The sequence below is a fragment of the Salinivibrio sp. PR6 genome (assembly GCF_001995955.1).
Lineage (GTDB): Bacteria > Pseudomonadota > Gammaproteobacteria > Enterobacterales > Vibrionaceae > Salinivibrio > Salinivibrio siamensis.
Window position 1 is genome coordinate 1 of sequence record NZ_MUFA01000015.1, and the last position, 57,671, is coordinate 57,671.

Annotated in this window: 50 protein-coding genes (1 of these 50 running past the window's edge); 16 read left to right on the forward strand and 34 right to left on the reverse strand. The window is 49.4% G+C overall.

The features are described from left to right. The 5 genes from BZG72_RS16205 to BZG72_RS12230 all read right to left on the reverse strand — a co-directional run. On the reverse strand, positions 1-2,801 hold a 2,801-nt coding region (locus BZG72_RS16205), incomplete at its 3' end, for a VCBS domain-containing protein (protein WP_198930068.1). Positions 2,802-3,055: 254 nt separating this feature from the next. Then, positions 3,056-4,927 carry a PhoX family protein gene (locus BZG72_RS12215; RefSeq protein WP_369795718.1) on the reverse strand — a complete coding sequence of 624 codons (1,872 nt, stop codon included), beginning with the start codon at positions 4,925-4,927 and terminating at the stop codon, positions 3,056-3,058. 187 nt (positions 4,928-5,114) lie between these two features. Further along, a complete protein-coding gene (locus tag BZG72_RS12220; RefSeq protein ID WP_077666900.1) occupies positions 5,115-5,966 on the reverse strand; it encodes a lipase family protein in 852 nt (283 codons plus the stop codon). Positions 5,967-6,085: 119 nt separating this feature from the next. Further along, complete coding sequence (locus BZG72_RS12225; RefSeq protein ID WP_077666901.1) at positions 6,086-6,586, reverse strand: hypothetical protein; 501 nt, start codon at positions 6,584-6,586, stop codon at positions 6,086-6,088. A 97-nt stretch (positions 6,587-6,683) separates the two neighbouring features. Continuing rightward, the gene (locus tag BZG72_RS12230) at positions 6,684-7,421 is read right to left on the reverse strand and encodes a transporter substrate-binding domain-containing protein (protein WP_131828034.1); all 738 of its coding nucleotides are present in this window, start codon (positions 7,419-7,421) and stop codon (positions 6,684-6,686) included. Positions 7,422-7,609: 188 nt separating this feature from the next. Between BZG72_RS12230 and BZG72_RS12235 the strand changes: the two genes are divergently transcribed. Continuing rightward, positions 7,610-8,245 carry a TetR/AcrR family transcriptional regulator gene (locus tag BZG72_RS12235; protein WP_077666903.1) on the forward strand — a complete coding sequence of 212 codons (636 nt, stop codon included), beginning with the start codon at positions 7,610-7,612 and terminating at the stop codon, positions 8,243-8,245. A 34-nt stretch (positions 8,246-8,279) separates the two neighbouring features. Here the strand turns inward: BZG72_RS12235 and BZG72_RS12240 are convergent, their stop codons facing one another. The 11 genes from BZG72_RS12240 to cspE form a co-directional block, all read right to left on the reverse strand. Continuing rightward, on the reverse strand, positions 8,280-8,999 hold the full coding sequence (locus BZG72_RS12240) for a YebC/PmpR family DNA-binding transcriptional regulator (protein ID WP_046075989.1): 720 nt from the start codon (positions 8,997-8,999) through the stop codon (positions 8,280-8,282). 134 nt (positions 9,000-9,133) lie between these two features. Beyond that, on the reverse strand, positions 9,134-11,362 hold the full coding sequence (locus BZG72_RS12245; RefSeq protein WP_077666904.1) for a methyl-accepting chemotaxis protein: 2,229 nt from the start codon (positions 11,360-11,362) through the stop codon (positions 9,134-9,136). A 145-nt stretch (positions 11,363-11,507) separates the two neighbouring features. Further along, on the reverse strand, positions 11,508-13,037 hold the full coding sequence (locus BZG72_RS12250) for a bifunctional GNAT family N-acetyltransferase/carbon-nitrogen hydrolase family protein (protein WP_077579272.1): 1,530 nt from the start codon (positions 13,035-13,037) through the stop codon (positions 11,508-11,510). Between the two features lie 32 nt (positions 13,038-13,069). Then, a complete protein-coding gene (locus BZG72_RS12255; protein WP_077666905.1) occupies positions 13,070-14,332 on the reverse strand; it encodes a GGDEF domain-containing protein in 1,263 nt (420 codons plus the stop codon). 158 nt (positions 14,333-14,490) lie between these two features. Beyond that, positions 14,491-15,123 (reverse strand): LysE family translocator, encoded by a 633-nt coding sequence (locus BZG72_RS12260; RefSeq protein WP_046075986.1) that lies wholly within the window; start codon positions 15,121-15,123, stop codon positions 14,491-14,493. A gap of 182 nt (positions 15,124-15,305) precedes the next feature. Beyond that, positions 15,306-16,733 (reverse strand): aspartate kinase, encoded by a 1,428-nt coding sequence (locus tag BZG72_RS12265; protein ID WP_046075985.1) that lies wholly within the window; start codon positions 16,731-16,733, stop codon positions 15,306-15,308. Between the two features lie 77 nt (positions 16,734-16,810). Next, on the reverse strand, positions 16,811-17,200 hold the full coding sequence (locus tag BZG72_RS12270) for an ectoine synthase (RefSeq protein WP_046075984.1): 390 nt from the start codon (positions 17,198-17,200) through the stop codon (positions 16,811-16,813). Between the two features lie 50 nt (positions 17,201-17,250). Beyond that, complete coding sequence (ectB, locus tag BZG72_RS12275) at positions 17,251-18,528, reverse strand: diaminobutyrate--2-oxoglutarate transaminase (protein WP_077666906.1); 1,278 nt, start codon at positions 18,526-18,528, stop codon at positions 17,251-17,253. Positions 18,529-18,539: 11 nt separating this feature from the next. Beyond that, a complete protein-coding gene (gene ectA / locus BZG72_RS12280; protein ID WP_046075982.1) occupies positions 18,540-19,097 on the reverse strand; it encodes a diaminobutyrate acetyltransferase in 558 nt (185 codons plus the stop codon). A gap of 279 nt (positions 19,098-19,376) precedes the next feature. Next, a complete protein-coding gene (locus BZG72_RS12285; protein ID WP_046075980.1) occupies positions 19,377-20,372 on the reverse strand; it encodes a bacteriohemerythrin in 996 nt (331 codons plus the stop codon). Positions 20,373-20,557: 185 nt separating this feature from the next. Continuing rightward, entirely contained in the window at positions 20,558-20,764 is a 207-nt protein-coding gene (gene cspE, locus BZG72_RS12290) for a transcription antiterminator/RNA stability regulator CspE (RefSeq protein ID WP_025744354.1), read from the reverse strand. Positions 20,765-21,345: 581 nt separating this feature from the next. On the opposite strand from cspE, the gene BZG72_RS12295 reads away from it, so the two are divergent. Together BZG72_RS12295 and BZG72_RS12300 are read left to right on the forward strand one after the other, a co-directional pair. After that, on the forward strand, positions 21,346-22,296 hold the full coding sequence (locus tag BZG72_RS12295) for a slipin family protein (protein ID WP_046075979.1): 951 nt from the start codon (positions 21,346-21,348) through the stop codon (positions 22,294-22,296). A gap of 15 nt (positions 22,297-22,311) precedes the next feature. Beyond that, the gene (locus BZG72_RS12300) at positions 22,312-22,782 is read left to right on the forward strand and encodes an NfeD family protein (protein WP_443508085.1); all 471 of its coding nucleotides are present in this window, start codon (positions 22,312-22,314) and stop codon (positions 22,780-22,782) included. Between the two features lie 312 nt (positions 22,783-23,094). Here the strand turns inward: BZG72_RS12300 and BZG72_RS16325 are convergent, their stop codons facing one another. Further along, a complete protein-coding gene (locus BZG72_RS16325; RefSeq protein ID WP_167369758.1) occupies positions 23,095-23,268 on the reverse strand; it encodes a hypothetical protein in 174 nt (57 codons plus the stop codon). 263 nt (positions 23,269-23,531) lie between these two features. On the opposite strand from BZG72_RS16325, the gene metC reads away from it, so the two are divergent. Next, entirely contained in the window at positions 23,532-24,725 is a 1,194-nt protein-coding gene (gene metC, locus BZG72_RS12305) for a cystathionine beta-lyase (RefSeq protein WP_077666908.1), read from the forward strand. Positions 24,726-24,793: 68 nt separating this feature from the next. On the opposite strand, the gene BZG72_RS12310 is transcribed toward metC, so the two are convergent. The 5 genes from BZG72_RS12310 to BZG72_RS12330 form a co-directional block, all read right to left on the reverse strand. Then, complete coding sequence (locus BZG72_RS12310) at positions 24,794-26,392, reverse strand: methyl-accepting chemotaxis protein (RefSeq protein ID WP_077666909.1); 1,599 nt, start codon at positions 26,390-26,392, stop codon at positions 24,794-24,796. Positions 26,393-26,630: 238 nt separating this feature from the next. Next, complete coding sequence (locus BZG72_RS12315) at positions 26,631-27,869, reverse strand: quaternary amine ABC transporter ATP-binding protein (protein WP_077579277.1); 1,239 nt, start codon at positions 27,867-27,869, stop codon at positions 26,631-26,633. Further along, positions 27,862-28,758 carry an ABC transporter permease gene (locus BZG72_RS12320; protein ID WP_046075974.1) on the reverse strand — a complete coding sequence of 299 codons (897 nt, stop codon included), beginning with the start codon at positions 28,756-28,758 and terminating at the stop codon, positions 27,862-27,864. Before BZG72_RS12320 ends, BZG72_RS12315 begins: the two co-directional genes overlap by 8 nt. A 67-nt stretch (positions 28,759-28,825) precedes the next feature. After that, positions 28,826-29,821 carry an ABC transporter substrate-binding protein gene (locus BZG72_RS12325; protein WP_077579279.1) on the reverse strand — a complete coding sequence of 332 codons (996 nt, stop codon included), beginning with the start codon at positions 29,819-29,821 and terminating at the stop codon, positions 28,826-28,828. A gap of 168 nt (positions 29,822-29,989) precedes the next feature. Further along, positions 29,990-30,529: an isochorismatase family protein gene (locus BZG72_RS12330; RefSeq protein ID WP_077638860.1), complete on the reverse strand. Its 540-nt coding sequence runs from the start codon at positions 30,527-30,529 to the stop codon at positions 29,990-29,992. 159 nt (positions 30,530-30,688) lie between these two features. Here BZG72_RS12330 and BZG72_RS12335 point away from each other — a divergent pair, with 159 nt between their 5' ends. Continuing rightward, positions 30,689-31,558 carry a DMT family transporter gene (locus BZG72_RS12335; protein WP_077607047.1) on the forward strand — a complete coding sequence of 290 codons (870 nt, stop codon included), beginning with the start codon at positions 30,689-30,691 and terminating at the stop codon, positions 31,556-31,558. A 23-nt stretch (positions 31,559-31,581) separates the two neighbouring features. On the opposite strand, the gene BZG72_RS12340 is transcribed toward BZG72_RS12335, so the two are convergent. Beyond that, entirely contained in the window at positions 31,582-32,565 is a 984-nt protein-coding gene (locus BZG72_RS12340) for a lipid A deacylase LpxR family protein (protein WP_052708152.1), read from the reverse strand. Between the two features lie 138 nt (positions 32,566-32,703). On the opposite strand from BZG72_RS12340, the gene BZG72_RS12345 reads away from it, so the two are divergent. The 3 genes from BZG72_RS12345 to viaA all read left to right on the forward strand — a co-directional run bounded on the left by BZG72_RS12345 (position 32,704) and on the right by viaA (position 36,915). Beyond that, positions 32,704-33,534, forward strand: a complete 831-nt coding sequence (locus BZG72_RS12345) for a rhodanese-like domain-containing protein (protein ID WP_046075970.1) — start codon at positions 32,704-32,706, stop codon at positions 33,532-33,534. 248 nt (positions 33,535-33,782) lie between these two features. After that, positions 33,783-35,450, forward strand: a complete 1,668-nt coding sequence (locus BZG72_RS12350; RefSeq protein ID WP_046075969.1) for an AAA family ATPase — start codon at positions 33,783-33,785, stop codon at positions 35,448-35,450. After that, the gene (viaA, locus tag BZG72_RS12355; protein ID WP_077666910.1) at positions 35,437-36,915 is read left to right on the forward strand and encodes an ATPase RavA stimulator ViaA; all 1,479 of its coding nucleotides are present in this window, start codon (positions 35,437-35,439) and stop codon (positions 36,913-36,915) included. Before BZG72_RS12350 ends, viaA begins: the two co-directional genes overlap by 14 nt. On the opposite strand, the gene BZG72_RS12360 is transcribed toward viaA, so the two are convergent. The 4 genes from BZG72_RS12360 to BZG72_RS12375 all read right to left on the reverse strand — a co-directional run bounded on the left by BZG72_RS12360 (position 36,899) and on the right by BZG72_RS12375 (position 40,633). Further along, a complete protein-coding gene (locus tag BZG72_RS12360; RefSeq protein WP_077579283.1) occupies positions 36,899-37,801 on the reverse strand; it encodes an EamA family transporter in 903 nt (300 codons plus the stop codon). The two genes, viaA and BZG72_RS12360, sit on opposite strands and share 17 nt — an antisense overlap. A gap of 136 nt (positions 37,802-37,937) precedes the next feature. After that, a complete protein-coding gene (locus BZG72_RS12365) occupies positions 37,938-38,732 on the reverse strand; it encodes an ABC transporter ATP-binding protein (protein WP_046075966.1) in 795 nt (264 codons plus the stop codon). Next, on the reverse strand, positions 38,729-39,640 hold the full coding sequence (locus BZG72_RS12370) for an ABC transporter permease (RefSeq protein ID WP_046075965.1): 912 nt from the start codon (positions 39,638-39,640) through the stop codon (positions 38,729-38,731). Before BZG72_RS12370 ends, BZG72_RS12365 begins: the two co-directional genes overlap by 4 nt. Positions 39,641-39,664: 24 nt before the next feature. Next, complete coding sequence (locus tag BZG72_RS12375; RefSeq protein ID WP_077666911.1) at positions 39,665-40,633, reverse strand: ABC transporter substrate-binding protein; 969 nt, start codon at positions 40,631-40,633, stop codon at positions 39,665-39,667. Positions 40,634-41,139: 506 nt separating this feature from the next. On the opposite strand from BZG72_RS12375, the gene nhaD reads away from it, so the two are divergent. Beyond that, entirely contained in the window at positions 41,140-42,570 is a 1,431-nt protein-coding gene (gene nhaD, locus BZG72_RS12380) for a sodium:proton antiporter NhaD (protein WP_046075963.1), read from the forward strand. 110 nt (positions 42,571-42,680) lie between these two features. Here the strand turns inward: nhaD and BZG72_RS12385 are convergent, their stop codons facing one another. Genes BZG72_RS12385 through BZG72_RS12400 form a run of 4 tightly spaced genes read right to left on the reverse strand, consistent with a single transcriptional unit; the run spans position 42,681 to position 46,100 of the window. Then, complete coding sequence (locus BZG72_RS12385; protein ID WP_046075962.1) at positions 42,681-43,121, reverse strand: universal stress protein; 441 nt, start codon at positions 43,119-43,121, stop codon at positions 42,681-42,683. A gap of 21 nt (positions 43,122-43,142) precedes the next feature. Further along, positions 43,143-44,426, reverse strand: a complete 1,284-nt coding sequence (locus tag BZG72_RS12390; RefSeq protein ID WP_077579285.1) for a TRAP transporter large permease — start codon at positions 44,424-44,426, stop codon at positions 43,143-43,145. A gap of 16 nt (positions 44,427-44,442) precedes the next feature. Beyond that, entirely contained in the window at positions 44,443-45,018 is a 576-nt protein-coding gene (locus BZG72_RS12395) for a TRAP transporter small permease (RefSeq protein WP_046075960.1), read from the reverse strand. Between the two features lie 56 nt (positions 45,019-45,074). Next, positions 45,075-46,100 carry a TRAP transporter substrate-binding protein gene (locus tag BZG72_RS12400; RefSeq protein WP_197075773.1) on the reverse strand — a complete coding sequence of 342 codons (1,026 nt, stop codon included), beginning with the start codon at positions 46,098-46,100 and terminating at the stop codon, positions 45,075-45,077. A 590-nt stretch (positions 46,101-46,690) separates the two neighbouring features. Between BZG72_RS12400 and ppiC the strand changes: the two genes are divergently transcribed. From ppiC to BZG72_RS12430, 6 genes are all read left to right on the forward strand, one after another. Continuing rightward, a complete protein-coding gene (gene ppiC, locus BZG72_RS12405) occupies positions 46,691-46,972 on the forward strand; it encodes a peptidylprolyl isomerase PpiC (RefSeq protein ID WP_046075958.1) in 282 nt (93 codons plus the stop codon). Between the two features lie 157 nt (positions 46,973-47,129). Next, positions 47,130-48,293, forward strand: coding sequence for a GGDEF domain-containing protein (locus BZG72_RS12410; protein WP_077666912.1), 1,164 nt, complete (start codon positions 47,130-47,132; stop codon positions 48,291-48,293). Between the two features lie 222 nt (positions 48,294-48,515). After that, the gene (locus tag BZG72_RS12415; protein ID WP_077666913.1) at positions 48,516-49,865 is read left to right on the forward strand and encodes an alpha-amylase family protein; all 1,350 of its coding nucleotides are present in this window, start codon (positions 48,516-48,518) and stop codon (positions 49,863-49,865) included. A 111-nt stretch (positions 49,866-49,976) separates the two neighbouring features. Further along, positions 49,977-50,624 carry a hypothetical protein gene (locus tag BZG72_RS12420; protein ID WP_077666914.1) on the forward strand — a complete coding sequence of 216 codons (648 nt, stop codon included), beginning with the start codon at positions 49,977-49,979 and terminating at the stop codon, positions 50,622-50,624. Beyond that, on the forward strand, positions 50,621-51,379 hold the full coding sequence (locus BZG72_RS12425; protein WP_077666915.1) for a DUF3307 domain-containing protein: 759 nt from the start codon (positions 50,621-50,623) through the stop codon (positions 51,377-51,379). The genes BZG72_RS12420 and BZG72_RS12425 overlap by 4 nt, the downstream gene beginning before the upstream one ends. 204 nt (positions 51,380-51,583) lie before the next feature. Next, the gene (locus BZG72_RS12430) at positions 51,584-53,746 is read left to right on the forward strand and encodes a S9 family peptidase (protein WP_077666916.1); all 2,163 of its coding nucleotides are present in this window, start codon (positions 51,584-51,586) and stop codon (positions 53,744-53,746) included. A gap of 69 nt (positions 53,747-53,815) precedes the next feature. Here the strand turns inward: BZG72_RS12430 and BZG72_RS12435 are convergent, their stop codons facing one another. The 3 genes from BZG72_RS12435 to BZG72_RS12445 are packed head-to-tail and all read right to left on the reverse strand — an operon-like array spanning position 53,816 to position 57,338. Beyond that, positions 53,816-55,252: an MFS transporter gene (locus BZG72_RS12435; RefSeq protein ID WP_077666917.1), complete on the reverse strand. Its 1,437-nt coding sequence runs from the start codon at positions 55,250-55,252 to the stop codon at positions 53,816-53,818. A 1-nt stretch (position 55,253) separates the two neighbouring features. After that, positions 55,254-56,522, reverse strand: coding sequence for a cytochrome P450, cyclodipeptide synthase-associated (locus BZG72_RS12440; protein ID WP_077666918.1), 1,269 nt, complete (start codon positions 56,520-56,522; stop codon positions 55,254-55,256). A gap of 21 nt (positions 56,523-56,543) precedes the next feature. Further along, positions 56,544-57,338, reverse strand: coding sequence for a tRNA-dependent cyclodipeptide synthase (locus BZG72_RS12445; protein WP_077666919.1), 795 nt, complete (start codon positions 57,336-57,338; stop codon positions 56,544-56,546). Positions 57,339-57,469: 131 nt separating this feature from the next. Here BZG72_RS12445 and BZG72_RS12450 point away from each other — a divergent pair, with 131 nt between their 5' ends. Continuing rightward, positions 57,470-57,671: the 5' portion of an AraC family transcriptional regulator gene (locus tag BZG72_RS12450; RefSeq protein ID WP_046075952.1), read on the forward strand. 665 nt of this gene lie beyond the right edge of the window; 202 of the gene's 867 nt are visible here — the first part of the coding sequence; the start codon lies at positions 57,470-57,472; the stop codon falls past the right edge of the window.

Below are 57,671 nucleotides of genomic sequence, written 5' to 3' on the forward strand. Positions count from 1 at the left end.
CCATAAGTCCCCGCTTCAGTGGTATCGGCAAAGGCCGGTGTATCGTCGCCGTCGACATCACTGATCGCAATGGTACCGGTGGCAGTGACCGCATCGCCTTCGTTGCCTTCGGTGACTGAGCCGGTAAAGTTACCGGTGACTTCAGGTAAGTCGTCGGTGCCGGTAATGGTGATAACAATATCTTGCTGTGTGTTATCGTTTGCAGTGAGGGTGATGGTGTCGGTCACCTGATCGCCGGCATCCAAGTTCTGCACGGCAGACTGATCGAGGGTGTAGGTCCAGTTGCCGTTAACTAGGTCTAGCGAGCCATAGGTGCCTGCTTCAGTGGTATTGGCGAAAGTGGGTGCATCGTCACCATCGATATCACTGATTGCAATCGTACCCGTGGCAGTTACTGCGGCATCGCCCACGTTGCCTTCGGTGACTGAGCCGGTAAAGTTGCCGGTGACCTCAGGGGTGTCGTCCGTCCCTGTAATGGTGATGACAATATCTTGCTCTGTGCCATCAGAGGCGGTCAGAGTGATGGTGTCGCTGATCTGATCGCCGTCATCTAAATTCTGTACTGAGCTCTGATCGAGGGTGTAAGTCCAATTGCCGTTCACCAGCTCTAGCGAGCCATAGTTGCCTGCCTGTGTAACATCGGCAAAGGTTGGATTATCGTCGCTATCGACATCACTGATCGCAAGGGTGCCCGTGGCAGTCACGGCAGCATCACCTTCATTACCTTCGGTCACGGAACCGACAAAGCTACCGGTCACTTCTGGGGCATCCTCGCTACCGGTAATGGTGATGACAATATCTTGTTGGGTGTTATCGCTTGCTGTCAGGGTAATGGTGTCGGTAACTTGATCGCCGGCATCTAAATGCTGCACCGCAGACTGATCAAGGGTGTAAGTCCAGCTTCCATTGACCAGCTCTAGCGAGCCATAAGTCCCCGCTTCAGTGGTATCGGCAAACGTCGGATTGTCGTCGCTATCCACATCACTGATCGCAATGGTGCCCGTGGCAGTTACTGCGGTATCGCCCACGTCACCTTCGGTCACTGAGCCGGTAAAGCTACCGGTGACTTCAGGTAAGTCGTCGGTGCCGGTAATGGTGATGACGATATTTTGTTGCGTGTTATCGCTTGCAGTGAGGGTGATGGTGTCCGTCACCTGATCACCGGCATCTAAACCTTGAACAAGACTGCTGTTGTTATCCAGCGTATAAGTCCAAGTACCATTCATCAGTGATAACTCACCGTACTGACCGGACACATTGCCATCGGAAAAGCTCGGCGCATTGTTACCATCTGCATCCGAAATACTGAGAGATCCTGTCGCTTCTAAAATGTTGTCTTCGACAACATCGCCAAGGGTTTGGCCGCTAATCACAGGATCATCATTTGTACCTGTGATAGTTATCGCGATCACTTGGCTGCTGCCGTCTGATGCAGTCACAGTGAAGTTATCCGAAACCGCATCACCCTCGCTAAGAGATTGCACAGCATCGCTGTCTGCGGTGTAGGTCCAGTTGCCATTGGTGAAGACGAGCTCACCATACTGGCCGGATTGCGTGCTATCGATCCACGTTGGGCTATCGTCCGGATCGGTGATCGACAAGGTACCGGAAACCGAGTCTCTGGCTATCAAACTTCCATCAGAGCCATCGATTTCCCCCTCCGAGAGCGTGCCTGAGGTATCACCTGTGATGGATGCGGGATCGTCAATACGTTCCACTGCTGAGGTGAAGGTTTGAGAGGTGCTCGCTTCGCCGTCTGAGGCGGTGATTGTAAATGTCAGCGAGGCGATATCTAGTGCATCGTTATTGATTGCATCTACGCCTGCCTGAGTGAGAACAACATTATTACCCTGCAACTCGACATAGTTTTGTCCACCGTCAGTCAACGATAGGGTGAGGACATCGTCTTCTATATCCGTCGCCGTTACAGTGCCGACGGTATCGCCGGCCGCGACCGCATCCTCAGTGACCGATATGGCAGAAAATTGCAGCGTCGGAGCATCGTTGACGGGATTCACGGTGACCGTGATATCGGACGGGGTTTCTGCTTGGCCATCGGAAACAATGACTGTGAGATCAAGATCGCCATTGAAATTGGGCGGTGGTGTGATGACGATATTACCAGACTCATCTTCGTCGATTTCGACATCTGGATTGCCACTGGTGATGGAAACAATGGTGAGGATATCGCCGTCTGGATCGTTGATTTGCTGCAGTATTTGATTGGGCGTTAGCACCAGGGGTTGATCTTCGTCGGTACTGAAGGTGAGCGATTCGGCGCTCGGCGCTTCATTGGTATCTGCGGCAGGGAATACGGCGTCAGCACTTGCCAATCTTAGTGCGGTTAGAGCAAAAAGCTGTTCGTCGGTAATGCCACCATCGGGGTTGGTAATGCCCTCAGTTTGGAAACCCGCAATGATCTCGCCAATACGGCCGTTCGCTTCAATGATTGCCATGGCCGTGATGGCAGACCCTGAGGCCGCTGCACCGGCTGCGGTGGCGGCATCTTCAATCGCATTGGGATCTTCACCGCGTTGGATGGCTTCAATGATTTCAAGCACATCCTCAGGTAAATCTTGTACCAGCGTATCGTCTTCATCTTCGCCGACAAGCAAGGCAGATAAGGCGAGGTTGGTATCGACACCATTCTCAAGGCGCACTGAGGCGGGCTCGTTGCCCACCGCGGTGACGAGCTCTCCCGTCGAAACCGTTTGATTTGCCTCTATCTGACGCACTTGGCCATCAGGTTGAACGGCAGCAACCGTTCCTTGTGTCTCGGTGACTTGTGTCTCTGTCGCCATGCTGTCGGCTCTCCTCGGCAACTGCATCACGCCAACGTTTTGATTTATATTCAATTACGTCACTTTATCAACGCGCTGGACACAGTTTGGTGCACGATCGTTACATATTCCCTTTATAAATATAGTTAATAGTTGGCAGTGGCGTATAAAAATTGAGCGACTCAATTGAGAGGTAAGGAGAGAAAAAGCCCTTGCGTTGGCAAGGGCTGGGCTGTTTTAACAAAGTAAGGCTTAGAGCATTGGACGATGAAGGGTTAAGTACCGATTACGCCACCGTCTTCTTTGGTGATCATGATGACCGAAGAGCGAGGAATGGCGTCACCGCCTGCAGGGAAATGGGCGCCTGGGTGTTGTACACCCACAAACATAGTGCGTGAGTCAGGGGTAAAGGTCAGTCCCGTGATCTCACACGATGTTGGCCCGGTAAGGAAGCGACGAATTTCCCCCGTTTGCGTGTCGGCACACAGCATTTGGTTATTGCCCATGCCAGCGAAGTCTCCCTCGTTGGAGTAATCACCGTCGGTTTGAATCCAAAGACGACCGGCACGATCAAAGCCGATACCATCTGGGCTGTTAAACATGTTGTCTTTATTAATGTTATCGGTACCCGCCATCAATCCAGATTGCTTTTCAGGATGGCCGGCCATCACGAAAATGTCCCACTCAAAAGTAGGCTGAGTATGATCGCCTTGGGTCGGTGCCCAGCGAATAATATGGCCATACGGGTTTTTGGTGCGTGGGTTGGCCGCATTTAATGGTTGGCTGTCTTTCACGCCACGGTACTTGTTATTGGTGAGGGTGCAGAAGACATGCTTGTTGTCGGCGTGCACGGCGACCCACTCAGGACGATCCATGGTGGTTGCACCCACTTGCGTCGCGGCTTCGCGGGCAAAAATGAGCACGCTGGCTTGGTCGGGAAAGCCATTTTCTGGGGTCAGGCCATTTTTACCAAAGGTGAGCTCTAACCACTCCCCTTGACCTTTGAGCTCGTCGTCGCTGCCGGTAAATTTGGCGACATATAAGGTACCGTTCTCGAGCAAATCGCGATTAGCGCTACCTTTACTCGGATCGTATTTTCCCTCAGAGACAAATTTATATAGGTGCTCGCCACGTTCATCATCGCCCATATACACGACAACATGCCCATCATCATTGACCGTTAGCGCGGCATTTTCGTGCTTAAAACGACCCAGTGCACTGCGCTTTTTCGGGGTCGAATTGGGGTCCATAGGGTCAATTTCGACCACCCAGCCGAAGCGGTGGGGCTCATTGGGGTGCTTGGCGACATCAAAGCGCTCGTCGTGCTTGTACCAATCGTATCCCCAATCGGTATCGCTGATGCCGTAGCGCTGATAGGTTTTGCCCAAGGTGACGGTTTTTTCGCTAGCAAAATAGCCATTAAAGTTTTCTTCACAGGTCAGATAGGTGCCCCAAGGCGTTTCGCCGTTGGCACAATTGTTAAAAGTGCCGAGGATCATTTTACCCGACGGATCAGCCGCGGTTTTGAGCAGTGAATGGCCGGCGGCGGGACCTGTCATTGCCATTTCTGTATAAGCGGTAATACGACGGTTTAAGCGACCTTGCGGATTGATTGTCCAGCGACCATCGACTTTTTTGAGTTCGACCAAAGAGACGCCATGCGCCGCTTGCGATTTGCGCGCATCATCGGCTGAGATGTTTTCTCCACCGTGCGTAAACAAATACTCATCGTTGATATACTCGTTATTGACCGCGAGCAGGGCGCGATCATTGGCGAGCGGGAAAAATGTCATGCCATCGTTGTTGTCGCCAAACTGCTGAGCTTGCGCATCGGCATTGTTTTGTTGCGAAAAAGCAGGCGCATTAGTAAAGATAGGATCGCCCCAAGACACCAGTACGTCTGCCTTATAGCCAGCAGGCACCTTGACTGTATCAGCGGTTGAGGTTGGGATTGCGTCAAAGCCTATCAGTTCACTTTTGCTCATGCTGCCAGCCACTGCTTTGGCAACAGGGTTAGCGGCAAAAAAAGCGACCGTACTAGCGGCGCCCGCGCCTTGTAAAAAGCGGCGACGACTTACGGCGGCATCAATAAAGCGATTGAATTCGGGTTCTGCGTCCAGCGGACGTTGGTCAATATGCTTGCTCACGACAATTATTCCTTTCTGTTCGTTATCGTATTTATGATTTAGGTGATAGCGATGCGCCAAAAAGTACATCGCAAAGCCGGTCGAAAGTGTGGCGAGGCAATATGAAAACGGGGTGACTGCTGGGTGACAGTCTTGGGACAGTGAAGGAAGCTGGTATCAAGATCACGTATTGGTTGGTACAGGCCAATTAGTGTTGGTCAAAGTAATCTTTGCGTCGGATGTATTTATCCATGTAATGATACGCGATGGGGCGTGCGAGCCAGCTAAATAAAACCCTGAGCACGCGAATCAGTGACGACGTGTCGGTATAGATTTTGTTCTCATGTAGCCATAGAAGCCGACCGACATGCCAATACAGAAAAGGAATTCCGGGTAAGAAGGTAATGATGTCGACATCACAACAGATACGATAAGTTTTGGTATGAAAGGGATAATGCCGCTTAAAACGCCACATACCAGCGGCAGGCTGACCAAAGGTGACGATGCGTTTAATAGCACTGCCCATTTGTGGTTGAAGCATCGCCGCGGCAATAACCGCCATCGCGCCGCCTGACGAATGACCAATAAAAGAGACTTTTTTGTTGGCCTGAACCAAAGGCGACAGGGCGGAGCAGAGTTTATCGAGCACCGTATCGCCGTCTAAGGAAGTCATATCCGCCGCTTGTGCGACATCAGCAAACTGGCTCGTGGTCATAGCTTGGTAACGACGCTTGTGCTGTTGCCAGGGTAAACTTTTTTGTGTCAGTAAGTAGTGAAATCCCCAGTGTACGTAACAATAAGTGTTAGCCATGCGAATACGCTTAGGACCACAGGCACAATTTACTAGCCAGTCCCACAAGGTTTGCGAGCCACGAAATACCACCACCACATCGTCATCATCTCGCCAGAGTACACGAATAATACAGCGCCCCCAGCGGTCGTAAATATCACGTCGTCCATTCGGACTGAAGCCGTATTGCGTGTGATTAAAAAAGGTAGGATAAGAGGCGCGGCATAAAATGGCATACCGCTCGTATTGATACCGCTTTAATCGCTTCATGGTGAACCTTGTGTCATCGTCATGGGCCTAGGCTAGCGAATAAACGTGACGAAATAGCGAAAGCAGTGTGGGATGATCAATCAATAGACAAACTCGGATCTCGGCGCGTGCCTGGATGATTAATAATTGGTGAGAAAAGGCTCGAGGTGTGTATCGTAAGTCAGGGCTTGGATAGGGCCTCGGTGTGTGATCAAAAATTCAGCATTGTTACAGTTCCCGACACCGATAATGACTTGTACCAGCAAACGTAAATCCTTTAACCAACGTTGAGACTGCTCTTGGCTCCAATCGTCACGATACAGACTCATATGATATTCCACCCACCAGTAGGCGCCACGAATAAAGGCTTTCATCACTGATTCGGCAGCCAATATTTGCTCGGCGGTACCAGAGAAATCAAAATCAGGCGAAATGGGCTTGCCTTGTGTAAAAGCCACATAGTTACGGCAATGACGGAATAATGCGAGCTGAAGCCCTGCGGCGGAGTCGTAATGGGTAAGCGCCAAAGTGGTCACGGGGAGGTGTTTAATTGACCGACGGAATAACGCGGCAGTGCGCTTTCCGGGCATAAGGTGCTCAATGGCATAAAACAAATCTAAACTGATAAGCTGATTACGCAAAGCAACTCTTCTCTCTCTGATTCAACCACATCATCCTGCCTGAAATGGCGTGTCGAGTATACAGCACTGTGGACTGAAATGAAGAAATAAACCTCAATCACTCAAGCCCATAACGTGCTTTTAGTTCAGTAATCTTGGCTTGGTTATCGGCTAAAAATTGGTTAAATTCTTTAATCAGTTTTGGATAGTGAATTGTTGAAAGGTGACGAGTTCCTTTCACATGTGGGAGGGTATCATCAAACTTTACCGAGCCTTTTTTGAGGCCCATTTGGTCAAGATAAAACTGTGCGACGTCAATATTGGCGTAGCCGCCATCAACGCGACCACTGATTACCTTCATTAACAGCGAATCATATTGATAGCTTTCATCGACACGTATTTTTCCGGCGCTGATACGTGATTGATAAGGGTGGGGAGTGAATCCGGCTACCACACCGAGAAAACGGAATTCATCCAAAGGCCGGCCATAGTGTTGGTCAATAACCATGACGCCATCCGTGTAGCTCACCACAGGATCACTGTATGTCACACTGACCTTTTTTTTAATGTCTGGGCTCCAATCTGGACTGTCTGGATATTTCAGATCGACAGCGCCCTCGACAAAGCGGCGGTAAAGGCGTCTTAGGGGAAGCGCTTTGTAGACGAAACGGTAGTGGTATTCATTGGCAAACATATCCAACAGCTCTCGGTTAAAGCCAGAATAGTTACGGTTAGAGTAGGCTGAATACGGGTAATACTGTGAAAAACTCTGTACGCCAACCACATACGTGGTCTTAGCGCTCACCGGCCATGCAACCGCTAGTGTTAACAGCAACGCCCACACTCTTTTCATCACTTACTTAACCTCTTATCAGTTCTGCCTCTATTCATTGTAGCCATTGCGTTTGAACCTGTCTTTGAGCCTTGTTCTGTTATTTTACAACATCCACTTTCATCCTCTTTTTTCTTCCGACGCTTCTGTGTTGAGAAATCATTCGGTTATCGGTCACATTTTGCCCGAAAAAATTTGAATGAACATTCGGTATGTTTTATTTTTTCATCTGGACTTTCACTTTTGATCAAAAAACGATGAACAAAAACGAAACTGCGTCGCGTGCTATGCGCCAACACATTCTTTCGACAACGCTAGAAATCGTTGGAAATGAGGGGCTTGCTGCATTAACGGCAACAAAATTAGGGAAGAAAGCCGGAATCAGCAAAGGGGCGCTGTATCATCATTTTGACAACCTTGATGCCGTCAAATATGCAGCGGTTGATGAATTAATCTCTATGTTTCTTGCTGTGGCCGAGCCTGCAAATTTTGATGATTTTGAGAGTTATCTCGAAGTGACAGGGGATACCTTGTACCTCACCATGCAATGTGAGCCTTATGCGATGAAAGCGATGTATAGCTTTACAACCCAAGCCTTATTTGATGAACAGTTTAGGGTGGCTATTCAGCGCTTTTCTCAACATGGTTTAACGGAATACACGCGTGCGATTGAGTATTTTTATCAGGGGAAGATTCCGCAGCATCAGATTGATACGGCAATTCGTGTCGTGGATGCCTTTTTCCTTGGTGCGGGTTTGCAAAGTTATGTACTGCAGGGGGATGATAGATTTCGTCAAAACTGGGCGTTATTTTCGCAAATGCTACTCACGCAACTGGGTGAGCGATAAGGCGCCATGATGACATGGCGCTTAGTTATTGTGCTTAGATTAGCTCTGCGTTGTGGTAGACATTTTGGACGTCGTCGCAGTCGTTAAGCATATCGAGGAACTTTTCAAAACGTTCAACATCCTCGCCGCTGACCTGAGTGTCGATTTGAGGCACAAAGGTGATCTCTTCAAGATCAATCGGCGTGTCGCCAAGATAGTCACTTAGCGCATTTTTCACTTTGAAAAACTCTGTGTGAGGGGCAAAAATTGTAATGATACCCTCGTCTGCTTCGATGTCTGACACATCCACATCAGCCATGACCAAGGCTTCAAGCGTGCCTTCCTCATCATCTCCTTTAAACTGGAAAACAGCTTGGTGCTCAAACATATGAGACACCGCACCGGGCGTGCCAATTTTCGCATCGTTTTTCACAAAGCACTGGCGTACGTCCATATAAGTACGGCTGTTATTATCCGTTAAGCAATCAACAATCACCGCGCAGCTGCCAGGCCCAAAGCCTTCATAACGCGCCACTTCATAGTTTTCACCACCTGTGCCATTGGCTTTATCAAGCGCTTTGTCGATCACATGACCTGGAACCTGATCTTTTTTCGCTTTCTCAATCAAACGACGCAGTGATAGATTGCTCTCAGGATCCGAGCCGCCATTTTTAGCACATACGTAAATCTCTTTACCGTACTTTGAATAAACCTTAATTTTCGCGCCCTGGGTTTTCGCCATTGACGCTTTACGAACTTCAAAACTTCGTCCCATTCGGAATCTCTCTTAATAACGCTTACGCAGAAACGGGTTGATTCTACCAAGAGAGTGATCCTTTACACCAGTAAATGCACTGACCTTGAACAAAGTCAGTGCGATTAGTACTCAGAGCACGTTATGCCGCTCAATTAAGCTTGTTTGCACTGAAATTTTTGCGTGTGACCTTTTAATGTATGAGACAGCTCGCTGAGGTTGTGTGTGGCTTGAGTGATTTGGTCCATGGCTTGACGGTTTTCACCGGTCATGGTGTTAATTTCTTCTAAGTTCTGATTGATTTCAGTTGCCACGAGAGACTGCTCTTCTGAGGCACTGGCCATTTGCATCGCCATGTCTGCAATTTCGTCCACCGCGTTCACCGCTTGTTTGAGCGATGATAAGCTTGCTTCTGCACGTTCCGACACATAGTTGGCGGTCGTCGCACTCTCTGAGATAGCCTGCGTCGTGGTGTTGGAATTGTGCTGAAGGTTTTCAATTAGCTGTGTGATTTCGCTTGTGGCTTGTTGCGTGCTTTGCGACAGCGTTCGCACCTCGTCGGCGACGACGGCAAAGCCGCGACCTTGCTCACCCGCGCGTGCCGCTTCGATGGCAGCGTTCAATGCTAACAGGTTGGTTTGATCAGCAATTTGGCCAATAGTTTGCAATATGCTGGAGATATCCTCAGCACTTTGCCCGAGCGCATCCGTTTTTTCTTTGGCGTGATTGAGACGCGTGACAAGATCTTGCAGCGCATCGACAGACTCGGTCACTTGTTGGTCTCCGCTATGGATAAGTGAACGCGCCTTTTCGGTGGCATCGGCTGTCGAGGCGGAGCTGGAGGAAATTTGATTGGCAGTGGCCGTCATTTCTTCCATTGCCGCCGCCACTTGTTCTGTTCGTGCGTTTTGGGCTTCAAAGTTAGTGAGTGTTTGCACGCTCGAGGAGGATAATTGCTCTGCCGCTGCTGCTTGTTGGTTAGTGGCGCCAATAATATCGCACACCATGGTGGTGAGGTTTGTTGCCATCGCACGCATGGAGCGATAGATCCCCGTTGCGTTGGGGCTAGCGTCAAAGCTTACTCTTAGATCGCCGTCGGCAATCGTTTGTACTATCTTGGCCATCTCAGCCGGTTCGCCACCTATCGGGCGGGTAACCGAACGTGTTAACAGAATGGCAGTGACTGCGATCATGGCCACCGCAATTACCAACACGGTGACGATGAGTCCTTGTAGTTCGTTGAGTGCTGCAAACGCCTCTTTGACGTCCATTTCCGCAATGATTGCCCAGCTGAGTCCACTGACGGTTAGCGGTGCGTAGGCAGAGAGCACGGGGTTACCGTTGTAATCGTTAATGACATCAATGCCTGTTTCGCCTTGCATCGCACGCTCAACGGCAAGCGTCTCAACGCGACCTTGTGCGGGGTGCATAAATGAGGCGAAGACCGATCGATGCTCGGCATCTAAGAAGGAGTCTGATCGCATCAAGTTATCAGGGCCAACGAGATAGGTTTCGCCTGTGTTTCCCAGTCCATCTCGCTCTGCCATAATGGCACTGAGCTTATCTATCGGGAATTGATAGGCGAGCACGCCAATCACGCTACCGTTGTGATAAATCGGCGATGCCATAAACCCTGCCGGCGCGTTGTTCGAGGCTGTGTAGGGCGAAAAGTCAATAATCACGGTATCGCCATCCGCTAAGGTTTTCGCTTGACGGAAAGCGTCGGCCAGGCCAGAGGTATTAAACAGACCTGTTGTTAGCGACGTGCCGAAATCAAGTTCTTTGGAGGCGGAGTAAAGGATGTGTCCTTGGCTTGCTTCGATCATAAAGATGTCGTAATAGCCAAACTTTTCCTGAACATCACGTAGATAGGGATGGATGGCTTGGTGAGCTTGATCGTACTGAGGCAATTGGCCACTGGTTTGGTATGCGCCTTTTTCTCCCATGGGATAAGGGTTGTCGACTAAGTAGGCTTGTTGTAGCGCCACTACTTGTGGCGTTAGGTTGTTCACCAAATCTCTCGCCTTGGGGAGTGATTCTGTGCTGATCTCATCAAGTGGGTCAATGAGGTGACGCTGATAATAGCTGGTCAGTTGTGAACGTGTTTGGGCGGTACGAGAAGGAAGTGTGTCCATGGCATCAATCATGCTGGCCATGGCGTTGGACACGGAAGGGGTTTCCGCGGTGGTAATTATCTGCCCTTCAGCGGTTTGGAAATAGCGTGTGACCGCTGATTTTTTTACCTCTCTCAACGCTTCAAGCTGACTAAACGTTTGATGCTCGAGTGACGACGAGGCGGTATGAAGAGAAAGCAAGCTAATGATTAACGCGGGGAGGCAACCCACACCCAGTAAGCTGACTAGCATTTTATATTTGAGCTTCATGATCTCACCTCAACGCCACATTGGCTAAAAAACAAGCAGTCTGTTGAGTAAGGATAGAAGCTTTTGGCAAGAGTGCATGGAAATCTAGTCTTTTTGTCTCCTGCTTACGAATAAAAGCCCCGCATTCGGCAGGGCTGTATTAAGGCTACTCTTGGCTTAAATGGCTGGCATAGAGCTTGGGCCTGCGGTGTTTCAAATTCGTTACCGAACCTCGTTCATGCAGCATTTTGAGCTTGTCTAAATCGACATCTGCAAAAATCATCATCTCGGTATTGGCATTGGCTTCCGCGAGTGTCGCATCGTGCGGAAAATAGACATCCGAGGGTGAAAATACCGCAGACTCAGCGTACTGGATGTCCACATTATCTACCCGAGGAAGGTTGCCCACGCTGCCGCCGATCGCGACATAACACTCGTTTTCAATCGCTCGTGCTTGGGCACAAAGGCGCACGCGTAAATAACCGTTCTTGGTATCGGTCCAAAAGGGCACGAATAGGATCTGTACACCTTGTTCAGCAAGAATACGCCCCAACTCAGGAAACTCGGCGTCATAGCAGGTGAGAATACCAACTCGGCCCGCGTCGGTTTCAATGACTTTGACCGTATCCCCGCCATCGATCACCCAGTCACGTTGCTCGTGCGGCGTAATATGGATTTTGTATTGCTCATCAATGCTACCGTCGCGGTGCATTAAATAGGAGACGTTATACAGTTTGCTATTTTCCAACACGGGCATACTGCCAGCGATAATATTGATGTTGTAGGTGACGGCCAATTGCGAAAAACGTTGCTTAATCGCCTGGGTAAATTCACTGAGAAAGCGAATTGCCTCGACGGAGCGCTTATCAGGTGCAAGCCCCATCAATGGTGCACAGAAGAACTCGGGAAAGAGCGCGAAATCTGACTGGTAGTTGGCTAAGGATGAGACAAAGAATTCGGCCTGATTCAAAAGATCATCCACTGAGAGCACATGACGCATCTGCCATTGCACGACCCCGAGGCGGACGATGGTTTTTTCAATATCATGCACGGAGGAGGCATCTTCTTCATAGAAGAAGTTATCCCACTCCAACAGTGTGGCATAGCCCGCCGACTTATCGTCTTCGGGCAAATAGCGATTCATCAAACGCTTAACATCAAAGTCATTAGATAGCTGGAAAGAAAGGATCGGGTCGTGAATCTCTTTTCTTCTGACTTTATTAATATAATCCGTCACCGAAACATCATTGTGTTTGTGATAACCAGGTATACGGCCGCCGGCGAGGATCGCTTTTAGGTTCAGCGCCTGACACAGATCTTTTCTCGCTTCGTAAAGTCGACGGCCAAGGCGATGGCCACGATAATCCGGGTGTACAAACACGTCGAGGCCATACAGTGCATCCCCTTTTGCGTCGTGGAATACCACACCGTCATCCGTGATAATGTCGGCATAGGTATGCGGCAGTGAAAAGCGGTTGTAGGATACTTTTAGCGTTAACGCGGCGGCGACGATTTTTCCATTATCTTCAATGCATATCTGGCCATCCGGGAAAGCGGTGACCAGTTGCATGATCGTGCTCTTAGGCCAAGCACCGCCGACATCCGGGAAGACGAGATCCATCAACTCTGCTAAGGGTTGATAGTCGCTGACTTCAATGACACGCAGATTCAGTAGCGTGGCGGTGTTCTCATCCATTACACGTTCTCCTATTACGGGCTGAACGCCTATTATGACAAAGATTGACGCTCGAGATAACGTTTAGGCAGAGAAGGATTATCAGTTTCTTGGCTGATGGGCGATTGGTTGGATGTTGGTGACACACTGGAGGGCGCATCACGATGTTCAGTTAACGCAAATTCTACACGGTTTCGCCCGCGGGCCTTGGCTTCATATAAAGCCGTATCTGCGCACTCAAATAACTGGTTCATCGCAACATATTGCATTTGGCGCTTGATGCCGACGCCGATACTCACCGTAAACTGGATGTGATGGCCATGTTCGGTCGTCACCTGGCATGCCTCGATTTGTCGTTTCAGCTGTAGCGCTATTTCTTGTACGCGACGCACAGACTGGCCACTGAGTAGCAAAATAAATTCTTCACCTCCCGTTCTGGCGCAAAACGCCCCTTCTTGTTGGGTGATCCGTTCTAAGTGTTGGCTGAAAGCGACCAATACCTGATCGCCAGCAAGGTGACCATATACATCATTAATACTTTTGAAGTTATCCAAATCAGCAAGGATAAGGGCATTCGGCTGGTTAGAAAGGAGACACTGTGCGGATTGCGTCATAAAGGCGCGTCGATTCGGAAGCTGTGTCAGAGTGTCACGGAGCGCAAGTTGACAAAGTGTGTACTCCAGTCGCTCAAAACAAAGGTAAATGAAGGTCATAAACTTGACGAACTCGGCCATTAAGATCAAGTAATACACGGCGATATAACGTTGAGATAGGCCGGTGTTTTCCATCGGTGTGTCAAAGGCGAAGTAGGCACGAAGTCCATAAAGTATCAGTAAGAGGAAGAGCACGGACGCATAGAGAGTAAAACCTATCCGCTTTCTCTCTGGGCTCTCAACAATGAGTTTTAAAACCGCAAGGTGCATTGCCACGTAAAACGCACAGTACCAAGTAATACGGAGCGCAAGCGGAATATGATTGGCAAGAATCAGTGTATAAACCCCTACACCCAAGAGTGCTGCCAGCGAAGCCGTCCGCCACGACGAGGACCTGCCCACGAAGGATTGCGTGCCTAACCACACCAGAATATGAGAGCAGATCGCGGCTGTGGTGCCAATCCAGACGAGCCCCGACGTTTCGGTGACATTGCCAATGTTATACACCGACGTGCCCGTTGAGATCAGCAGACAAGCCAGTCCCCAAAGCTTGATATCTTTGTGCTGATTAAACTGCCACCCAATCAACAAAACGCCAATGGTGAGTAGCCAGAACACACTGATGTAAGCCAGAGTCAGTGTGGGAAGGTGAAGATTAAACACGTGACCGAATCCATCCGATAAAGGCAAGGGCGTTAGACGCCACCAACGAACCAAAGTCAGTTATACGACTGACAGCGGTATAATATATCAGACAACTGTCTGACTTTTTATCGCTCAACGTCTGGTTCGTCGGTTTTTTACCCAGCTAAGTGGATGGATTACAACGACTGTTGGGTAAAAAGCCAGACCGCGAGTGCCGCAAAAACCAATGCCATGATTTTATGCTGATACATTTGGACACGGGTATTGGTGAGCATTGCACTGCCAAGCTTGCCGACTATTGCCACTAAAAGCAGGTTAAACGCGAGCCCTAATAGGTTGAGGAGGAGACCAAGCGTTAGTAATTGCGTGCTGGACGAGGCTTGAATTTGATGCGAGATAAACTGCGGTAAAAACAACACAAAAAACAGTAACGCCTTTGGGTTCAATAAGTTGGTCATAACCGCGCGTTTATAGAGGTATTTGCCCATGCCTTGATGATGAGCGAGCTCGGCGCTGTCTGTTGGACGGGCGCGCCACGTATCGACACTCATTTTGAGTAAATACGCTGCCCCCACGTATTGCAGAATGGTTAAGGCCGTTGGCGACATCGCAATCATGGCCGATACGCCGGTTGCGGCTAACACGGTAAGGATCAATCCTGACGTTGCATTACCCAAGCTTGCGGCCATACCAACCCGTCTGCCATAGCTGAGACTTGCGCTCACGATTAGCAACATATCCGGTCCGGGCACCAGCAAAAGTGCGACAACCGCGGTTAAATAAACGGGGAGCATATTGGGGTCGATCATAAAGGCACTACAGCTATCAAGATAAAGTGCGGAATTTTACCTTTTAGTTAGACTTTATCAACATTGATAAGTGATTAAGTTGGTTTTTAATCGCAAGGAGGGGGTTTAGGCTAGCTTATAAAACTAAAAAACCCCCTTAGGTAAGGGGGTATGGTTTTTCGCTTGTCATATGCACCAGGGTCTTAAGCGGCCCGAATGGTTGGCTTAGGCGTAGGCTCTTCGATAAAACAAGCGTGTAGGGCGCAGATCGACGCGTGGTAGAACTTATCAAGTACTACGTATTGCACGTCCACATCGCGCATCGATGAGTGAGCTGCTTTAGGGTTTATTTCTGCGTCAAGCAACGCCAGCATACCCTTGCTCATGGTTTGGTTTGAGTCGATACGACTACCAATGACAGAAATCAGTGCGACCATTTCACCCGTAATCTTCGCTTTCGGGTAGAGCTTCTCAACACGATTAATCACCTTATCTTGACTGGCTGTCTTGCCGTCTAAGTAGTAGGTAATTGAGTTGGCATTCATCTCTTTACTGATGAGCTGCACGTTCTCTTCGCGAATGATTTCCATCACGTCATAGCTGACCTGATCAACATGCCCAACCATTGATTGGTCAAAGATGTGGAGAGCTAGCACCTTATCTCGACCGGCGATGATCTCGATCTCTTTGTCTTTTGGACGATATTTGTGAGAGATCACCGTACCCGCGTGCTCAGGCTCGAAGGTGTTTTTCACGACCAATTCGATACCCACTGCGCGCATACCAGAGGCTGCATTCGGGTGGATGGCTTCCATCCCTAAGTTGGCAAGCTGGTCAGCCACATCGTAGTTACTGAGGCCCATTGGCTGTACACGCTCTGGACCTACAATGCGAGGGTCGGCACTGCTTAGGTGATATTCTTTGTGGATCACCGCGCTACTTGCTTTGGTTAACACGGCAATCCGGCTGAATGTCATTTCACTGTAACCGCGGTCATAGGTCTTCATCAGACCTTCATCACAATAGACGTAGCCGGTAACGATGGGCAGCTCAGTACTGAAGTCAATGTCTTCCATAGCATTGGCGATCACCGTGTTGAGGTCGCCTTTGCCTTCATCGGGGTTATCCCAACCAGAGAGGTCAACAAATCGTGAGTTAATTCCCACACTTTCGAGCAGTAGCGTTGAGTTGTGCGCACTGTGCGCCTCGCCGATAGAGGAGAGGAACTCACGAATTTGTGGTAGATAGCTTTCCAGAGAAAACTGCCCATAGTTACAGGTTTCGAGTATACCTTCGATACAGCTATGTGCTTTTTCCATGCGTTGGCGGATAAAGTTATCAGCACGCTCACGGTATACAGGATCGGGGAACATATTGCTGTTAATGAGCAGCATACGTTGCTCTAACTCGTCCATCGCATCACGCCATTTAGGGTTATTTGCCGCGAGAAGGCGATAAATGCCGGGCTTACCCGAACGCTTACACTCCAGCAATGCATCCGTGATGCCAGCGTAAGCAGAAACGACAAAAATGCGGTTGTACGGGTTTGACGGGTACAAAAAGATATTATCCATGACAGCGTCGTAGGCTGACATCGACGTACCGCCGATCTTTTCAACGGTATGATTCATGTGAGCTCCTTGTGGGCTTTTATGAATTAGGGAGTCGATTGGGTTTACAGGGGCAGCATCCGGCTGCCCCATGACGGTTAATCGACTAATGGATAAACACCGTTCTCATCGTGCGTTTCCTGCCCAGTAATAGGTGGGTTGAACACACAGGCCATGACCATATCAACACCTTTGTTAGCACGAAGCTGGTGTTCGTCATGTTTGTCTAGGATATACAGTGTGCCAGGCTTAATAGGATAAACCTTGCCGTCATCCGTGGTTTCAATTTCACCTTCACCCGACATGCAATACACAGACTCTAAGTGGTTCTGGTAGTGAATGTGCGTGTCAGTGTTGGCATAGATGGTGGTAATATGGAAAGAAAATCCCATATTATCATCGCGTAGCAGCATGCGTACGCTCTCCCAGTTTTCAGCCACCACACGGCGTTCAGTTTTCTGGCATTCTTCTAATGTACGAACAATCATGTTTATTCCTTCAACGTCTCTTCGTTAAGCGGGGATCGCCGTCTTCGCGATTACGATGCTTTCTTGAGCTTCTGTTTTTTATACTGCTCAACAGACTTAACGAAGATCTGCAGGCCTTTTTCCATCTCTGCTTCACTGACTGTCAGTGGCGAGAAGAATTTGATGACTTCATCATCTGGACCCGCGGTCTCGATAATCATGCCATTGTCAAAACACAGGCTGGAGATCTCATCTGAAATATCACCATTTTGGCACGCAATGCCTTGCATCAAACCGCGGCCTTTGATGGTCTCAAAAAGATCACCGTGCTTGTTAAGCATCTCTTGCAACACTTTGTTCAATTGATCGGCACGTTCTTGAATATGCGTTTGGAATTGATCATCACGCCAGTATGTGTCAATCGCTTCCGCGGCAGTCACAAACGCGTGGTTGTTACCACGGAATGTACCGTTGTGCTCACCCGGAGCCCATTGATCCAGCTCAGGTTTTAGTAGGACCACAGCCATTGGCAGGCCATAACCACCAATTGATTTGGACAGCGTCACAATATCGGGCTTAATGCCTGATGGTTCAAAGCTGAAGAACGTACCCGTACGGCCACAACCAGCCTGGATGTCATCTACGATCATCAAGATATCGTGTGCCTTACAAATGTCTTGCAGGCGCTGCAACCACTCATTAGAGGCTGCGTTTAGGCCACCTTCGCCTTGGACGACTTCAAGAAGCACGGCAGCAGGTTTATCACCGCCTGTTAGACCACTTGATGCGTCATTAAGCATGGTTTCGAACAAAGTTAAACCATCAACGTCTGCATAGCCATCATACGGAAGACGTGTCACAGCGTTGTTGACAGGGATGCCGCCACCACCGCGGTGATGATGATTACCCGTCACTGCCAATGCACCATATGTACAGCCGTGGAAGCCGTTGGTGAAAGACACAATATTTGCGCGGCCTGTTACTTTACGAGCAAGCTTCATTGCCGCTTCAACTGCGTTGGTGCCTGTTGGACCAGTGAATTGGAACTTATAGTCCAACTCACGCGGTGCCAAGATGTGCTCTTTAAATACTTCGAGAAAGCGTGCTTTTGCACCTGTGTACATATCCAGGCCGTGTGTAATGCCATCTTTCTCGATGTACTCGATCAGTGCTTTTTTCAACGTTGGGTTGTTATGCCCGTAGTTGAGCGAGCCGGCGCCAGCAAGAAAATCGAGGTAGCGCTTGCCGTCTACGCCCGTGATCCAGCAACCCTTAGCGCTTTCAAACACAACGGGGAAGTTGTTGGCGTAACATTGAACATTTGACTCCTGCGATTTAAAGATATCCATAACTCATCCTGTTATTTTTTGAGTGGAATTCGGAAAAGGTATTCGGTGTCATGTTCACCGTTGAAATGCTCCTGTTCGTCGAGGAACACGGAGCGCTGACCACCTGTACCGTAGAGGCGGTCTACCTTTTTAAACAGCGCCCAAGATCCGGCGTTGTCTTCTGTGATTGTGGTTTCAATGAAGCGAATATTGCTTGAGACTTTACGTGCCATCAGCGCTTCGATCATCGAGAGGGCAAGCCCTTCACCACGTGCTTTGGGTGACACTGCAACTTGCCAGACAAAAAAGGTGTCTGGCTGCTCAGGGCGAATGTAGCCCGAGATAAAGCCTTGTACATCACCCTCTCGCTCTGCAACGACACAGGTCTCTTTAAAGTGTGTCGCCTGTAGGAAGTTGCAATAAGCGGAGTTCACATCCAACGGTGGGCACTGCGTGATTAATCGATAGATGTTGCCGCCATCCTTGATGGCTGGCTTACGAAACACAAACTTCGTGTTGGTCTGGGTCTGTTTACGGTCACGTACCTTGGATTCAAGTACTGCCGTGTCTGTCGTTTTTGATCGCCACATAATTGTTTTGTGCTCTAACGAATTCGTTTTATATAATAGGCGATGAATTTGGTTTATCAACCCCAGATTTTACTGTTGGACTTGTCATCTATAATTAAGTTTATGAAATATATGAATTTATTTATTGTTAAATTTTTTGTGAAAGTAAGTGTTTTGAGGAGTAACATTTACTGGCCTAAAGGTGTGGGCAGGTTCCCACATCGAGGGGATGGGCGGAAGGTATGCCTGACGGCCCTAGAAAGGCCGTCTTGGAAGACAATGTAGGTACACTCTCACGTATTAAGGACCTTGCAGTAAAAAATCGCGATACTGAGTATCTTCACGAACGACATGGTGAATCCACCAATAACGCAAAAACTTAAAGAATTCAGAGCGGTATAGCTCTGGGTCGGCTTGGCACTGTAGCAGCACATATTGCGCTTGCCGGGCGAGGCGTTGATGAATCGCAGCATGCTCTTTGTATTTGGGGTAGGCGCGTGCTTCGAGAATATCTTCCTCTAGCTGAAAGTGAGTGTCGATATAGTCACGAAAGCGTTGCGCGAGGGCCTCAAAATCCGTCTTAGTCTCGTCCTCATGGTGATAGGCAATGGCCTCATACGTATCGTTGATGATAGAGAGCAGTTGCTTGTTACTCTCATCCAATGATGGATCCCCCACTGTATACTTTTCTTGCCATCGAATGAATTTTCGATCTTTCGACTCTCCCTTGGGTGAGGGCATGGATGGCTCTTTTGACGTCAGGCCAGGTTGCGCTTCGCCTTGTGGCTCGTTGATGCCTTCTATTTTCTGCTGCTCTTCTTCGGTAAAGACGATGGCCCCGTTATGCTCAAAATCCGTTGATTTGGCGGGGTCTGACTGATACATCTCAAAGTAAAATTTGGGGGGCTTTTTAGCTTTGGTCTGTTTAGAGAGCTGCTTGACACGGTTTTCTAGATCTTGTTTTTTCACCGGTTTAACCATAAAAGCATCGACGTCATAGCGAATGCACTCGCTGATCACTGCCTGAGATGCGTTAGCGGTTAAAATGATAATGGGCGTGTCATGACGCAAATGATAGCGGCCGCTTCGCATGAGGCGTAACATTTCCAACCCGTCAATGGGATCCATTTGTAAGTCGGTAATGATCAGATTGGGCTCTTCATGGTACGCCTTTGATATCGCTTCGGCACCATCTGCGGCCGTGATCACCGACTTAATACCAAGTGCTTGGGCCATCAATCCAATGGTGTCACGAATCATTTCATGATCGTCAACAATTAAACACGGAGATAGCATACGTCCTCCTGACAATGTCTATGTTTTCAGCCTAGTGGATGGTGGCAAGAGCGTCTATAGCGAGTGTGAAAGGAATGCGACCTTGATGAGGTTTCGTTTAAAAAATGATGGGGTAGACTAAAGCACAAATGATAGCGACAAAAAAGGCGCCCAACTGGGCGCCTTTCTCTTAAATTTGGTTTGGCTTACAGACGAACGACGTTCGCAGCCTGTGGGCCTTTCTGACCTTGCTCGATATCGAACTCAACCTGTTGGCCTTCTGCTAGTGTGCGGAAGCCTTCACCAACGATAGCACGGAAGTGAACGAATACGTCTGGACCGTTCTCTTGCTGGATAAAACCGAAACCTTTCTCTTCGTTAAACCACTTAACGGAACCATTAGCTTTGGACATGGTGTCTCCTGAATATATTAACTAGGTGTTGCAGTGACGCGAGTGCCGTTAATCGACTCTATGGGCAAATGTAGCGAATATCTTCAGGACAACTAACTTTCCAGCCTAGCGGTAGGGTGTTTCGATGTATCTATATTCAATTGCTGCATAAATTTCCGATTATCGAAGCTGCCAAGCAGCTTCAACAGGACCACGCGTTATTTGCGCGTCAGTTTACTATTGGTTGCAACATGGTGTGTCTACGACCAATAGTTCGTCAACCAACACGGTTGAACACTATCGAGAATACACCCAAAAGAGTGTGAGGTAAATCTATTTTGCGGATGAAAGAGGCAACTTTGTGTGAGCTTGTTGTGAAAATGAGAGCATGGCCTGATAACTGTGTTGTATCGACGCAAAGAGCCTCATAGAAAAGCGATCTAGATTGCGAGGGGTGTCAAATTAACCGTTGGATGATGTCTTTTTATGCTGACAATAACGTATCATAAAACGCGATGAGTAACGCCGTAAACACTTGTGTGCGCGCGTTTGTGTTTGTTTATGCGAGTCATGATTGTGACCCGCAGTGATAGGGCTTCTCCATGGATACGATTTTTTTAGAAACGTCGAGTTTTATTGGCGTCTGGGTAGTGCTGGCGGTCTTAGTGATCGTGGTACTACGCGGTGCGATTAAGTTTGTGCCACAAAACACGGCTTATGTTGTAGAGCGATTTGGTAAGTATTACAAGACGATGGAAGCGGGTCTCAATTTCATCGTGCCATTTATCGATCGTATTGGTTATACCAGAACATTAAAAGAACAAGCATATGATGTACCCAGTCAATCCGCGATCACGCGAGATAACATTTCGCTCGTTGTTGACGGTGTCTTGTACATCAAGGTATTGGATCCGTATAAAGCGTGCTATGGCGTCGATGATTATGTGTACTCCGTGACTCAGCTTGCGCAAACTACCATGCGTAGTGAAGTGGGTAAAATGGAGCTGGATAAAACGTTTGAAGAGCGCGAAAGCTTAAACACCGCGATTGTCTCTGCCATCAATGAGGCCGCTCAGCCATGGGGCGTTCAGGTGCTGCGTTACGAAATCAAGGATATCGATCCACCTCGCTCTGTTCTCGATGCCATGGAACGTCAAATGAAGGCTGAACGAGAGAAGCGTGCGGTTATTCTTGAGTCAGAAGGGGCGCGTCAGTCGGATATCAACGTTGCTGAAGGTCAAAAGCAGGCCCGAGTCTTAGCGGCGGAAGCAGAGAAATCTGAGCAAATCTTGCAAGCGGAAGGTGAGGCGCAAGCCATTATCGCGGTTGCCGAGGCGCAAGCCGAAGCACTTGAAATCGTAGGGACACGAGCAATAACAGAGGAAGGCCAAAAAGCCATCCAGTTGGAGCTCGCAGAAAAAGCGATCAAGGCGAAACAGGCCATTGCCAAAGAGTCCTCAGTCGTACTGTTACCTGATTCTGGAACGGGTGCAGCGAATGTGGTTGCAGAAGCGATGACAATTATTGATACACTCAATAAGAGCAAAGCGTAAAACAGGATGTTTAGTGTGAGTATCTACCTCGCAGAATTAACCGTGATTGTGGGCTTGTTACTGTTAGCCGTCGAAGTGTGGCTGCTTGGCTTATCGACCATTGTTTTATTAGCAACCGGTGTTGCTGCCATTTTGGTGGGACTGTTGGCGATGGTCGGTGTTGTACCAGAAACCGTTACGGCGTTATTTAGCAGTACTGGGATCGGTGCAGGCTTGTTAACTGCCATGCTGTGGCGCCCACTTAAACAGCTACAACGCGGCGGACGACGTCCGGATAATCGTCATAGTGATTTTATCGGGTTGATATTGACGCTCAGTGAGCCGTTGAGCCGAGAGCAGCCTTCGACGATTAAATACTCAGGTGTCACTTGGCAACTGCGACTCAGCTCGGCCGCCGGTGATTGTACATTGCTGGCTGGCGAACAGGTCAAGGTCGTGGGTGTTGATGTTGGACGATTTACGGTCGAGCCCATATTGTCGGAGTAAGAGACACTTTCTGTATCTCGTCATGACAAATAGACGTTGATGACATAAAAATAAAAAGCTCGGTCGCAATGCCGAGCTTTTTTATTGCGTATCAGCCTGTGATTTAGGCTTTTTTTAGTTGCTTTTTGAGCTTCTTCAGCTTGCTTTCCTGTTTTGCAACTTTCGCTTTTGCTTTCTTAATCGATTTTTTCAAATCTTTTTTTGACGCTTTTGCCATGGTTTCTCTCCTTATTGATGATTTGCCGAAGCGTTTGCCACTGCAATACAGCTTCAATGCTGTGGACGGGGCCGGCATGTCCACCCCAAGTGTGATCACGATGATTTATTCGTTTCGTGGTCTTTTAAAAACTGTTTGATAAATCGGCGTATTTCCCGTGCTGCGGACGTATCCAGTTCGTCACAGGCCTCTAAGAATGCATCCCGTTGCTCACTATTGATTCTTATCAGTAACTGGCTGTCTTTCTTTGTTTTTTCTTTTTTTGCCATGCCAATGTGCCTATCTTTTAGATATACAATGTATATACGTTTTTATGGTAGTGCTAGGAGAGAATGGTGAAATTGTGATCTACTTAGTACTGTAAACAATAGTCAACACGGGTATCAATAGGCTGAACGAGTTAGTGCTGAGCGCTATGACATATAGCCAAATCAATGTCATAAAATTTTATTTGGCCATCTAAATGTCTTTACTGCCTTTATGTAAATCCGTAGGCTATTAGTCAGTCAATCTAGGATGAGTGAAGTGAACGATGGAAAAGAAACACAGTCGTACGCAGCTAATACATGCCGGACGCCGTAAAGCCTATACCCTTGGTGGGGTCAACCCAGTCGTACAGCGCGCCTCTTCAATTGTTTTTGATACATTAGCCGAGAAAAAGCACGCGATTGCCAACCGTCACCAGCAAACCTTGTTCTATGGCAGACGCGGAGCCACTACCCATTTTGCGCTTCAAGATGCCATGACCGAGCTTGAGCAAGGAACGGGGTGTGCACTCTTTCCCTGTGGTGCGGCAGCCATTGCAAACAGTATTCTCGCGTTTGTAAAAACAGGTGACCACATTTTGGTCTCAGGATCGGTGTATGAGCCAACTCAAGATTTTTGTCAGAAAATTCTCGCCGATATGCAGGTGTCGACCGAGTACTTTGATCCTCTCGAGGGTGCGGAGATTGGTCAACGTATTACGTCAAATACACGCGTTGTGTTTCTAGAGTCACCAGGTTCTTACACCATGGAAGTGCACGATACGCCGGCAATCGTTCAAGCGGTAAGAGAAAGAGCGCCAGATGCGATTATCATGATGGATAACACGTGGGCAGCAGGTCGCTTGTATCAACCGTTAACGCAAGGCGTGGATATTTCGATCCAATCTGGGACCAAGTATATTATTGGTCATTCGGATAATATGCTAGGTACCGCTGTTGCCAATGCGCGCTGCTGGCCGACCTTGCGCGAGCGCGCCTATTTAATGGGACAAACGGTCGATCCTGATACCGCTTACCAAGCCGCTCGCGGATTGAGAACCTTGGATGTACGCCTTGCCCAGCATCAGGATAATGCGTTACAGGTAGCCAATTGGCTGAATGAGCAAACCGAAGTAGCCAGCGTGCTCCATCCTGCATTTGCAGATTGTCCTGGGCACCGCTATTTCGCGCGAGATTTTACAGGCAGCAATGGGCTCTTTTCGTTTGTGTTTGATCAGCGTTTGTCTGATGCGCAATTGGATGCTTTCTGTGATCATTTGCAGCATTTCAGTATGGCTTACTCATGGGGCGGCTTTGAGTCGTTGTTGTTGGCCAATCAGCCAGAGCAACTCAATCGCATCCGGCCTGTGGGTAAGGTGGATTTTTCCGGCACACTCGTCAGGCTACATATCGGATTAGAGGACGTTGACGATCTGATTGCCGATCTGGCGGCCGGTTTCGCACGCATTAATAATGTCTAAGCCACATAGCCCCTGTGAAAAAGGGGCGTCCTCGATACGCCGAGAAGCGCCCTTATCACATCAAGCTATTAGGTTTGAAATTGGTCAGTTAATTGCGTCAACGCGCTGGATTGGTGGCTTAACTGACCACTGACATTACTGGTGGTATCGATTGCCTCGGTGAGTGATTGGCTACCTTGTTTGAGCGCGCGACGCTGCTGGGTGAGGTGAGCAATTTCTTTATGCTGAGATCCTAGGGCTGCTTCAACTTCCGCGCTGAGTTGTTCAAGCCCTTGGAAAGTGGTATGCATCTCGCCTAAATAGCCCTGCAGTCGGACACTGGCTTGCTGATTGTCGGCACTGGCTGACTGTGTTTCCTTTAGTAGATTATTGGCGGTATCAACTTGGCCGAGTAAGTCATTGATCCAGTTTCGAATATCGCCAGTTGATTGTGCTGTGCGTTGAGACAAACTTCTCACTTCATCAGCGACGACGGCAAAGCCTCGCCCATGCTCACCAGCGCGTGCCGCTTCAATCGCGGCATTGAGGGCCAGCAAATTAGTTTGCTCTGCAATGCCCTCAATCACATCCATGACGCCGGCAATTTGGTTACTGGTTTGTTTCAAGGTTGCCATGGTACTCGACACGTTTTCCACCACCTTGACGCTATGGGCAATTGAGGCTTCTGTCGCACTCATTTGCGTTTGAATTTCATCATTGTCCTGAGAGACTTTGCCGATGTACTCACGGGTATCATGAATGGCGTTGGCGATTTCTGTGGTTGCGCTTTCCATAACGGTCAGGGATTGCGCGACATCGTTAACGTTTTGCCGTGTTTGCTCGTTAATCGTCGCCACTTGCGTGCTTTGTTGGTCTAAGGTATCTGACTGTTGATCAAGCGCTGATGTCCGCGATTGTATATCGGTGACAAAGTGACTGAACTTATCGAGCAGGTTATTAGATGCCTGAGCGACGGCACTGACTTCATCCTGATACTTATCGAATAAACGCACGGAGAGATCGGAGCGCTTATCGATATCCGTCAGGGACGTGGCAATATGATTCAGGCGCACCACCACGGTTTTTCGTAGCCAAGTCATCAGTACTAAGGCCAGCAATAGTGTGATCCCACAACCGACATAGACGATGTTCGATTGCTGGTGCAAAAAGGTAATAAGCGCGCCGGCAGAGTCTTTCGCGTTATCTTGACGCTCGGTCAGCTTTTCGTTGATGGCCGCTAACATGGGGTCAACGGCAGGGTAGAGGTCAAAGTCCACGAGACGCCCAGCATCGTAAAAGCTTTTACTGTCGACCGTTTTAGCAAGCTTGGTGAGGTATTGGTCGAACTTCTTTTTACCTTCTAGCTGTTCGGTACGCCAGTCCGACAAAGACGGATACTGTGACAACGCTTGCCAGCTCTGTTGATAGCGTTGTTGAAGCTTTTCAAACTCAGGGGTGATCTCGTTCCAGAATAAGACTTGTGCTTTGATTTTTTGCGACAGATTGACGAGGTCGCGGTGATCACGCTCAAGAGCTAAAAGCGCCCATACTTCGGGAAGTTGATGATTTACATATTCGGCTGAGGCATCCGCGGAGCGAGCCGATATCCAAAGTGCGAGACTACCGAGTCCGATGGTCGAGGCGATAAAGAGGGTGAAGGCGATCAATAACCGCTGTCTTACGCTCATGGTACTTCCTGTCAACTGCCTAATCTATATATGCGCCGCAGCTTAAGGAGCCACTGTTTCAGTAGAATGACAGGTGTCTCAGTAATGTGATTTGCGAGTGAAATCACTGTTCATTTTTATGAACATGACGCGGATAGCGTCAGTGACGAGGCTGAAAAATGGTGCAGAAAAGCGCGACAACAAAAAAGCGCCCCGCCTGAGCGGGACGCGTTCACAGTCAGCGAGAGTGCGTTATTGGCTAACTGGCTTTTTTCGTTGAGTCTTTGTCGTCAGGTGCGGCTGCGTGTTTGTGGCCACTTTCACTGAGAATACTGGCCACTGTTTGCCGTGAGAGGTGCCCAATTAGCTCGCCTTGATTATCAAAGACGGGTAGTGGCCATTTTGACTCCAACGTATCTGGGATGACGGTTTCCAATAACGAGTCTTGCTCAATGGCAGGCACGTCTTCGAGAAGACTTGCCTCGATATCACCGCTTGGATCTTTGTCACTGAGGTTTTTTTGACTCAGGGTGCCTTGATAGCCTTCTTCTGTGATGTAATAGCCATAGTTGGCCTTTTGCTGACGCATCTGCTGAATTGCATCGCCAATCGTGTTGGCACTGATACGACAGATTTGTGGCTGCATCACGGTTTCGACCGTTAATGCGCGAGCACGGTTGACGTCTTTCACGAAAGCCTCGACATAGTCATCGGCCGGTTGGAGCAATATATCGACAGGCTCTCCGACTTGTACGAGCTTACCATCACGTAAAATGGCAATACGGTCACCAAGCCTCAATGCCTCGTCCAGATCGTGAGTGATAAAAATGATGGTTTTATGTAATTTTTCCTGTAATTCAATCAGTTGGTCTTGCATCTCACTGCGAATGAGGGGGTCAAGGGCAGAAAATGCTTCGTCCATCAGCAAAATTTCTGCATCCGTGCAGAGGGCGCGTGCAAGGCCGACACGTTGTTGTTGCCCGCCAGATAATTGCGCCGGATATTGATCGGCGTAGCCGTCAAGACCCACAGTCGACAACCATTGTTCCGCTTTTTGATCGCGTTGCGCTTTTCCCTCTCCTTGGATTCGTAAACCAAACCCAACATTTTCTCTCACTGTACGGTGCGGGAGTAGACCAAAACGTTGAAACACCATGGACATCTTATGGCGTCGAAACGCCTGCAACTCTTTTTGCGAGTGCTTCATGATATCGGTGCCTTCGACGCGGATTTCACCCTCGGTGGGATCAATCAAGCGATTGAAATGACGAATTAAGGTCGATTTTCCAGAGCCCGACAGGCCCATGATCACAAAGACCTCACCGCGACGAATGGATAGATTAATATCACTGAGTCCAATGGTATGCCCTGTTTCTTGTAATAAGGCATCTTTACTTTTTCCTGCTTTGACCGCAGGCATTACCTTTTGCGGGTGGTCGCCAAACACTTTATATAGGCCTTGGATCTCAATTAAGGTGTCCTGGACTGGCTTAGTCATGATCGCCTCCTTTGAGATGCTGCTGGGAACGTTTGGCGTAGCTTTGAGACACACGATCGAAAATAATCGCAATCACCACAATGGCGAGACCATTGAGAAGGCCCAAGGTAAAGTATTGGTTAGTAATCGATTTAAGTACAGGCTGTCCAAGGCCCGAAACACCAATCATCGAGGCAATGACCACCATCGCCAGTGCCATCATAATGGTTTGGTTAATGCCTGCCATAATGGTTGGCATTGCTAGGGGGAGCTGGATCTGGAATAAACGCTGAAAACCATTGGCGCCGTAGGCTGTGGCTGCCTCTAACACATCTTTGTCAACTAACCGGATCCCCAGGTTTGTCAAACGAATCACCGGAGGAATCGCATAGATAACCACCGCGATCACCCCGGGGATCTTGCCAATACCCAGCAACATCACCACTGGGATGAGATACACGAAGGCGGGCATGGTTTGCATAATATCCAGTAACGGTGTGACCACGGCTTGGGTACGATTGGACTTGGACATGGCAATGCCTATCGGCACACCCACGCCAATAGCGACCAGTGTACACACCAAAATGATACTCATGGTGCTCATGGTATCTTCCCACATACCCAAATAGGCAATCAGGGTGAAAGAAACAACCACAGCCGTGGGGAGCTTCCAAGAGCGACTGGCGAGGTATGCAATACCGGCAAGTACGGCAATCACCAGCCACCAAGGTGTGGCGAGGAGTAAGTCTTCGAACCAAACTAGAAAGTGGAGGAGGGGGTCAAAGAAGGCTTCAATACCTTCACCATATTCGCGGGAGAAGTCGCGATACGCGCCGTCGAGTGTTTGTCGAATAGCGAGCAGATCACGCCTGCTCATTTCTGGCACTTCCGTTAGCCATGAATCAGCCATTGTTATTGTTCCTATACTGCTTAAGGAGAGCCAGCGCAGCGGCAGCTCTGCGCTGGCTGTTTCAACGTTACAGGGCGTCTTTTACTTTTTCAGCGACGTCACTGGGTACCCACTGGGTCCAAATGTCTTCATGATTGATGAGGAAGTTGGTCATCGCGTATTCCCCATCGGCCTGGTTTTCTTCCATCCAGGCAAGTAAGCCATTCATTTGATCGTTGGTGAAGCCACGCTCTTTCAAGTAAGTCAGCGCTTCGGGGGCGCGAGTGGCAAAGCGTTCTGTTACCACGGTATCAACGTCAGCCGCCGGATACATGGTTGCTTGCGGGTTCATACAATCGTTCGAGGTAATACAGTCCTTGTAGTGCTGTACGTCTGTTCCTGTCTCAAAGTCCACTTTTACCATGTCATATTTGCCCAACACAGCAGTGGGTGCCCAATAATAGCCAAACCACGCTTCTTCTCGTTCGTAGGCTTTGGCGATTGAACCTGCAAGGCCTGCACCAGAGCCCGGATCGACAATTTCGAAGCCGCTGTCAGCCAACTCTAAAGCTTCAAACTGGTTTTCTGAGGTAATTTGGCAGTTCCAGCCCGCGGGGCAGCCATAAAAAGCAGATTTGGAGGCATCTTCTGGATGGGGAAATAAATCAGCGTTCGCTTTGATCCCTGAAATGGTCTTCAGCTCAGGATGTTTTTCGACCATATAGCGTGGAACCCAAAACCCTTCTTCGCCGCCTTCAACAAATGCACTACCGGCGTAGCGAACTCGACCCTCGTCGATACCGCGCTGCAGGCCTTCACGCATCGAGTTACTCCAAAACTCGGGGGCAATGTCGGGTTCACCTTTTTCAATCATCGAGGTGCCCGTTGGCATGGTATCACCAGGCACAAGCTCGGCATCGCAGCCGTAGCCATGCTCTAAAATAAACTGATCGATGTTGGCAATCAGGCTAGCAGAGTTCCAATTCATATCGGCGATAGTGACTTTGCCACAGTGGTGGTCGTCTGCGCTGGCCGGTAATGCCGATAGCGACAGGATAGCGGCTGAGAGTAGTCGTTTGTACATATGCTTCCTTTCCTTTTCAAACATGCGTCCCAAATAATATTAGACCACTAATTAAATTGTTAGGAGGCAAAATGAGGCATACGTCTCACTTTACCGTTTTGCAAATCCGAAATTTGCTCATTGTGACCACCACTACGTGATATCAATCATTAGAGATCTACTGAGTGCTTACTTGATGAGTGACAAAAACGCTTTAAAGTCCGGCCCCCCTGCGTGTTGTTGCCACTCAAACAACAAGGCTTCGACCACGGTGATCCAAGCACCATGCTGCTGCATCATTGCGATGCCACTTTGATGGTGTGCAGGGTGACAGGATGACATCCCGTCCGTGACAAGATGCACATGGTAGTGATGGCGAAGCAGATCACAGGCGGTTTGATACACACAAATATGTGTTTCAATGCCGCAAAGAATTACCTGTTTACGGTTCAGTGAACGCAATGTCTGCGCTACACGAGGCTCGGCAAAGGCACTAAAGGTGTGTTTGGCAATGGGCGTGTTGTTTGGCATGAGGTCGGCGAGCGCCGACGTTGTTGCACCAAGCTTTTCAGGCAGTTGTTCTACCCAAACGACAGGCACATCGAAGTGTTCGCAACCGCGCACTAATTGGGCCACTTTTTGGTGTAATTCCTCGCTACCCACCACTTTTTGCGCCAGCTTACCTTGTATATCAATCAACAAAACGACGGCATTTTCGGTATTAATCATTCTAGTATCCCCCTGTTTTACCAATAAATAAGCATAGCAGCTCCACTTCATTGCGCTGGCGAAGTTCGCCCTCAACTATTTATCTTTTAATAAAGATACTTGATGTTGATCAATGTGTCGGCTAATCTATCTTTACATAAAGATAAATGGAGACAGGTTATGCATTATTTCATCGCGATTCTCGCCCCCATTTTTTGGGGAAGTACTTATTCGGCGGTTGCATTGTACTTGGGGGATCTTTCCCCTTACTGGATGGCGGTCTGGCGGGCGCTGCCTGCAGGGATCTTAATGCTGTTGATCAGTCGCCGTGGTTTACCCTTGAGTTTGCCGAGAATGCTCGCAGTGAGCTTTTTCAATATTGCTGCTTTCTTTTTACTGCTATTTATCGCGGCATATCGACTACCGGGCGCGGTGGCGGGGACGTTAGGAGCCACCTTACCGCTCGTTCTGATGCTGTTGCAGTGGTTAACCGAAGGAAAACGGCCAGAGCCTAAGCTGCTTAGCTTGGCAGTACTCGGGCTATTGGGAGTGGGATTGTTGCTGAATCCATCCACAGACATCGATTGGGTGGGAGCGGGCGCCATGCTATTAGCAACCTTCTTTGTCGCGCAGTCAACATTGTGGATGAAGCGATGGGAAGCGAAAGATATTTTTGGTCTGACCGCATGGCAGTTAGTTCTTGGTGGCGTGATGCTCGTGCCGTTTGCATGGGGCTTGGCTGGGCCGCCGCAAGCGCCAACACTTGACGCTTTACCAGGTCTAGCGTGGATAATCGTACTGAATACCGCCGTTGGCTATTGGGCTTACATTCGCTCAATTACCGTGCTGGGCCCCAATCGTCAGTCGATCATCATGTTCCTCAATCCGCTTACGGCCGTAACCCTGGGGGTACTTTGGATTGATGAGACGCTACAACCGCTGCAATGGTTGGGTATTGCGATGATTCTCGCGTCTTTGTTGTGGATGAAATTCTCCGATAAATTGGCGCTACCGCGCAGTGCGAAAACGGCGGCGGCTCCGTCAAGATAATGAAAAAGGGAATGACACTATCGCTAATAGCGATAGTGCACGGTCCAAGACACGTAACTGTAGGTGTTATCGATAGCTTGTTCATAATCTTTGGTATGCAGTACGACACTGATATCCGTGCCCCAGCGAGGTTGATAAAACGCTACCCCAGCTGCGGCACTGGCTTGCCAATGCGTCATATCGATGTCTGCATTTTCTGGCGGCTTATCGCCATTGATGGTGATGTCATTGGCACGGTAGCGACCTTGGATTGCTGTATACAAGAAGGCACCTTGTTCACTGGCCTCAAATAAGCGGCTATCGAGGTGCCGGCCGGGCTCATAACTGATTCCTCCATACGTGTTGGCGAGATCCAGCCCCACTCGGTAGCTAAGGCCTGCTGACAGCTCACTACGGAAGTTGCCAATATCCGCACGTCCAGTCACTCCCCATTCTTGATGCTCGCTACGGTGTAAAAGCTGGTGCCGCTCATAGGCAAGCTGTGCCACTGGGGTATTTTCCACTTGATAGTCCCAGCCTTTAGGATCGGGAGAGTCAATGACATCATGAACATAAGACTGCCCTTCTTCCGTTTGTGACGCGGGACCAACCATACCAAGCATCAGTGACCACTTATCGACCCGTTCTGGCGTCTGCTGGTAGATACCGGGCTCGATAAATATCAACCCTGCATAAGGGCGTTCCTCGGGTTGAGGTGTGGTATAGGTAATATCATTGGGCGTCCACATCATTTGCCCAATATCCACACTCCAGCCTTGCCTTGCCGACTCGTTGAGCGGAAGTTGCTCGGCAAACCAACGAATAGGCGTGACAGACGCACGAGTGAGATCATCTGACCAATCCGCATGCCAATGCGCATAAACACCACTGGTGTATTGGTTGTCGACCCCTAATGGGCTGTCGTTTTCAATCGTTAATCCAAAGCCAGCCGCCAAGGCCGTGCTAGGCGCGAGTAGCAAAGTGGGAAACAGTAAAATAGTGCCGCTGATCACGCGAGACGGTGTCATTCACATCCTCATTTAGTTGCATCTTCAATGCGAGGCTCTCAGTATGAGTAAAAACGCAGGCTGACACCAGATGAGAAAGGTCAATATCTTGTGAAAGAGTGGTAAGCCGTCAATCAACGATGAAAAGGAACCGTCAAAATGTCAGTGTTTGTAACCGCCGAATGGCTGGCTCAGCGCCTCGATACCGTGATCCCTGTCGACGCCAGTTGGTTTATGCCTGATGTGTCGAGGGATAGCGTTCAAGAGTGGCAACAACGTCGGATTCCGGGGGCCGTTTTTTTTGACTTCGACAGTCGTATCAAAGACCCCACGTCTAGCTTGCCCCATATGTTGCCTGATGAAGAGCGCTTCGCCCAGCATATGGGCGCATTAGGCATTGCGTCGCAAGATACCCTGGTGGTGTATGACACCCAAGGATTGTTTTCAGCGGCGCGTGCTTGGTGGATGTGTAAAGTGATGGGTCATCAAAATGTGTTTATCCTGGATGGTGGGTTACCTGCATGGATGGCTTCAGAAGGGCTGATTGATAATACCCCGCCGCAGCCACGTGTCGAAGCGACCTATCAGACGCAGTTTAAACCGTACCGCTACATGGATGGTGCCACCTTGGCAGACAAACTCGCCGTGATGAATGTGATTGATGTTCGTCCTGAAACACGCTTTTATGGCGACGCCCCTGAACCGAGAGAGGGGATTCGTAGTGGTCATATGCCTGGCGCCACGAATCTTCCCTTTGCCACGTTGACCGACCCACGAGGCTTTGTGATCAGTGAGCGTGAAGCGCGATCGACCGTGTTACCTCACTTAAGTGATACGCGGGTTAACGTAGTAAGTTGTGGCTCGGGGGTTACCGCGTGCATTTTGGCTGCTGTGGCTGAGCACTACTTCGCCTACCCTGTGGCGGTTTACGATGGGTCATGGACTGAGTGGGGTGGCCACTCACACTGGCCCGTAGTGAAAGCAGGTTAATTATCAAGCAATGACAAGAAGGGGTGTCGCAAGATTGACTTGAGAGTGATCTATGTCACTATCTGACAAGTGCGCTAATGATATATCGACATATTAATTAATATTAGTTTACATAATAGTGTGTTTTTTGTGCAGTTGGTCAGCTGGTTAATGGCAAATAGCGCTTGGCTTGCCATGATTAATCAACAAGCGCTTCGTGGTTATCAAGCACAAAATACCCTGTATAGCGATGAAAATCGGAGTATCACTTGTCTCAAAATCTTGCCACCGTCAGTCAACGTGCTTTGCTACCTGAGCGTATAGCCAGCCTCATCAATGCGCTTTCCAGTGGGGTTTACGAGCGCGAACATACCATCAAGATGTGTCTGTTGGCCGCGCTTGCCGGTGAAAGTATCTTCTTACTTGGCCCGCCCGGGATTGCGAAAAGTTATATCGCTAAACGATTGATCGAGGCGTTTGATAACAGCCAGTTTTTTGAGTATTTGATGACCCGGTTTTCCACGCCGGAAGAAGTATTTGGCCCGCTCTCGATTCAGGCGCTGAAAGATGAGGGCAAATATGTACGCTTGACCGATGGCTATTTGCCTAACGCCGACGTTGTCTTCTTGGACGAAATATGGAAAGCAGGGCCGGCTATCCTCAATACCTTGCTGACCGTGGTCAACGAACGCACCTTTAAAAATGGCGAGCATGTTTATCCTGTTCCTATGCGTTTATTGGTGACAGCGTCCAACGAATTACCCGAGCCGGACAGTGGGCTCGATGCCTTGTACGATCGCATGTTGCTACGAGTGTTCGTCAATCGGATCCAAGAGAAGAAAAACTTCAAACTGATGCTTACCGAGCCCAGCCAGGATGAGGCAACGGTGGCCGATAAGTTGAAAATTAGCCATCAAGAATATCAGCATTGGCAGACTATTATTCCCACACTGGATCTGCCTGATGCGATATTCGAAAAACTCTACACCCTAAAACAACGGGTAGAAAATGCCGGCAGTGAGCAATCACAATTCGACCCAAGTGAGCTTTACGTGTCGGATCGCCGGTGGAAAAAGGCAGTGCGTTTGCTAAAAGCGGCCGCTTTTTTCAATGGTCGTGACGAAGTCGCGCCACTGGACTTATTGTTACTGGAAGACTGCCTATGGCATAGCCCAGAGTCGCGCGATGTGGTGCAAACGGTAATGCAGGCATTTGCCAAAGAAGTGCTGTTCGATCAACAAGAAGTACTCGCCTTGATCGATGACGTCAAAGTGGCATTAGAAGAGATTGAGCAAGATACGGCTGAGGCGCTGACCTATCGACAAGATACGGCCACCGCTGGACTCACGCGCAAAGCAATGATTGACGTGAGTCAGTCGCCTCGCTTCACGGTCAACCAAAGTCGAGATTTGGTTCGTTTTGTCCTACTTCGGGCCAACCCATCGGTTTCAGAGCAAGAAAAAGGTGACAGTCGCTGGGTGTATCTCGATGCGGCCGACATTGAGAAAAAGTTGAAAACAGGCAGCACAGACTTGTATGGCTATGTGAATAAAAACAATCATCTGTGCCGGCTCACGTTAGAGTGGGATGCGCAGCACGCCTTGGTCATTAAAGATATCGCTAATCGACCTGTACCTATGGCTTTGGTGGGGGTTAACGATCCGAGCGAATCGCAGCTAGCAGATTGGAAGCAACAAACCGATCATGCGCTTGAACAATTGCAGCATGCGCAGTTTTTAATTCGTCGCGCGCGCAGTCAACTCAATGCCGGATTACCGCATTTATTTGCGCAACCGGATCTGCTGGAAATCGCATCAGCGAGTTTGGTGGATGTGGAACATGAGGTAAAAACGCAGATTGATAACCTAGAGCGCCAAGTTAATCGTTTAGCGCGCTTAGGTGAGTTCTTCTCAGGGGCGAGCCATGCTGAGTGCTGAGAGCCTGAACATGGGGTTGATGCTCGCGGAGTCTGGGTTACTGGATGCGGCGATGACAGAGTTGATGTCTCACCCCCAGTTGCTGGTGTTGACGGAACGAAGCCCAGCGATTAAGCGAGCCGTAAAAAAACAGCTTCACCGCTGGCGAGGGCAAACAAAACGCAAGCTGGTGCAGCAAGGGTTGTCAGCTTCCCTGAAGCAAGAAATTCAATACTACGAGCAGGCCACCGAAAAAACCGCACGCGCGTTTGAAAAAGAGATTGATACTTTACTGAGCCAATTAAAATCGGTTTCTTCGTTCTATCCGCAGGCGGAAAAGCTCGCCGCCCATCAAGCTCAGCACGCCGATCCCATGTTTCAGTCGTATTTTTGCAATAAATGGCACGCGCATTTAAAAGCCGAAATACAAAAAAATCAGTCCGACAGTGTTGAGGCGCAAAAACAAAAGCTCTTGGAAGATTTGTACCGCCGGATTTCAACCTATCAGCAAATGGATGGTGTTGACCAGTCGGGCGATATCAGCAAAGTGGGGCGGCTGTGGGATATGGCGGCGAGCTCTCTTTCTCAGCAAGACGTCACCTTGCTTAAACGGTTTATTGCTTTTCTAGAGAAAAATCCAGAGCTTCAGGCAATCGCGGAACAACTCGGGCGCATGGCCAATCAGGTGAATCTTTCTGGGCCAAGCCAACAGCCCACTGAGACACTGAAAACCAAACCAGAGCGTCAGGTGGATGTGCCGGACGATATCACGGGGATTTGCCAAAGTGATCGGGTTGATCGCTTGTTGCCCAATGAAGCCGTGTTGCTCGCGGATCCGGCGCTTGAAGTAGTGTTTTACAAGCAACTGGTAGACAAACAGCTCCTCAATTATCAGTTTTCTGGTAAGGCCTACCGTCGTAAAAAAGTGGAGACGCACGCGCCTAGTCAATCTATGCCTGAAAAAAAGAAAGGGCCGTTTATCATTGCGGTGGATGCCTCTGGTTCCATGAGCGGTTTTCCAGAGCAGTGTGCTAAAGCCCTCGCGTATGTGTTGATGCGGATTGCCGCCACTGAGCACCGAGACTGTTACGTGATGCTCTTTTCCACGGACCATATTAGCTACGAGTTAACCGGTGAGCGCGGTTTGCAAGAGGCGATGAGCTTTCTCTCTTACCGTTTTCATGGCGGCACAGATATGACGCCAGTCATTGATAAAGCGCTCAACCTGATGGAAAGCGATCGCTATCAAAACGCCGATCTGGTGGTCGTGTCAGACTTTATCGCGCCTAAGCAATCGGATGCGATGATCAACAAGGTTGAGGCACTGAAAGCCAACCACAATCGCTTTCATGCCGTAAGCTTGTCCAAATATGGCAACCCCAGCCTAATGGCCATGTTTGATCACTGTTGGCGGTATCAGCCGTCACTCAGTGGCAGGCTGCTGAGTCAGTGGTGGCCGGGCAAATCATTTACAGCGCAGAAGTAGGTCTGGCACGCGCTTTTAGTCCCAACCAGCGACCAATGCGCCGACCCAACACAGACAGGCTCAAGCCAGAGACAATCAAGGCCGCGCCAACCCACTCAATCATCGATAAGGTTTCTCCCAACCCGATTGACGCTGCCGCCATACCGACAATTGGGATCAATAGCGCAAACGGGGTGACCGAGGCTGAGGTGTGCTGGTTGAGCAACCACCCCCAGATAGCGAATGCAACTAACGTCGACAAGTAACCCACGTAGGCCACAGAGACCCAACCTGATAACGGTGTGGCTTGCAACAAGGCAATAGGCTGGTGGGTCTCAAACCAATACGAGAGGGCAAACAGTGGTAGCGGTGGGATTAAGCTCACCCAAACCATAAAATGCATCAGGTTAACGCCTGGCATTTGTTTCATCACCATGTTGGCGACTGCCCAGAAAAAGCCAGCGGCAACAATCATCGCCACGCCCGTGAGTGTCGCGCTTCCCGTAGAGGCAACAAAAAATAGCCCAAACCCGGAAAAAGCCACGATAAGTCCGATGCGTTGCGGCACGGTAACATGCTCTTTAAGCACCAGAGCGCTTAGCCCGATAGTAAAAATGACCTGTGACTGTAAAAGTAGGGAAGCGATGCCGGCTGATGCATCGTCTTGCATGGCAATAAACAGCAAACTAAATTTAATGACGCCTAGGCTCAGTCCCACGGCGAATAGTTGCCACAGTTTTACCTTAGGACGCGGAATAAAAAATACCGCCGGCAAGGCGACGATAAAAAACCGTAACCCTGAGAACAAAATGGGTGGCAAGGTTTCCAGCCCAACTTTAATGACGGAAAAGTTGACACCCCAGATCAGTACGACCAATAAAGCGAGCAGAACGCTTTGGATGTTCATAGTCAGTCCCTTACTAAGATACCGCTACCCTAGCATGGAATACTGGCTATCACGAAAAATCTGGCAATAAGAATAGAAAATTGGGCACTTATTCGAAAATAAGCGCCGTCTGTTTTCCTTGATGTGAAAGGCTGAGTCAGCCGAGCAGCAAACTGTCGTCGGCAAGGGTTTCGCCACGGACTTTATTGAACATTTCCAGCAGATGCGGGACATCCATATTTTTGCGTTCATCACCGTGCACATCGAGAACAATATTGCCTTGGTGTAACATCACGGTGCGATCGCCACAGGCCAAGGCATCTTTCATTGAGTGAGTGACCATCATCGCCGTGAGGTTAAACTCATTGACGATGGTTTTGGTCAAATCAATCACGAATGCGGCCATACGTGGATCCAGCGCTGCGGTGTGTTCATCAAGCAGTAAGAGCTTACTGTCTGACAGTGTTGCCATGACCAAACTTACCGCCTGGCGTTGGCCCCCTGAAAGCAGGCCGATGCTGTCACCGAGCCTATCTTCTAACCCTAACCCCAAAATCGCAATGCGCTCTTGGAATAATTGACGCCGTTTACTGCCAAGCGCACGTGTCCAGCCCCGGCCTTTTCCACGCCGATAGGCTAGGGCTAAGTTTTCCTCAATGGTTAACGAGGCACACGTACCCGCGAGTGGATCTTGAAACACCCGAGCGGCGAGGGTGGCTCGTTGGTGAACGGCTTTTTTCGTCACATCGATGTCGTCAATCATGACCTGACCACCAATCATCGGGGTTTCACCTGTCACTGCACCCAACAAGGTCGACTTCCCCGCGCCATTGGAGCCAATGATGGTGACGAACTCTTTTTCAGGAATCGTGAGATTAACGCCTCGTAACGCGCGGTTCTCCAGCACGGTCCCAGGATTAAAGGTGACTTGAATGTTGTTGAGCGAGATCATCCTGACACCTCCGCCTGTTTCGCACGTTTTGACTTTTGATATTGCTGGCGCATTTTAGGCGCAATGAGCGCAACGGCAACCAGTACCGCGGTCACCAAGTTGAGATCAGAGGCTTGCAAGCCAAACATACCACTCGACAGCGCGAATGCGACGGCGAGACGATAGAGGATAGAGCCTAAAATAACCGCGATAACGGCTACCCAGACTTTACGCCCAGGGATGAGCGTTTGTCCCAATATCACCGCGGCGAGCCCCACCACAATGGTGCCGACGCCGGAGGTTACATCCGCAAAGCTATTGGTTTGCGCAAATAGTGCCCCCGCAAAGCCGACAAAGGCGTTGGATAGCGCAAGACCAAAGTAGGTATACATCGCGGTACTCCCACCTTGGGCTTTCACCATCCGTGCGTTGACCCCGGTGGCACGTAGCCCAAGACCGAAGTCACTGGCCAATAAGCGGATGACGAGGAGGCCACTAATAATCACTAATACGCCCACCACTAAGGGGCGAAGATAGGCTGGGGCAATCCCGAGTGATTCGAACGGGGTGAGGATGGTTTCTTCCCCGAGCAAAGCGATATTGGGGCGCCCCATGATACGGATGTTGATAGAGAAAGCGGCAATCATGGTCAAAATACTCGAGAGTAAATTGAGGATGCCGCATTTTACGGTCAAAAAAGCGGTGACGAGCCCAGTGATCCCCCCGGCCAAAATAGCCACTGCCGTCGCTAGCCATGGGTTATAGCCAGCGACGATCATGGTTGCTGCGACGGCAGCACCCATAGGGAAGCTGCCGTCAACGGTCAGATCAGGAAAATCCAAAACACGGAATGTCAGATAGACCCCGAGAGCGACCAAGCCATAGATCAGCCCAACCTCTAAGGTGCCGAAGAACGCAATTGCAGTCATTTACTACTCCAAGACTGATACAAACTAGTCTACGATGCGTGAGGCGCGATCTAAGATAGACGCAGGCACCTCGAGGCCGAGTTTCTTAGCCGCTGCGCGATTGACAGCAAGGTCTGACCCTTCCGCCACTTTAGCTGGCAATGATGAAATCGGTTTGCCTTCCAGCACTGCGGCAACATAATCTGCGGTTTGTACGCCAACCGAGTAGTAATCAAAGCCTAATGCCACCACGGCACCATTAGGGGTATAAGAGGTGGAGCCGCCGATGACGGGTTTGCCGGCTGAATTGGCCGCTGCCACTAAGCCATCAATGGCACTGGCGACTGTATTGTCTGTTGGGGCATAAATCACATCAGACTGTGTCGCAACGACTTGTGCGGCAGACTGGACGTCGGCACTTTTTAGTGCTGTCCCTTCGACCACTTTAATCCCATGCTGTTGCGCTGCTTCTTTGAGAAGTTCGACTAAGGTCACTGCGTTTGCTTCGCCCGGGTTGTACACCACGCCAATAGAGGAAAGGTTGGGTAAAAGTTCTTTGGCCAGTGCGACGTGTTGTGCCACAGGGGAAAGATCAGAAAGACCTGTCACATTGCCGCTAGGGGCATCCATGTTTTTGACCAGCTTAGCGCCGACAGGGTCGGTCACGGCGGTGAAAATCACTGGCACATCACGGGTAGCGGCCGCGAGTGCTTGTGCCGAGGGCGTCGCAATCCCGACAAGTACATCCGGCTGTTCGCCGACATACTGGCGAGCGATTTGTACCGCAATAGCGGGGTTACCTTGTGCAGTTTGATATTTAAAATCGAGATTCTCGCCCTGGGTATAACCCTTGGCAATTAGCCCATCCAATAGACCATTGCGGGCGGCGTCAAGTGCCGGGTGCTCCACAATCTGAGAGACGGCGACACGCGCCGTTTCAGCCAGGGCGGAGGTGGTCGTTCCCACTGACAGCGCAGCCGCGCAGATGATGGCCGCGAGTTTAGGTGCTTTCATAGTGACTCCCTTCTTCGAACTATGCATCCCAGCAAGATAGCAATGATGCGTTTGCGATGTTGTGTAAGTGTTATTTTTTGGTTTTTTCAATGAGGATGACTAAAATCATTCACTTTTTATTTAAATCTAGTCGATTTTTGCTGACTATGACAGCGATTACCAACTAGTAAGTTGATATTATTAATCTTGACAGTAACCCATGTCACCTCTTTTTTGCGGTTGAAACGCGCTTAGTAATAGACGTTAACGCCATATTTGTTAATATTATGTTCGCTTTTGTTCTGCGGTGACCTATCCGTGCAAAATAAACAATTGATACATTGCACGATTGCCACAGAGCACGCTTTTTAAACTGTCTTTTAATGGTGAGAAATGTGTCACCACGCCGAGGCGACGCGATTTGTCTCTATGGCGGGTGGTCGGTCAATAAACAGTCGGAAACAGGCTGATTAACACGACGTAATTGTCATATCACAAGTAAGGAAACAAAATTTGGAGGCTCAAGGATGAAGCGTTTGGTTGCGGCGTTGGCAATGGTATCGCCAACGGCTTTTGCCGCTACGACAGGAGAAGGGCTGGATTTAACTCAGTCTTGGGTGGGCTATGCGTCTTTGGCAATCTTTGCGGTTGCCTACAGCTTAGTGATGTTAGAAGAAAAGCTTCACTTGCGAAAATCGAAGCCTGTTTTGCTGGCGGCTGGCTTGATTTGGCTGCTCATTGGTTTTGCTTACTCTCAATGGGGCAATATGGCACCAGCGCATGCCGCGCTAGAGCACAATCTGTTGGAGTACGCCGAGCTATTGCTGTTCTTGTTGGTGGCCATGACCTATATCTCGGCGATGGAAGAACGGCGTTTATTCGATGGCTTGAAAGCGTGGATTTTGAGTAAAGGCTACGATTTGAGAAGCCTGTTTTGGATTACTGGGATCCTATCTTTCTTTATCTCGCCAGTGGCGGATAACCTTACCACTGCACTGTTGATGTGTACCATTGTGCTAAAAATTGGCGGTGATAACCCTCGGTTTATTAATCTGGCTTGTATCAACATTGTTGTGGCGGCAAACGCCGGCGGTGCATTTAGTCCCTTTGGCGACATCACCACCTTGATGGTGTGGCAGGCGGGTAAAGTGACCTTTGCCGAATTTGGGGCCTTGTTTATTCCGTCTGTGGTCAATTACGTGATCCCCGCCTTTATCATGTCGCTATTTATCCCACGTACACAACCGGATGTGATGCAAGAGCATGTCGAGCTCAAACGCGGCGCTCGCCGCATCATGGTCTTGTTCTTGCTCACTATCGCCACGGCGGTTGCTTTCCATGGCTTTATCCATTTCCCGCCGGTGATGGGGATGATGATGGGATTGGCTTACCTGCAGTTCTTTGGTTTTTATCTGCGCCGCACACTGCCGCGCTCGTTAGCGCGTAAACGTGCTATCGCTGAGGCGAAGAATGACGAAGCGGCATTACGTCGACTGGGGTCAGTGGTGCCTTTTGATGTCTTCCGCCGCATTTCCCATGCCGAGTGGGACACCTTACTTTTCTTCTATGGGGTCGTGATGTGTGTTGGCGGCCTTAGCTTGATTGGTTACTTATCGCTCGTCTCCAATGTGATGTATCTCGAGTGGAATCCTATTTGGGCGAATACACTGGTTGGGATTTTATCTGCGGTGGTGGATAACATTCCGGTCATGTTTGCGGTATTAACCATGAGCCCTGATATGTCGCACGGTAACTGGCTATTGGTGACGTTAACGGCGGGTGTTGGTGGTAGCTTGTTGTCGTTAGGCTCAGCGGCCGGGGTGGCCTTGATGGGACAAGCCCACGGCAAATACACCTTTTTTGGCCACCTAAAATGGGCACCGGTGATCATGCTCGGTTACCTTGCCTCTATCGGTGTTCATCTGGTACTGAATAGTCATTATTTCCACCTACAATAAAAGCGCTGCAAACAGTGATAAAAAAGGCCAGCATCTTTCGATACTGGCCTTTTTCTTGTTGTGATGATCGAGTGTGCGTTACAACGCGCGGAAAACGCCATCACGGGTGATTAAACCACCATAGTGGGACAATGTGCCCGCCCTGCCACACGATGGGAGACACTGCCGAGAAACATACCGTCTTTGTCTGAGTGGGTGCCATGCGCGCCCATCACAATCAAATCCACCTCTTTGCTTTTCGCAAACTTGATGATGGTTTTGGAAGGGCGCCCGCCTTTGACAAATCCGCGCACACTCTCGCCACCGTTTTCGACTGCATGTTGTTTGGCTTGCTCAACAATGTTGCGGGCGTATTCGCTCAGGGTCTGGTCTGGGATCTGCAACCGATCGGGGCGCACCATCGATAGTGATGCCTCAAACAAACTGTGATGTTTAAACACACACAATAAGTAGAGCTCAGCATGGGTGAGTTGTTGCAACTCAATCGCTTTATCTAACGCATTTAACGCAGAATATGAGCCATCGACGGCAACCAGTATTCGTTTAAACATCCAATCACTCCTGTTGTTTAGTTACCCAAACGCAATATCACGCAGGAATAACGCAATCTGAGGGAACATCACCAGTAACGCCGCTGACAGAAGCAGCATTGCAATAAATGGCCCCGTTCCACGGATAACTTCCCAATAGGGTTTTTTGAAAATCGCAATAGCGGTGAAAATATCACAGCCAAACGGAGGCGTTGCTGAGCCGATCGCCACTTGCAAGGTGATCACAATCCCGACGTGTACAGGATCAAGACTAGTGGCTTCTATCGCAGGTGCAAATATAGGCGTGAGCACCAAGATAACCACAATCGGGTCAACGAACATACAGGCGACAAAAAAGGCAATTGAAATGGAGGCCAATACGCCCATCGGGCCCATTTCACTTATCCCCACTGCCTCGAGAATGGTTTGCGGAATTTGCGCGAAAGAAATGATCCAAGAGAAGCCATTCCCGACACCGACAAGAATGAAGACCACAGCGGTAATTAAGCCAGTTGAACGCGCGATCGTGAACACATCTTTGCTGTTTAGTGAACGAAAGACACCAAATTCCAAGATCATCGCATAAAGCACACACACCGCGGCCGCTTCTGTGGGACTAAAGACACCGCCATAAATCCCACCCACGATAATCAGTGGGAACATCAGTGGCCATAAAGCTTTTCGTGTAGCGGTAATCCGTTCACTCCAGCTCGCTTTAGGCTCTGTCGGCACTTTGTGGACAGTGGCGTAATACAAGCAGTAGAGCGAGAAAAAGGTCAGAATCATTAACCCAGGACCAATCCCGGCAATAAATAGCTCGGCAATGGAGGTTTCTGAGATCACCCCGTAAATGATCATCCCGATGCTGGGTGGGATCAAAAAGGCGATATCACTGGAGTTGATGATCAACGCGAGCGAAAAAGAGTCGCTGTAGCCTGCGCGAAGCAGCTTTGGACGCAATGCCGAGCCAACCGCTACCACGGTTGCCTGCGTTGAACCAGACACGGCACCAAACAGAGTACAAGAGGTGGCGGTACTGATCGCCAACCCGCCGCGGATATGACCAATAAAGGTCATGACCATATCAATCAAGCGGTTAGCAGATTGCCCCCGCGTCATAATATCGGCGGCGAGAATAAACATAGGAACAGCAATCAGTGAGGCAGGACGGATCCCTCCCAGCACTTGCTGAATAAAAGTATCCATTTGACCAACGCCGCCAAACATCATGTAAAAACCGGTTAGCGCGGCAGCAATCAAAGGGACCATCATTGGAAAGCCAAGCACGAGCAAGACAATCATGATGAGCATTAACGTCATGGCCATAGTGGTAGGTGCCTATTTAAACTTCACTTTCTGTCTCAGCGTAACCATCGAGGACGCCAGCGGAGAGGTAAACATCGGGCGAGGTGAGATTTTTATAGACAGTCAACCAGTACTGAATGCCGGTGACGATAAAGCCGAGTGGTACCCAGATATAAATCCACCAAATCTCGAAGCCAAGTGCTGGCAAGATACGACCGCGGTCATAAACGGAGACAATATATTGATAAGAAAAATACGCCAACACCAGCATGATAAGGCCTGTGATCAGCGCAATGCTTGTCATTAAAATTTTTCTACCTTTGAAAGGCAGGGTGTCATACAGGGCAGACATACGGATGTGGCGACCATGACGCGCCGCGTAGCCAATCCCTGCAAAGGTGATTAAAACAATTAAAATGCGATTGATTTCGCCAGAAAAAAACAAGCCCTGCCCAAAGCCAAAGCGAGCAATGACATTGACACAGGTATTAAGGGCCATTAGGAGCACACCTGCGGCCAACATAAAGGACTCGATTTTACAAATCAGGGTATCCAGTTTGCCAAGGAGGCCGGGAAGCTCGGAGTGGTACGTGAGAGAGTCGGAATCGGTCATTACGTATTCCTCGAGTAAACAGGCACCGCATGACACGGTGCCTGAGTGATTAGCGACTAGTTAGTAACAGCGTCCAAGTCTTTCTTAAACTGGTTAAGAAGTGCTTTACCGCTTTCACCGGTCATTTCGTAGAAGGTTTCCTCTACCTGTGGCGCACGTGCTTTAAACTTCTCAATTTGCTCATCAGTCAAGCGTGTCACAGTGACTTCATCACTCGATGATTTGATTTTCTCGAGCGATTTTTCAGCCAAGCCGCGGATGTGTTCAACCGTTTCGTTGAACGCATAGTCAGCGGCATCGCGGATCATCGCTTGCTCGTCGGATGACAAGCCGTCAAAGAAGTCTTTATTTGCCATTGAGGCGGTGGTAAACCAGCCGTGGTGCGTAAAGATCAGGTTAGGTGACACTTCGTACAAACCGCCTGACTCAATCCAGAAAATCGGGTTTTCTTGACCTTGAATCATATTGGTTTGAAGTGCGCCGTATACTTCACCCCATGGTAATGGCGTTGGCGTCGCACCAAAGGCTTCATACGTTGATGAAAGCAGTGGGTTAGTCATGACGCGAATTTTCTTACCTTGAAGATCGGCAGGCTCAGTCACAGGCTCGTCCGCCGTCATCACCATTTCGCCTTCAGGATACATTTTGAGCAGCTCAAGGCCTTGCTCTTCATACAGCTCGGGGAAGTCTTCATTCACCGCTTTACTCTGACGGAAGAACTCAATCACGGTTTCCATATCCGTCGGCATCAGGTAAGGGATAAAAAAGATTTGTGCTTCTGGGATCAACGAACCGGTAAAGCCAGGTGATTGGTTTACAAACTGAAGGATACCTGCCTGCGTTTGTTCCATGATGTCGTCGGATTCACCGAGTTCACCGAAACGATAAATTTGCAGTGTGTGCTCAGAGTTCTCCTCAATATATTCTTTGAACTTATGTGCATAGACGTCTTGCACGTCACCTTCGTACTCCTCGTGGGCATAACGCCAAGTGTCGGCATTGGCCATGGCTGAGAAGCCTAACGCGGCGGCAACGCATGAAATTGCAGTCAATTGCTTAAGGTGGCTGTAAATGGACATCATGTCCCTCCGATATGTGGATTAGCTTTCACTCGTGGTTAACGAGAGTGTGATTGAGATCGGTTTCTCATCGAGTGAGGTGGCAGCAAGTGCCTGTCTCTCCTATACCCGTAAAAGCATCTGCCGATGTTTCTAAACAAATAGCAGATAATACAGACAGCTTAACCATCAGAGGTGTAAATATTAAAGTCAGATGAATATCAACGTGCCAGCAGTGTGATTTAGATCTCTTTTTGATACTTTTTATGACGATAAACGCGACGCTCCATAACGTGTTCTTTTGCATTAAAATGCGATCAAATCAGCGTTTTAAGGGGGGCTATTGCAATAGCGACGGATAGAAATCAAACGTGATTGAGCATGAGTAAACTCAATAGAGCTGGCATTAAAAAGGCTGGGAGAAGCCGCTTTTTTCTAGTTTATGCTTCCACCTCTAAGTAATCTGTGCTTGTTTTTCGCGCTAACCGTCATACTCGCCGACATCATTGCTTAGACTCCCTTCGCGCGCTTCGGCGCTGGTCGACGCACAATTCTTGTTATTCAGTTAAAGAAATCCGGTATACTGAGCGGCTTTAATTTCATGAGGCATCCCGATGGCCAAGAAAGCAGCAGCCCTTCACATACTGGTGAACGATAAGTCGCAAGCAACCTCTTTGCTTGATCAGCTTAAAAAAGGTGCAAACTTCCAAACGCTCGCGAAGAAGTACTCGCAATGCCCCTCGGGTAAGCGAGGCGGGGATTTAGGCGAATTTCGTCGCGGTGACATGGCACCCCCTTTCGATAAAGCCGTATTCAGTGGTGAGTTATTGCGCCCGCTTGGGCCGATAAAAACCAAATTCGGCTGGCACATTATCAAGGTCTTGTATCGCAACTAATCCTATCGCTCACGATCTATGGATAGCATCGGCGCGAGGACGCTGAAACTGTCATAAAGATTAACCGCCAGAAATTGAAGCCGCGCACATTGATTGGCGGTAAACGGCCACGGATTAAGTGGTAAAGTTAAAGCACGCCCTAATTAATGTATCTCTGATGTTTAAACTCGATGCACCGACACTGCTCATTACTCTGACTGCAATCCAATGGCTGCTAGCGGGTTTTCTATTAGTACAAAACCGCAAAGAACCAGGGATTAACGGATGGGCACTCTCGCTTTTTATTCATGGCTTTAGCAACCTATTCTTGTTTGCCCGTCCTCACCTTCACCCTTATTTAGGGATCGTTTTTTACAATGCCTGTGTGATGGTGGCATTTTCGTTCAGCCACTGGGCGTTGGGGCAAATTTTTGCGCGCGACGTACCGCGTTGGCAGTTGGTGCTACCTGTTATTCTGTCTGTTGTATCGATGTCGTCATACCTTGATGACATCGGGAGTCGTGTGGTTTACGCGAGCTTGATCGTCAGTTTGCAGTTAGGGCTAATGACACAAACCATCGCGAGTAGTACGAACACAGGGGGCCAGCGTTTAAAGCATTGGCTCATCATGGTGATGGGTGGATTCAGTGTTGCCTATGTAGGCAGGGCGACATTTGCACATCTCTATCCTGATCTATTTACGCAACTGCTGGGCACCTCGCTGTTACAAGCAGGGCTGATTTTGTCGGGCATCGCCTATAGCGTGATCAATACCCTGATTATCTTTCTTTATAAGCTGGAGCGCGTGCACGAGAAACTCCACCGCGAAGCGACTCGAGATAGCTTAACGGGGCTGTTTAATCGCCGCGCCTTTTTGGCAAGAGCGAAACGACGTGTTGATACCGCCGCTTTTCCAATCAGTGTGTTGATGATTGACTTGGATGATTTTAAAGCCATCAACGACTCATTCGGCCACTCGGTTGGCGATAAAGTACTGATCCATTGTGCTGACGTTTTCGAGCAAGTCATTGATGAAAAAGGTGTTGTTGGACGTTTGGGGGGAGAGGAGTTCGCGGTCGTCCTGCCTTACTGTGACAGTGCTAATGCGCAACAGTTATCTGCAGAATTGCTGAATGCTATTCAGAACAGTGGCTCAACGCTTGAAATGAGCTTGTCTGCCAGCATTGGAGTGACGACCACCACCGAGGTGCTCGATATTGATTGCTTGTTGGCGCAAGCGGATGATGCCCTTTATTGTGCCAAGCATGAAGGGAAAAACACATTTAAAGAGTACACCCCTACACGCCATTCCTTGAGCAAAGCTGGTTACGAACCAGCTTGAAGAGCCAAACCTATTTCGTCCCTCACTGTTTTGGCATCCGTTATACAGGCCAACGAGGGTTTCTTAATCCTCAGCGAAACACTGACTACGCCTTGCTTATCATCCTCATACAAGTGGCCAAAGGAGGAGGGCGGCATGCGTATAGCGCTTATAATTTTGACTTATTGAATAAGCCCCATAACGGCAACACACTCGATGCGCGAACGCGATGAGGAGAAAGACATGAACGGCTTGCAAGATCCCCAATCATCAGGAGCCAACGTTATCTTACATGCTTTTGATTGGAAGTATGCGGATGTTGCCCAAAGTGCCGCGGAGATCAGGGCGTTAGGGTATGGCTCGGTGCTCGTATCTCCCCCGATGAAAAGTGCGCAAGACGAACGCTGGTGGCTGAGATATCAACCTCAAGACTATCGTGTGATTGAAAATGCACTCGGTAACACCACGGACTTTAAAGCAATGGTTGAAGCGTTAAACCGTGTTGGTGTGCTTACTTACGTCGATGTGGTCTTCAATCATATGGCCAATGAAGCGCATGTTCGCAGCGACTTAAATTATCCCAGCCAAGCGGTGAGGGCGGCCTATCACGCGCACGAAGATCACTATCGTACACTGACCTTGTTTGGTGATTTATCCGAGCCACTCTTTACTGAGCATGACTTCGTCGACGCATTTGGGATACAAGATTGGAAAGATCGGTGGCAAGTACAAAACGGGCGTATTAGCGGCGGAGCGAGCGATCCGGGATTGCCAACACTGCGTGTATGTGATCATGTGATAGCGCAGCAACGCGCCTATCTTAAGGCGTTAAAAGCCATTGGCGTAAAAGGGTTTCGGATTGATGCGGCTAAGCACATGACACTAGAGCACCTCAAGCGCGTATGGACCGATGACATCACCCATGATGCGCATATTTTTGGAGAAATCATCACCGACGGTGGCGCGAGCAAAGCAGAGTATGAATTGTTTCTTGCTCCCTATTTACAACAGACGTGTTTGGGCGCTTACGATTTTCCGCTTTTCTCAACGCTCTACCATGTTTTTTCCAACCAGGGCAGCCTTAAATCATTGATTGACCCTTATTGCTTCGGGCAAGCCTTATCGAAAGGACGTGCAATCACTTTTGCCATTACCCATGACATTCCCAACAATGATGTATTCTTGGATTTGGTGATGGACGAAGCGAGCGAGTGGCTTGCTTACGCGTATATCTTGGGGCGTGATGGTGGCGTTCCCCTGATTTATACCGATCTTGATACCAGTGGCATCAAAGGAGTGAACGGCCAACCACGGTGGTTAAACGCGTGGCACGATCCAAAGATGGTGCAAATGATCGCCTTTCATAATTTAACCCATGGTGAGCCCATGAGCGTCTTGGAAGCGACCGATGATTGGCTGGTGATTCAACGGGGAGAGGCAGGCATATTGGTGTTAAATAAATCCCTGGAGCCGCAATCACTCTCAGTGACGCTAGAAAATGATTGGCGCGATATGCTCACGGGTATCACGGCCTCGAGTGGGCAGCGAATTGATGTTGCAGCCCAGTCGGCGATGATGCTCGTGCCGGCGTAACGACGAGGTCGCGCGATGCGGTCTCGCTTGTCCTTTTGCTATTTTTGGGTAAATTTGTACTTTTTGCCAAAAAAAGCTAAATTTGCCGGAGTTGGTTAACAGGGATAAGTGATGGCGACAGAAAGCAAGGCACCCATTGCGGTGATCAGTGGCGATCTGGTGGATTCAACCGCCTTAAATCGAGATGAGTATGAGCGAGTACTGGCGCAAATCAAAACCATACAAGCTCATATTTCACAAGCGCATTGCGCCAATCAGCACAGCATTATACGCGGTGATGAGTTTCAATCTGTGATCCATGATGTAGCGAACGCGCTTCACTATGTCGTGATGTATCGTGTCGCCATCAAAGCATTGGGAAAACCGTTTGATTGTCGCATCAGCTTTGCGATTGCCGAGCAAGCGGATTTGCGTGAGGCGGTGTCAGAGTCAATGGGACAGGCGTTTGTGTTATCTGGTCGTGGCTTAAAAGCAATGAAAAACCAGCGGCTGGCTTTTTTCTGCGCCAATACCGATCTTGAAGACAGATTTGCATTGCTGATCCGTTATCTTGACCGGCAACTCAGCGATGCGACATCTCGTCAATGCGAAATGATGTTGCCTTTATTACAGCGTGATCAACCACTTGCGTACGGCGAGTTAGCAGCCGCGCTTGGGGTCGCGAATGCAACCGTGAGTAAGTCCCTTAAAGCGGCGGGCTGGGAGCTTATCGAGGCATTGTTGGCCGAGTTTCAGCAAACTGTGGGGGCACACGTATGATGGCCTTCCTTTCTTTGCTGGTTCCCTTGTTACTGACCCACCTTATTTATGATTTCTATCTACAGCCTGCGAATTGGTGGGCGAAATCGACACCACGCGCACGAATACTGGATTGGGCGGTTGCACCGCTCCTCTACGGTTTATGTTTACTGGTGCCAGCGGTGTTTTGGACCCAGCACGTTTCGCCGCTATTGGGTGTATTGCTGGTTGGCATGATCACTAAGTGTGTGGTGGCAGTGTTTGATGGCCAACTCGTCGCGCAGTCATCACTGGCCCGTTTCACGGTGAGCCAAGGCATACACCTTTTGGTACTAGGGCTAATTGCCCTGAGTTTTGTGGCGCAGCCACCTTGGGTTGGACTGACCGAGATGCCTCTGTTTAGCGAACTCGTCGTAATTGGCACAGGCTATTTATTGATCTTAAAGCCGACATCAGTATTGATTGGTCACGTGTTACAGCGCTTTACGGTCACGTTGGACTCACCCTCTGATCATCAACACAATTATCATGGCCTCGTGGCTGCGGGGGCGTTGATTGGCTATTTAGAGCGTATTCTGATCCTGACCTTTACCTTGCTTGGCAGCTATACCGCTGTCGGTTTTGTGCTGGCAGCCAAGTCGATTTTCCGCTTTGGTGAGCTGACGCGTTCTGCCGATCGCAGCCTAACTGAATACGTTTTAATTGGTTCGTTATTGTCGGTAGTGATCACGACATTAGTGGGCGTTGTGATCACACAAAGCCTCACTTTGCTATAATTAGCCTTTTATGGCTAAAAGATAAGAATTAGCTGTTTTAGGCTTATAATACGGACTGGTATTAAGAAACGATGCGTCAGCCAATTGTTTGGCGAACGATAAAAAGAATATTGTTTATTGGAACTTGCTTAATACCCTCAGGTCAGTAAAGAGATGCTTGTTTGTTAAATTACTGTTATGGCTAAATAAACCTGAAGGAAAAGTATGTCCCGACACATTTTACTCACCGGAGCACTGGCGGTGTCCTTGCTCTCAGGGTGCAGTTTTCAAGGAGAGTCACACGTGAAAGCTTCCAGCCCAGGCGAACTGAGTGCGCCTGTCGCGAAAAAAATCCCTCATGAAATGACCATTCACGGCGACACGCGCGTGGATAACTACTATTGGATGCGTGATGATGCACGCCAAGATCCTGACGTGATCGCCCATCTTAATCAAGAAAACGCCTATGCCGATCAGGTGCTCGCGCACACTGAGCCAATGCAGGCCAAACTATTCGATGAAATCAAGGGGCGTATCGTCAAAGACGATGCCTCGGTCCCGGTCAAAAAAGGCAGTTATTTCTATTCCAGCGAAGTGGAAGGCGATAATGAATACCGCACTTACGTGCGTGCGAAAGACTTTGCCGGCACCGACAAAACGGTAATTTTGGATGTCAATGCGCTCGCGAAAGGGCATGAGTTTTACAGCATTGGCCAATTGAGCGTCAGCCCAAACGAAAACTTATTGGCCTATGGGGAAGATACCCTTAGCCGCCGCGTTTATACCATTCAAGTCAAAGACCTCACCACCGGTGAGTACCTCGATGATAAGATTGAAGGCGCCTCGAGCAGTATTGTGTGGCAGAACGACAACCAAGCCTTCTACTATATCAAAAAAGACCCGCAAACCTTGCTGGGGTATCAGGTGTATCGCCACCGTTTGGGCACCCCGCAATCCGCTGATGCGTTAATTTACGAAGAAACGGATACCAGCTACTACACCGGCTTGAGCAAAAGCAAAGACGGTGAGCAAATCTTTATTTGGCACGCTAGCACTGAAACCAGCGGCGTATCGCTCGTGGATGCCAATGATCCAAATGCCACCGCCGAAGCATTTTATCCGCGAGAAACTGGCATCGAATATGAAGTGGCAAAGCGTGGTGAGTGGTATTACATCTATACCAACTATCAAGCGGTGAACTTTCGCTTGATGAAGGTACACCAAAGCGAGCGTGACGATCGTAGCCAATGGCAAGATGTGATCGCGCCAAACGATAAGGTGCAGTTGGTTGATTTTACGCTATTTGATAACCACTTGGTCTATGAGCAGCGCGAAAATGGCTTGCCGCGTACTACGGTGCGCAACCTCACCACTGGGGAGGAATATCAGCTTACGTTTAATGACTCGGCCTATGCGTCTTACCTGACCGGCAATGCAGAAATGGACAACTCTGCGGTGCGCGTGTATTACACCAGCTTGACCACGCCGGGCACGTATTATGAGTTTGACTTGGCGTCGGGCGAGCGTGACATGCTCAAACAAAACCAAGTGCTGGGCGATTTCAACCCAGACAACTACCAATCCGAGCGGTTGATGATCACCGCACGCGATGGCGCGCAAGTGCCTGTGTCTTTGGTGTACCGTAAAGATCGCTTCAAAAAAGACGGCACCAATCCACTCTATCAATACGGCTATGGCTCGTACGGCGCGACCATGGAGCCCATGTTCTCTACCACGCGGTTAACCCTGCTAGATCGCGGTTTTGTCTTTGCTATAGCCCATATTCGTGGCTCTGAAATGCTAGGTCGCCCTTGGTATGACGATGGTAAAAAGCTTACCAAAAAGAATACCTTTAACGACTTTATTGATGTGACCAAAGCGCTGACTGCGCAAGGCTATGGCGATAAAGACAAGGTGTTTGCGGTCGGCGGCTCAGCAGGTGGCTTGTTAATGGGGGCGATCATCAACCAAGCGCCAGAGCTTTATTTAGGGGTGGCCGCGCATGTGCCGTTTGTCGATATCGTCACCACCATGTTGGATGAGTCGATTCCATTGACCACCAACGAGTATGACGAGTGGGGCAACCCGAATGACAAAACCTACTATGAGTACATGCTCAGCTATTCACCATATGACAACGTCAGCGCGCAAGATTATCCCAACTTGTTGGTCACCACAGGCCTGCATGACTCACAAGTGCAGTACTTTGAACCAATGAAATGGGTCGCGAAACTACGTGAGTTCAAAACCGACAACCATACGTTGGTGTTTAAAACCGATATGGAAGCCGGCCACGGCGGCGCGTCGGGGCGCTTTAAGCGGATTAAAGAAGATGCATTGGAATATGCTTTCTTCTTCGACTTGCTCGACAAGCAGGATGAACAATAGCTTGCCTTAGAGTGTACTGACTTATGGTTGAGGTATGAGCCTCAACCATAATGATTGGCGTGTGGCAGTTTATGATATAGCTTTGGTTTTTAGTTCCTCTTTCATGAGCCGTACTGATGGTATTGCACATAATAACGTGACTAGGGTTAAGCCCATCAGTACCGGTTGAAATGATGCCGAGTGTGCGCCCTGCACATACAGTATCGCGACCATCGCCGGTCCGACAGAGGCACCCAGCAAGGTCAGGATCCGCGATAACGCACTGGCATCCGGGGTTTGTGTGGGTTCCAAGTCATGATAGGCATGCGACATCCCCAACAAGGTCAACAACCCAATCCCGGCCCCACGCAGAACCATGGTCAACGCGATGAGGGGATCGCTTCCCTGAATGTCCGGCCACAGAAACGGCACGGTTCCCAGGACAGCAAGGCCGCAGCCCAGCAACGCGGTATTCCCGACGCCAAGCCGCTCACACAGGGTTTTCAGGTAGGGACGGGAAATCAACGCCCCGAGGCCATGTGCGCCGACCCATACACTGGCCAGCCATTCACTGTGTCCAAATCCCTGAATAAACATCAGGGGCAGCGCAAACAGCCCACCGTAAAAACTGATACTTGAAAGAAACAGCAGCCCCACCGAAGCACGAAAGGATCCCACGCTAAAAACCTTTAACCGGATCAGCGACTGCTCGCCACGTTTTCGTGTGTGCCGTACAAACAGGAACAGTAAGCAGGCACCGATTAAAGATGCTCCCGTAGTTTCAAGCCAGCGTCCTCCTCCCTGGTGGCCCAGATCAGACAAGGATGACAGGCTGTACATCAACAAGATCAGTGCCGGCGCGAGCACCATAAACCCAAGTCCGTCAAACCGGTTGTTCGCCTGTGAAGGTGCGCCAGGCTGCCGCGCTTGCTGCAGATCATCTTTGGCGATCATCATCCAGCCCAGCACAGTGGCCACCAGCCCAATCGGCAGGTTAATATAGAAAATCATCCGCCAGTCGCCGATATGAAGGAGGTATCCCGCCAGAAGCGGCCCGGCAATCGGGGCCAGGACCGTCGGCACCGCCATCGTCGCCATCGCCGTTTTCAGCAGCGGTTTACCCACGGTATGGACCAAAACGGTCTGCATTACGGTCATCAGGATCCCGGCCCCAACCCCCTGTACAGCACGGCTCACCAGCAGCCAGTTGATTGTTGGCGAGACTGAACACAACCCGGAGCCTAAAGTGAAAATCACCAGCCCGGTGATCCAGAATGTTTTCGCCCCCCACTGCCGGGTTGCCCAGGCACACACCGTCACCGTCACGGCAGCAACCAGGGTATACAGCACAGAAACCCACTGTATTTGGGTGACAGACGCTGAAAGGCTGGCTGACAGATCTGGCAGCGCCACCCCCAGAATCGTGGCATCGATCAGCGGTAAACAAACCCCGAAGATCAAACTGACGATGACCCAACGCTGCGCTTTGCTGAACACAATGTTTTCAGTATCGTTCGCATTTTTCATACTATGCCTCCATTGCCATCAGCCGTTGTGCTGTATCGCCCTGATGATTCACTTGTGACGAAGGCGTGAAAGATAACACCAGACTCTCCGGGCCGCGGGTATAGAGTCCCGTTTCCAGATAGGTTTCCGGGCGCTCCATTCGCATATCCCGGAGAGAATCGAAAATGATATTCGCCGTGACTTCCAGCTGGAGTAAAGAGAAGGCCGCGCCGAGACACATATGCATCCCACCGCCAAATGCGAGGTGCCTTTTCTTCTTGCCGGCATCGCCTTGCACCGTATTCTTACGGCGCTCCAGATTAAACTGCGCCGGCTGCGGAAAAACATTTGGATCCCGATTTGCAGCGCCAATCATGCAATAGACATAAGCACCTTTCGGGATCGGGATCCCTGAGATACAAACATCTTCACTTACCTCCCGTGGAATTAACTGCACCGGCGACGTCAGCCGCAACGTTTCCTCTAGCGCATCACGGATCAAACGGCGATCGTTCACGACCTCATCCAAAGCGCCGGGCTCGGACAACAGATGCTTGATCATCATTGCCAGGGTTTTGTCCGCCGGCTCGGTCGCTGCTAACAGGATATTCAGACACAACGCTGTGATTTCAGGAGTCGACATATTTAATGCAGGCTCGGCATTACCGCATAGCATAGAAATGAAATCATTCTGCGGCCGTTGACGACGACTTTCCACCAAGGGGGTGATCAATGAAATCAATTGCTTGCTACAATCTAGGCTATGTGTTTTCTGTTGCTCAGTCTGATCAAAGTGGGTAATAAATTCGGCAACCCCTTTGTGCCAGTCGGCAATATCCCGATAGTTCTCCGTCGGCAGTCCCAAAATACCCAGCGTCACCAAGACGGCATAATCCCGGCCGAAGTCATTCACCAAGTCGATTTTTCCACGGGAGAGAAAGGGGGCCAGTAAGTCATGGGTGATCTGTTGAATCATGGGTTCGTACTGATTGACGAAATAATCCTTTGCCAGACCGCGCATGACCAGTTTGCGCTTGGCTGCATGCTCTTCACCTTCCATCTGCGCGAGGACACGATCTCCCATCACCGGCTCCGCCCTGACCATCAACGGTTTGGTGGTAAATACCGAAGATTTCAGAATCGCATCAACATCATCGTATTTCCCCACAAAGTAACTCTGATTGGCTTCATCCACATAGATTAAATCCTGTTGATGCAGCGTTTCATAAAAGGGGTATGGATTGGTGAAAAAGTTTGAATCATGGATACTTAACGAGGCTAGCTTTGACATTGTAAGAGGTCCTTCTTGGTCTTATACTCGCTGTTCTGATGCTGACGTGAGAGTAACGATCCCGTAGCTTTGATTTTTTGTCACCTGAATGGGGTAGTGGCCGTGATATAGCCCTTTGCCGATAGGCCACGGGCGATGGTAAAGCAGTGTCGACAGATTCACGTCGAGCAAGGAAGGGGTGTCCAGGAAAAATGGTAGCTCCGCGAAAATATACGGCAGTGCTTTTTGTATCAATTCAGGATCAACATCTTTTTGGCATTGCCCGGTTCCTTTGAGTCGCCCTTTTACAGCCTGGTAGGACATATTCAGGCAGTCTTTCCGGAACCGCGAACATGACTCAAACGCATTCTCAACGGAAGATCTGATTTTCTGATAACGAGGGTGATCCGCATAATGATTAAACTGGATCACTTGAATACCCCTTCCCTCAAAACTTGGGCCCGATAGTACTGCCGCCAGATGGTTTTTATGACGTCGCAGCTCCCGATCCGTTTTCTTGATGGCTTTCTTTTCTTCCATGCCCGTTGCTTTCAACAGACGAGACGCTTCCTCAACACAAGGCAGCAACAAATCGATATGCTCAAAATGCGCTGCCGCCCATGTCACCAAAGCGGTGACATAGGCTTTTGAGAAACGGGAATTAAACGGGTTGATCCCTACCAGCGCATGATCGCGCTGGTCAATAATGACATTGCAGTGTGACGTTTGACCGGTAACATCAAAGGACGCTTTCAATATGTTCTCACCCGGAAATGAACATACAGGTGGCAATGGGCACGCCTTGTTCGCTGAAGTTGAAATAGATAACTGACTCATGTCTCACTCATGTAATTGTTTATAATAGAAAAGTGTATTTTGCTTGCATGATCGGAGCTCGATGACTCGCCATGTCTATATTCTCGAGTTACTATCTATACTAGGAATGGAACTGGGTGAATTTCGTATATATGGCAAAAAGTATCGAGAATCAGTCAATCCGCCATGATCCGTCCATGGAGCCCATGACGCATCTGGGTTTGAACGAACAAACGCCGATCCGGGCTATCGCCAAACAGGTCGTTGAGCGGGCGGACGTCGAGCTCCATCACCATCCCTGGGGACAAATGGTGTTCTCTGATACTGGCGTCGTACAGGTCAAAACCCCGCAGG

Coding starts and splice junctions, on each gene's coding strand:
- BZG72_RS12295 (WP_046075979.1), top strand. CDS start 21,346: ATGGATACGATTTTTTTAGAAACGTCGAGTTTTATTGGCGTCTGGGTA.
- BZG72_RS12345 (WP_046075970.1), top strand. CDS start 32,704: ATGTCAGTGTTTGTAACCGCCGAATGGCTGGCTCAGCGCCTCGATACC.
- BZG72_RS12260 (WP_046075986.1), bottom strand. CDS start 15,123: ATGATCGACCCCAATATGCTCCCCGTTTATTTAACCGCGGTTGTCGCA.
- BZG72_RS12445 (WP_077666919.1), bottom strand. CDS start 57,338: ATGAGTCAGTTATCTATTTCAACTTCAGCGAACAAGGCGTGCCCATTG.
- viaA (WP_077666910.1), top strand. CDS start 35,437: ATGCTGAGTGCTGAGAGCCTGAACATGGGGTTGATGCTCGCGGAGTCT.
- BZG72_RS12440 (WP_077666918.1), bottom strand. CDS start 56,522: ATGTCAAAGCTAGCCTCGTTAAGTATCCATGATTCAAACTTTTTCACC.
- BZG72_RS12420 (WP_077666914.1), top strand. CDS start 49,977: ATGGCGACAGAAAGCAAGGCACCCATTGCGGTGATCAGTGGCGATCTG.
- BZG72_RS12425 (WP_077666915.1), top strand. CDS start 50,621: ATGATGGCCTTCCTTTCTTTGCTGGTTCCCTTGTTACTGACCCACCTT.
- BZG72_RS12245 (WP_077666904.1), bottom strand. CDS start 11,362: ATGAAGCTCAAATATAAAATGCTAGTCAGCTTACTGGGTGTGGGTTGC.
- BZG72_RS12310 (WP_077666909.1), bottom strand. CDS start 26,392: ATGAGCGTAAGACAGCGGTTATTGATCGCCTTCACCCTCTTTATCGCC.
- BZG72_RS16325 (WP_167369758.1), bottom strand. CDS start 23,268: ATGGCAAAAAAAGAAAAAACAAAGAAAGACAGCCAGTTACTGATAAGA.
- ppiC (WP_046075958.1), top strand. CDS start 46,691: ATGGCCAAGAAAGCAGCAGCCCTTCACATACTGGTGAACGATAAGTCG.
- BZG72_RS12400 (WP_197075773.1), bottom strand. CDS start 46,100: ATGATGTCCATTTACAGCCACCTTAAGCAATTGACTGCAATTTCATGC.
- BZG72_RS12240 (WP_046075989.1), bottom strand. CDS start 8,999: ATGGGACGAAGTTTTGAAGTTCGTAAAGCGTCAATGGCGAAAACCCAG.
- metC (WP_077666908.1), top strand. CDS start 23,532: ATGGAAAAGAAACACAGTCGTACGCAGCTAATACATGCCGGACGCCGT.
- BZG72_RS12315 (WP_077579277.1), bottom strand. CDS start 27,869: ATGACTAAGCCAGTCCAGGACACCTTAATTGAGATCCAAGGCCTATAT.
- cspE (WP_025744354.1), bottom strand. CDS start 20,764: ATGTCCAAAGCTAATGGTTCCGTTAAGTGGTTTAACGAAGAGAAAGGT.
- BZG72_RS12220 (WP_077666900.1), bottom strand. CDS start 5,966: ATGAAGCGATTAAAGCGGTATCAATACGAGCGGTATGCCATTTTATGC.
- BZG72_RS12435 (WP_077666917.1), bottom strand. CDS start 55,252: ATGAAAAATGCGAACGATACTGAAAACATTGTGTTCAGCAAAGCGCAG.
- BZG72_RS12265 (WP_046075985.1), bottom strand. CDS start 16,733: ATGAATCATACCGTTGAAAAGATCGGCGGTACGTCGATGTCAGCCTAC.
- BZG72_RS12365 (WP_046075966.1), bottom strand. CDS start 38,732: ATGATCTCGCTCAACAACATTCAAGTCACCTTTAATCCTGGGACCGTG.
- BZG72_RS12325 (WP_077579279.1), bottom strand. CDS start 29,821: ATGTACAAACGACTACTCTCAGCCGCTATCCTGTCGCTATCGGCATTA.
- BZG72_RS12320 (WP_046075974.1), bottom strand. CDS start 28,758: ATGGCTGATTCATGGCTAACGGAAGTGCCAGAAATGAGCAGGCGTGAT.
- ectB (WP_077666906.1), bottom strand. CDS start 18,528: ATGGATATCTTTAAATCGCAGGAGTCAAATGTTCAATGTTACGCCAAC.
- BZG72_RS12235 (WP_077666903.1), top strand. CDS start 7,610: ATGTTTTATTTTTTCATCTGGACTTTCACTTTTGATCAAAAAACGATG.
- BZG72_RS12375 (WP_077666911.1), bottom strand. CDS start 40,633: ATGAAAGCACCTAAACTCGCGGCCATCATCTGCGCGGCTGCGCTGTCA.
- nhaD (WP_046075963.1), top strand. CDS start 41,140: ATGAAGCGTTTGGTTGCGGCGTTGGCAATGGTATCGCCAACGGCTTTT.
- BZG72_RS12335 (WP_077607047.1), top strand. CDS start 30,689: ATGCATTATTTCATCGCGATTCTCGCCCCCATTTTTTGGGGAAGTACT.
- BZG72_RS12430 (WP_077666916.1), top strand. CDS start 51,584: ATGTCCCGACACATTTTACTCACCGGAGCACTGGCGGTGTCCTTGCTC.
- BZG72_RS12270 (WP_046075984.1), bottom strand. CDS start 17,200: ATGATTGTTCGTACATTAGAAGAATGCCAGAAAACTGAACGCCGTGTG.
- BZG72_RS12395 (WP_046075960.1), bottom strand. CDS start 45,018: ATGACCGATTCCGACTCTCTCACGTACCACTCCGAGCTTCCCGGCCTC.
- BZG72_RS12340 (WP_052708152.1), bottom strand. CDS start 32,565: ATGACACCGTCTCGCGTGATCAGCGGCACTATTTTACTGTTTCCCACT.
- BZG72_RS12385 (WP_046075962.1), bottom strand. CDS start 43,121: ATGTTTAAACGAATACTGGTTGCCGTCGATGGCTCATATTCTGCGTTA.
- ectA (WP_046075982.1), bottom strand. CDS start 19,097: ATGTGGCGATCAAAAACGACAGACACGGCAGTACTTGAATCCAAGGTA.
- BZG72_RS12330 (WP_077638860.1), bottom strand. CDS start 30,529: ATGATTAATACCGAAAATGCCGTCGTTTTGTTGATTGATATACAAGGT.
- BZG72_RS12250 (WP_077579272.1), bottom strand. CDS start 13,037: ATGGATGAGAACACCGCCACGCTACTGAATCTGCGTGTCATTGAAGTC.
- BZG72_RS12370 (WP_046075965.1), bottom strand. CDS start 39,640: ATGACTGCAATTGCGTTCTTCGGCACCTTAGAGGTTGGGCTGATCTAT.
- BZG72_RS12410 (WP_077666912.1), top strand. CDS start 47,130: ATGTTTAAACTCGATGCACCGACACTGCTCATTACTCTGACTGCAATC.
- BZG72_RS12360 (WP_077579283.1), bottom strand. CDS start 37,801: ATGAACATCCAAAGCGTTCTGCTCGCTTTATTGGTCGTACTGATCTGG.
- BZG72_RS12285 (WP_046075980.1), bottom strand. CDS start 20,372: ATGCTATCTCCGTGTTTAATTGTTGACGATCATGAAATGATTCGTGAC.
- BZG72_RS12415 (WP_077666913.1), top strand. CDS start 48,516: ATGAACGGCTTGCAAGATCCCCAATCATCAGGAGCCAACGTTATCTTA.
- BZG72_RS12390 (WP_077579285.1), bottom strand. CDS start 44,426: ATGGCCATGACGTTAATGCTCATCATGATTGTCTTGCTCGTGCTTGGC.